This is a genomic window from Kribbella lupini (genome assembly GCF_039529595.1).
Classification (GTDB): domain Bacteria; phylum Actinomycetota; class Actinomycetes; order Propionibacteriales; family Kribbellaceae; genus Kribbella; species Kribbella lupini.
In genome coordinates this window covers 1,280,245-1,336,015 of record NZ_BAAANC010000003.1, presented here as the reverse complement: position 1 = coordinate 1,336,015, position 55,771 = coordinate 1,280,245, and the positions used below count along the sequence as shown (strand labels likewise).

The window sequence follows — 55,771 nt, the reverse complement described above, 5'->3', positions numbered from 1 at the left end:
CCCGCCGTCGGCGTAGAACCGGGACACGGCCTCCTTGGCGGCCTGCCGGGTGTAGGCGTCCATCCGGACCATCACCGGCTCGGCCGACGGCGGGAAGGCCAGCTGGGCCCGGTCGTTGCCGGAGATCACCGCGAACCAGACCCCGTCGAGGATCTGGTCGATCGCGGTCTGCGCGGCGTACGCGGCGGCCCGGACGCCGTCGGCGCCCATCGAGCCCGACGTGTCGACGATGATGATCTCGCCGACGTCACCGCCGCCGGACTGGCCCGCGGTACCGGCGCCGGCGCAGTCGACCGTGACGATCGCGTGCACGTCGGTGCCGCCGTCGGGCAGGAACTCGTTCTGGTAGACGGTGGCGGAGAACTCGGCCATCTCGTGGGGTTCCTTTCGTTCCGGCGAAATCAGGGAAGGCGCGCGAGCGCGACGGTGATGTTGTCCTGGCCGCCCTGGGCGTTCGCCCAGTCGACCAGTGCGGACGAGGTGGCCAGCGGCTCGCCACCGTGGGCCGCAGCGGTCTGACGGACCAGGTCGGCCAGCGGTGCCGCTTCGGAGCAGTAGTTCCACAGCCCGTCCGAGCAGACCAGCAGCCAGCCCGGGCCGTTCACCCGGAGCGTGGTCGTCCGCGGTGTGTGGTCAGGGGCGTCCTTGCCCAGCCAGCGGGTGATCGCGTGCGCCTGCGGACCGGTCTCGGCCTGCTGCCGCGGTACGCCGGTGGCGATCAGCTCGGCGGCCCAGGAGTCGTCCACGGTGAGCCCGACGGCCTCGGCGTCGTCCGGGAACCAGTACGCCCGGCTGTCGCCGACCACACCGGCCACCAGCAGGCCCGCCTCGAGCACCGTCGCGACGAAGGTGCAGGACGCCGGGTTCGGGCTGTCCGGGCTGGTGTTCTCCAGTACGGCGTCGCTCGCGGCGTCAGCGGCCGCGTTGAGCCGGGCAATGACCGCTGCCTCGCGGGACGACTCGGTGCCCATGCCCTGCGCGTGACCGGCGACCAGTACGTCGCGGGCGGCGCGAGCAGCGGCGAGGCTGGCCACGTCCGAGTCGAGCGACGAGCTCACCCCGTCGCAGACGACCAGCAGCGCCCGGCTGCCCGGCTCCGGGTCGGCAGCGATCGCCACGGCGTCCTCGTTGCGGCTGTGCCGGATGCCCCGGTCGCAGACCGCGGCGACCCACGGCGCGGGCTGCTCGCTGAAGTGGTCACGCGGCTTGCTGGCCTTCGTACCGCAGGTCTCGCAGTAGCCGTCGGCACCGACCGTGCCACCGCAGGAGCGGCACGGACCGGGCGTGAACGCCTCGGCCGGAGCGCCGGTGTGCAGCTCGATCGTCGGTTCGGTGTCGGTGTCCAGCGCCGGCGTGCTCGGTGTGGCGCCGGGCTGCAGCTCGGCGCCGCAGCTCTCGCAGTACAGGTCGGCGTCGGACACCGGTTCGCCGCAGCTCGGGCAATCCGTCCGGGTCGTACTCGTCATCGCAGCGTCCATCCTCGAACCTCGTTGGCCAGGTCGACCAGGGCGATCCGTTCCTCCCGGCTGGTGGCGTGGCCGGCCAGCTCACGGTAGGCCGACTCCAGGCCGGCGCGCAGGTCCGACTCGGTCGCGGCGCGCTGCGAGATCACCACCTGCGGGTCCGGGCCGTTGGCCAGGACGACGTCCAGCGCCGTCCGGAACACGCTCGCCGACAGGTTCGCCCGGTCCACCGGGTCGATCGTCAGGCTGTCGATGCTGGTCATGGCCTCGGCCAGTGCGCCCAGCCCACGTCCCGATCCTGCCAGCAGTCCGGCTCGCATCCGGCGGGCCCGGATGTACGCACCGCTGGTCGGCGGGACCAGGTCGAGCGCGGCGACGGCGCCGTCCAGGTTGCCACGCTCCGAGCGGATCGCTGCCAGCCCGAAGGCCGACGGGGCGATGTAGTTGGCGTCCGTACGGGCGCAGGTCAGGTAGAGACCCTCGGCGACGTCGTACTCGCCGCTGAGCCGGCAGGACTCCGCGAGCGCCAGCTTCGGCGCCAGCTCGCCCGGCACCTGGCCGTAGACCGCGTTGAACGCCGACTGCGCGGCGGCCGAGTCGTTGCGAGCCAGGGCGACCAGACCGGCCATCCAGACCGCCCGCCACTCCCACGGGTCCATCTTCAGCAGGTCGGCGACGGCGGTGTCGACCAGGTCGTACTGGCCGACGTCCAGCGCGGCCTGCGCGAACTCCAGGAGCGTCTGCGGGGTCTGCACCGGTGCGTTGGACACAGCCTCCAGCCGCAGCAGCGGGTCCTGCACGCTGACCGTCTTCAACCAGTCGGCCATCTTGTCGCTCTCGTCGGGCAGCATCGAGGGGAGCCGCTGCCACGGCAGCGCGGCCTCACCGAGCCCGCCCGCGCGGTCACCCGGGCTGCCGAAGAGCAGGGACGACGCCGAGTGCTGCGCGGCGGCGTCCGGCCGCTTGGCGGCGACCACCTCCCGCAGTACGCCGAGTAGCTGCACGCGCAGTTCGTCGGCCGAGACGAAGCGGTCGGCCGGGTCCTTCGCGCACGCCTTGAGCAGCAGGCGGTAGAAGGAGTCGTACTCCTGGAACAGCGGCACGTCGGCGACCGGCGGCAGCGACGACAGGTACGTCGACTGGTAGCCGCGGAACTCCATCGCCAGCACGGTCAGCGTGCGGCCGAGCGTGTAGATGTCGGAGGCGATCGACGTGCCGACCTCCGGGACCTCGGGCGCCTGGTAGCCGACCGTGCCGTAGATCGCGGAGTCCATGTCGTCGATCCGCCGGACGCCGCCGAGGTCGATCAGCTTGACCGCGTCGCCGACCTGGATGATGTTGTCCGGCTTGAAGTCGCAGTAGACCAGCTCGAGGTCGTGCAGGTAGGAGAACGCGGGCAGGATCTCCAGGATGTAGGCGATCGCCTGGTCCAGCGGCAGCGCGTCGTACCGGCCGTTGTTGGCCTGCATGCGCTGCTTGAGCAGGCTTTTCAGCGACGTGCCGCCGACGTACTCCATCACGATGTAGCCGGCGCCGTCGTGGGTGACGAAGTTGTAGATCTCGACGATCAGCGGGTGCTCGACGCGGGCCAGGAACTGCTGCTCGGCGATCGCCGCGGCGACCGCGTCGGGGTCCTCGGAGTTCAGCAGGCCCTTGAGCACGACCCAGCGCTTGGACACGTTCAGGTCCTGGGCCATGTAGATCCAGCCGAAACCGCCGTGCGCGAGACAGCCCGCGACCTGGTACTGGCCGCCGACCAGGTCGCCGGCCTTCAGCTTCGGCGAGAACGAGAACGGGCTGCGGCACTTCGGGCAGAAGCCCTCGGTGCGTCCCGGCTGGTCACCGCGTGACCGCCCGACCGCGTTGCCGCAGTTGGGGCAGTTGCGGCGGTCCTCCGGGACCATCGGGTTCTTCAGGATCGCCTTGCTCGCGTCGATCGGCGGGATCGACGGCACGCTGGTCAGACCGGCGCCCAGCCGGGCCCCGCGCAACCGGGTCGACGAGGTCCCGAGCCGCCGAGTCAGCTTCGACCCAGCAGCCTGAGCCCGAGCCGAGCCCAGGGGAGTGGAAGCCAACCGGTTGGAAGCCCGAGACACTGTCGAGGGCGAGCTGATCGGCTCGGCCGCAGCGCTCGTACTGTTACCGGCGGCACCGCCAGGTGTGCCGCAGACATCGCAGTACCCGTCGACGACCGTGCCGGAGCAGCCGGGCTGCTGGCAGGCGCCGGCGGCAGCAGGTGCGCCCAGTCCGGCGGTGCCTCCACTGGCCGCTGCCACTGCTGCAGGTGAACCGCAGACGTCGCAGTACCCGTCGACGATGGTGCCGGTGCATCCCGGCTGGGTGCAGGTCATGTTGTCCCTCCGACACTGTTGTCCAAGTAGGTCTGGTACGCCGCGGTCAGCGCGGCCAGCCGGACCAGATCCACTGGCTCCGCCTTCAGTACGTCCCGTCCTCGCCGGTACAGCTCGGCCAGGTCCTCAGTAGCTCCCGGTGTGCGAGCGACACTGCCCGCCTTCACCTGGTACGCGTCCAGCCGCGCGGCCAGCTCCTCCCGCCGCGCCAGCGCGGCGCCGTACGCCGACTGCGCCTGACCCAGCGCACGCCGTACGGCGTCCAGCCGGGTCAGGTACTTCTCCAGCTCAGCAGGTGTGTTCGGCACCGGCCCAAGAGCAGCCACATTCGGTACGCCGAGCCGCGGCGCAGGCGCGACGGCCGCAACGCACTGGTCGGCCAGCGCACGGACAGCCGTCCCCTGCGCCTCCAACTCGGTCCGCAACGTCCGCGCGCGAGCAACGTCCGCGGCCCGCTCCCGCCGAGTCGCCGACCCGACGATCAGGTCCCGCTCGACCAGCGCCGCGTCGATCTCCAATGGCCCGATCAGCCCGCCGACGTCAGCACCCCGCTTGGACCGCTCGGCCAGGTCGGTCACCCGTCGATCCAGGTCGTGGTGCTTCGCGATCGCGTCGTTCCGGCTGACCGCGGGCTCGCGTGTGACCAGGTCGCTGATCCGCTCGACCTGTGCCCGCAGCTGCCGCAGCCGCGCCGCCAGGTCCGCGTCACCGGGCTCCAGCGCGAGCTTGGCCCGCAGCGTCGCCGCCAGCGCGTCCGACAAAGTGCATGCCTCAGGCAATGAAACGGCCAGTGACCCACCGGCACCGCCGGCGCCGGAGGTGGTGTCGAGCCCACCCCAGATCAGCGTCGAGATCCGCTCGGTCTCGGTCGCGCCGACCCGCCCGGAGTCCCAGGTCAGCAGGATCAGCTCGTACCGGTCCGAGACCGCCTTCCAGACGGCCATGCTGAGCACGACGTCGGCGCTCAACGCGTCGGCGTCGGCGGCGTGCAGGGCGGCCTGGTCGAGCTCGTCCAGTTCGGCGCGCCGCCGGTCCCGCCAGGTCCCGAGCGCGTCGAGGAACGCCAGCAGCTCCGGTGCCGGGATGCTGCTGCCGATCCGGCCCGGTGGCGACGGCGCGACGGCGGTCGGCGTACGGACTGTCATCAGCCCCTGCCGTACAGGGCCACCGGCGGCGCCGGTGCCGGGCCGAGCGTCGGGGCGAGCCACTTGTCGTACGACGCCTTCCAGCGCCCGTCGGCCTTCATCTGCGCGAGCACGCCGTTGACGAACTTGACGAAGTCGATGTTGCCCCTCGGGATGCCCAGCCCGTACGGCTCGTCGCTGATCCGCTCGTTCGGGATGATCCGCGCGTACGGATCCTGCGCGGCCTCGCCGGCCAGCACGGTGTCGTCACCGGTGATCCCGTCGGCCTTGCCTTGCTGGAACAGCACCAGGCACCCGGTGTCGGTGTCGGCGGTGATCGCCTTGACGCCGCGGTCCTTGTACTTGTTCAGGTTGTCCAGGCTGGTCGAGCCGGCCGGCGCGCAGACCGTCTTGCCGCTCAGGTCGGCCAGGCTCTTGGCGGGCGAGTCGCGCTGCACCAGCGTCTTCTGGCCTGACCGGTAGTACTCGGCGGAGAACGCGATCTGCTGCCAGCGGGCGCAGTTGATCGTCATGTTCCGGGCGACGATGTCGATCTTGGACGCCTTGTTCTGCAGCACCGGGATCCGTTGCGGGCTGGAGATCACCACCAGCTCGACCTTGTTCGGGTCGCCGAAGATCGCCCGGGCGACCTCGCGGACCATGTCGATGTCGAAACCCTCGATCGCACCGGTGATCGGGTTGCGCGAGCCCAGGTTCAGGCTGTCCGCGGAGATCCCGGCCCGCAGCCGGCCGTTGCGGTAGATCGTGTCCATCGTCGAGCCGAGCGGCATCTGCTCCGGTGCGGGCAGAGCGTTGGTCGGTGCGTAGGAACGCAGCTCGTCCTTCAGGTTGTTCGTGCAGGTCGGCCCGGCCGGCGGCGGTGCTGTGCTGGTCGGGACGATCGGATTCGGCGGGATCTCGGTGGCTGCGTAGTCGCCCGCGCCGCACGCGGCCAGGGCGAGCAGCGCCACTGCGGTGCCCGCGGCGATCAGCTGCTTCCTCATCGGTATTCCCCCAGTCGCTGGGACAGGCCCCAGGCAGCGAGCAGTGCGACGGCGATCCCGATCGGCAGCCCGAGCCAGCCGATCGGCGGCAACGAACCACGCGCGTCGGCGAGCTGCGCCTGCGCCGCGTCGCTGGCGTCCGCGAGCTTCGCGGTCGAGAGGTTGTCGAAGGTGGTGAAGGGTGCCGTCGCCGAGGTGGCCCCGGTGCCGATCGCGAGGTCCACGGCGTTGTCCCAGTTGCCGCCGTCGTCGGACTTGCGGATCGCGACGTGCGCGGCCTTGTACTGCTGCCAGGCGCTGGGCGCGGCGCCCGCGCCCGGCCCGATCGCGGCCAGTTGCTTGTCGACCTGCTCGGCCGCTGTCTTCCAGGCCTTCTCGAAGTCCGCCCCGGAGCCCCGCGCGATCAGCGTCAGGCTCTCGTTCGACTTCGCGTCGTAGGCCCCGATGCGGGCCCGCGCCAGCGCCTGCGCGTCGGCGTACTCGTCGTTGAAGGTGTCCTTGGCGGAGCTGCTCGCACCGGCCAGGCCGGCGCCCCCGACCACCATCGTCAGCAGCACCAGTACGGCGCCGACGGCCAGCGGTACGTTCAGGTACCGGTGGGTGCGCCTGGCCAGCCACACCATCGTCAGCACCAGGACGGCCAGGCTGATGAGCCCGCCGACGATCAGCCAGACGTTGCCACGACCGACGCCGTCGAACTCGGTGTCGACGCGGTCCTCGTTGGCGGCGACCAGCGCGTTGAGCAGCGGGAGCGACTCGTTCTGGATGGTCGCGTTGGCGTCCTTGAGGTACTGCGAGCCGATCGGCAGGCCCTGGCGGTTGTTGGTCCGGGCCTGCTCGATCTGGCCGTTGTAGGTGAGCAGCGTCGTGTTCAGCGCGCCGAGCACGGTCTGGTCGGCCGGCTGCGCGGTGGCGGCCTCGGCGATCAGCCTCGAGGCGGTCGCGAGCGAGTCGACGAAGTGCTGGCGCTGGGCCGGCGGCTCGAGGCCACCGACCAGGAAGGCGTTGGTGGCGTCGGCGTTGGCCGCGACCAGGTTGGTGTGGATGGCCTGGACCCGGACCAGCTGGGCGGTGTTGGCCTCGGCGCGTTTCAGGGCTCCGTCGGACTGCCGGAACCCCTGCGCGGCAGCCAGGCCGAACAGCACCGCGACCACCGCGGACAGGATGAGCAGAGCGCGCAGGCGGCCTGGAGTGCCGTAGAAGAAGACGTTCAGGACGCCGTGCGGTTTGGCCGGCTGAGGCGGCTGCTGCGGCGCGCCGCTCGGGGCAGCGGGCGTGGCCGGCGGCGACCAGGTCGCCGGGGGCGCACTGACTGTCTGGGTCACGCCTGTTCTCCTTGCTCGGGCAGCACGGCTGGTACGCCGCTCTCTGGTGCCGCGCTGTCGTCGGGTGCCGCGGCGTCGGCCGGGCTGCTCAGCTCGGCTCCGACCTCGGGGCGATCGGCAGTGGTGGGTGGGTGCAGGTCCTCGTCGGTGAGGTCCTCGGCCAGGATCTGACGCAGCTGGTCGGTCGTGGGTGCCGTCACGTCGCGCAGGCGCCAGGCGTGCCGGCCGATCGCGGCCTCCAGCGTGTTGCGGGCGAACCGGCCGTTGCCGAACGAGCGGTTGCGCGGCGTCGACGACAGGACCACCTGGAAGTGCTCCAGCGCCTCCGGGGTCAGCTCGTAGTCGGCCGCCTCGGCCAGGCCGGTGAGGATCTCGGTCAGCTCGGCATCGGTGTAGTCCTCGAAGCCGATCGTGGTCCGGAACCTGCTGGCCAGCCCGGGGTTGGCGGCGATGAACGTCTCCATCGGCTCGGGGTACCCGGCGACGATGACGACCAGGTCGTCGCGGCGGTCCTCCATCTCCTTCACCAGGGTGTCGACCGCCTCCCGCCCGTACTGGTCGGTGCCCTGGTCACCGGAGGTCAGGCTGTACGCCTCGTCGATGAACAGCACGCCGCCGGCCGCGGACGCGACCACCTCGGCGGTCTTCGTTGCCGTCTGCCCCAAGTAGCCGGCGACGAGCTCGGACCGGTCGACCTCGACCAGCTGGCCCTTCGAGAGCAGTCCCAGCGCCTTGTAGATCCCGCTGACCAGCCGCGCGACCGTGGTCTTGCCGGTGCCCGGATTGCCCACGAACACCAGGTGCCGGGTGATCGTCGGACTCCTCAGCCCGGCGTCGGTCCGCAGCTTCTCCACCCGCAGTACGGCGACCTGCCGGTGCACCTCCCGCTTGACCTTCTCCAGCCCGGTCAGCGCGTCCAGCTCGGCCAGCAGCTCTTCCACCGAGCGCTCGGGTACCGGAGCCTCCTCCGCCTCAGCCGCTTGGGGGAGGGCCTGCTGAGCGCCAGCGCTCGGCGGCGGTGTCTGGCCTGCCACCTGCAGCGGCCGGGCTCCCGCCGCCTGCAGTTGCGCCGCTGCGGCGACCGACGCGTTGCCGACAACCCGCATGGTGGGCTCGCCGAGCGAGCACGCAGCAGAAGCCACCTCGGCCAGCGCTTCGGCGTACTGGACCTTCTGCGGTGAGCCCTGGGCCACCAGCTCACTCAGTACGGCGGTAGGCGAGCCGCGCCACCTCCGGCCGCGGACGGCGGCGTCGAAGAAGTCCTGGGTGGTCGCACCCGGCGTCACCGCCGCCCAGTCCGCCGAAGCACCCGGAGCCGACTCAGCCAGCGCGGCGGCGAGTGAGAGCGCCTCTGCTCGCGCAGAGTCCTCAGTCACACCCGCACGTGCGGCGACGGTCAGCAACGCAGCCAGTGCGTCCTTCAGCGAACTACCCCCCACGCTGCTCATGCCCCTCCTCGTCCTGGCGGTGGTTGCAACGGGCCCGCACCTGGCGGGACGTCCGGTGCCGGACTCGACGGCGTCTCGCCCAGAGCGAGACCGCCACCGGTCGACCCGGTGCCGAACTTCTCCTGCAGGAACCTGCCGTGCGCGACCAGCGCGGCAGCGTCGGCCCGGTTCACCGCGTCGAAGACCTTGTCCATCGTCGCCCCCAGCAGGTCCAACTGGTCGATCAGCAGCATCAGCGACGTCTTGCCGCGGTCCACCGGCCGGCTGTCGGCCCACTGCCGCGGGAGCCGCAGGTAGCCACCGATGGCCTCCGGCAAGTAGTCCGTCGCGGTCGCCATCACCGAGTACGCCTGCATGCTGCCGCCGAGGTTGCCGAGCCGCGGGATGGTCTCCCGCACGATCCGCACCACCCGGTTGACCCGCGACGCCACCACCGCCGGTACGGCGCCGTCCGAGACCAGCTGCTCGACGCGGACCAGTGCGGCGAGCAGGTCGTCGGTGGTCGGTGCACGAGGGGTCGGGGCAGGCTCGGGCTCCGCCTTGCGGCCCGTGAGCCGCGCGAAGAAGTCACCCAGCGCCATGCAGTTCGTCCCGTCCCCCCGCTAGTACTGAAAGGCTCAGCGACCGAGGTCGAGGCTGCCCTGGATGACGCGCTGGTCCTGTTGGGCGACCCGGTCCAGGTAGCTGCGGGACTTGGTCACCTCGTTCTCCAGCGTGCCGATGGTGGCGGCCATGCTGTCCAGCGCCTCCACCTTGAAGGTGTCGATCGCGTCCATCGTGGCGTAGATGTTGGCGAACGCGGCCTGCAGCTGCGGCAGCCCGATGGTCGCCGAGGCGGCCTGCTGCTGGATCGCGACCGAGTTGTCCCGCAGCATCTGCGAGGTGCGCTCGATCATGCCGCTGGTGGTCGTGTTCAGCGCGGTGATCTGGTCCAGCACGAGCTTCTGGTTGCCCAGGGCCTGCGCCACGATGACCGCCGTACGGAGTGCCGAGACGGTCGTCGTGGAGGCCCGGTCGACGCCCTTGATCAGCTCGATGTTGTTCTTGATGACGATGTCGATGGCCAGGTAGTTCTGGATCGAGACAGCCAGCTGGACGAGCAGGTCCTGGTGCTTCTGCCGGACGTAGAACAGCACGTCCTCGCGCAGCGCCTTGGCCTTGTCCGGGTCGGTCGTCTCCAGCTCGGCGATGGTCGCCGACAGCCGCGCGTCCAGCCGCTCGGCGACGTACACGTACTGGTTCAGCCGGCCCATCGCGTCCCAGAGCTGCTGCTTCTCCAGGTTCAGCGCGGCGTTGTCCTTCCCGAGCTCGTCCTGGCCGTTGCGCAGCGAGTGCAGGATGCCCTCGAGGTGGCTCTGCGCGCTCTGGTACTTGCGGAAGTAGTCCTCGATCTTGTCGCCGAACGGGATCATCCCGAGCAGCTTCTTCGGCCCGGTGGCTTCCTTCGGGTCCAGGTTCTCGACCGTACGGCGAAGCTCCAGCAGCGTCTTGCCGACCGTCGAGCCCTCGGACAGCCCGCCGCTGGTCAGCGCCTTGACCGGCGACTGGAGCAGCCGGTTCGAGCTCTCGGCGGCGTGCCGGATGTCGGCGTCGCCCATGCTGCGCACGTCGGTCGCCTTGGCGGCGAACTCCGGCGAGCGCGGCGCGGCCGTCATCAGCGAGCTGAGGAAGGTGTCGACCTTCGAGTCCAGCCCCGGCAGCGCGGCCGGGTCGACCGCCGGCGCCATGCTCGGCGCGGCCGTCGCGGCGACCGGCTGTGTCGGCGCCGGTGCGGTGAGTATCAGTCCCGGCGCGGTCGCGGTCGGCGGCTGCAGCGGCGACACGGCCGGCTGAGCCTGCGCGGCGCCCGCTCCCGCTCCTGCTGCCGGTGTCCCCGCGGTGTTGTCGGCTTCGGTCATCGTCGTTCCCCTCCGGTGGCCTGCCACGGGCCCACACCCGCGTCCCCTGTCACACACTCCGTGACGCGCACACAATCTACGCGGTTCCCGGTCCGTTGGCGCCAGACGTAACGCACTCGTTGTCAGGTCAGGGAACGGGCGTAGCTGACGAACGTGAAGCCGTCGCGCGGGTCGCGGGCGGTCTCGGTCCAGGCGGTGGGGTCGATCGCGGGGAAGGTGACGTCGCCCTCGGGGGACTGGTCGACCTCGGTGACCTCCAGGCGGTCGGCGGACGGGAGGGCCAGACGGTAGATCTCGCCGCCGCCGGCGACGTACACGTCGTTGCCGTCAGCAAGCTCGAAGGCGTCGTCCAGGCTGTGGACGACCTCGACACCGTCGGCGGTCCAGTCGGGCTGCCGGGTGATGACGACGGTCCGGCGCCCGGGCAGCGGGCGGCCGATCGAGTCGTAGGTCTTGCGGCCCATCACCAGCGTGTGCCCGAGGGTGAGCTGCTTGAAGTGCTGCAGGTCCTCGCGGATCCGCCAGGGCAGGTCGTTGTCGCGGCCGATCACGCCGTTGCGGCCGACGGCCGCGATCAGGACGACGCTCATACCGCGATCGGCGCCTTGATCCCCGGGTGCGGGTCGTAGCCGGTGAGGACGACGTCGGCGATCTCGTAGGCGTCGATCGAGTCGCGCTCGGCCAGCTCCAGCGTCGGCAGCGGGCGCGGTTCGCGGGTGAGCTGCAGCTTGGCCTGGTCGAGGTGGTTCAGGTAGAGGTGCGCGTCGCCGAGCGTGTGCACGAAGTCGCCGACCTCGAGCCCGGTCTGCTGGGCCACCATGTGGGTCAGCAGCGCGTACGACGCGATGTTGAACGGGACGCCCAGGAAGATGTCGGCCGAGCGCTGGTACAGCTGGCAGGACAGCTTCCCCTCGGCCACGTAGAACTGGAACATCGTGTGGCACGGCGGCAGGGCCATGGTGTCCAGCTCGGACACGTTCCACGCGCTGACCAGGTGACGGCGGGAGTCCGGGTTCTGCTTGATCGCCTCGATCACCGCGCTGATCTGGTCGATGTGCCGGCCGTCCGGGGTCGGCCACGAGCGCCACTGGTAGCCGTAGACCGGGCCGAGCTCGCCGTTCTCGTCGGCCCACTCGTCCCAGATCGAGATGCCGTTCTCCTGCAGCCACTTCACGTTGGTCGAGCCGCTGAGGAACCAGATCAGCTCGCCGACCACCGACTTCAGGTGCAGCTTCTTGGTGGTCACCGCGGGGAACCCGGCGCTCAGGTCGTACCGGGCCTGGTGCCCGAACACGCTCAGCGTGCCGGTGCCGGTGCGGTCGCCCTTCTCGACACCGTGGGTGAGAACGTGGTCGAGGAGCTCCAAGTACTGCCGCATGGTGCCGACCTTACAACCGTCGCCGCGGGCCGGATCGGAGGCGCTCGGGGGCTGGGCCGGGCGTCAGTGGGTCGCTGAGCGCCTGGCAGACTCGCGCGGGTGAGTGCTGTGGAGTACGTGCTGACGCTGGTGCTGCACGTGGAGAAGAACGACCGGCCGGCGCAGACCGACGCGCTGGAGACGGCGGCGCGCGCCGTACTGGCGATCCTGGCCGACGAGCGTTCCGCCGGCGAGGGGGAGTGGGCCGAGGCGATGCACGCCTGGCAGGACGCCCGCATCCGCAAGGTCGTACGACGGGCCAGAGGCATCGAGTGGCGCCGGGCATCGGCCCTGCCGGGGATCACGGTCACCTCCGCCCTGCCCGCTCCCGCCGAAGACGGTCCGCCTCCGGCGGAGGTGCGCGTCTTCCCGCCCGTACCACTGGACGAAGTACCGAAGGATCTGGCGAAGCTGCAGGTCACCGGCACCGACCTGGAGGACGAGGATCTGCCCGAGGCGGCGCCAGGTCTCCCGGTCCTGTGGGTCAATCCGACCCTCGAGATGTCCACCGGCAAGACCATGGCCCAGGTCGGCCACGCCGCCCACCTCACCTGGTGGGCCCTCCCGGACACCGCTCGCAAGGCTTGGATCGCCGACGACTTCCAGCTGGCGGTCCGGACAGCGTCGCCGAGCCAGTGGAAGCAGTTGCTGAAGAGCGGCCTTCCCGTCGTACAGGACGCGGGCTTCACCGAGGTCGAACCGGGCAGTCGGACCGTTGTCGCCGACCACCCTGCCCTGCACTAGCGCCTGACGCGGTAGTGCAGGTGGGTGACCCGATCGCCCTGGACGACCTGCGGATCCTCGAGCAGCACCTGCCCGCCGGTGTAGTCGCCGAAGAACGGCACGCCGGTTCCGAAGACGACCGGGACCATGCTGTACGCGATCTCGTCGACCAGCCCCGCGGCCAGCGCCTGCCCGGTCAGGTTGCCGCCCGTCACCGAGATGTCGCGGTCCCCGGCGAGCTCGCGGGCCTTCGCGATCGCGTCCTCGATCCCGGCGACGAACGTGAACGGCGCGTCCGGGAACGGCCAGTCCGTCGGCGGCGTGTGGGTGACGACGACCACGTGCTCACCGACCGCCGGTACGCCGTTCCAGCCGTTGGTGATGTCGAACAGCCGCCGCCCGATCACGCAGACGCCGACCTTCGGCCAGGTCGCGTCGAGGTAGTCGGCGCTGGCCTGGCTGACCCTGAACGGCCGGCCCGGGTCGGCGCCGTACACCTCCACCGGGCCGTTGCCGTACCAGTCGAACAGCGGTCCGACCTCGTCGTTGGTGTCGGCGACGAACCCGTCCAGCGAGACCACGGCGGAGGCGACGACGTTGCCCATCAGGAGCTCTTCCGTACGGCGTACGTGAGGTGCTGCGCCTGTGGCGTCGACACCGCCGACGTCAGCTCCAGGTCCACCCGCGGACCGGCGCTCGCGGGGTAGAGCCGCGTCCCGTCGCCCAGGACGACGGGCGCGACGTGCAGCAGCAGTACGTCGGCCAGCCCGGCGGCGAGCACCGCGTGGCAGATCTCGCCGCCGCCCATCACCACGACGTCCTTGTCCCCGGCGGCCTTGCGGGCCAGATCGATTGCCTCGGTCAGGTCGGTGACGAAGCTGAACCGGTCACCGAGCCGGGTCGTAGCGGGCGGCTCGTGGGTGACGACGAAGATCGGCGGCCGGCGCTCGCTGTCGCGGGTGGCGCCGTACCCCATCTCCTCGTTCCAGCCGTCGGGAGCGTCGATCACGTCGAACAACCGCCGGCCCTGGACCACCGCGCCGGTGCGTTCGAAGCTCCGGTCGAGTGCTGCCCGGTCCTCGTCGGTGCCCTCGAAGACCCAGCGGTGCAGGGCTTCGCCGTTGTCTCCGAGGCCGTTGCCCGGGCCGGCGTTCGGCCCGGTGACGTAACCGTCCAGGGAGACGGAGATGTCGACGACGACCTGGCTCATCGGCCGGTCTCCTTGGCCAGCAGCGCGGTCAGCTTCTCCATCGCGTCGTTGAGACCGCGTTCCATCCCGCTCGCCACCATGCCGTCGCGGGCCTCGACCGACGGGAACACCGACCAGGTCCGCAGCCGCACGCCGTTCTCGGTCGCGGTGTAGGTCGCCTTCTCCAGGCTGACCTCGCCCGGGAACCCTTCGTACTCGAAGGTCTGGATCACCATCGCGCCGGGCTCGATGGCGTGGAAGACGCCGCGGAAGGCGTACTCGTTGCCGTCGGCGTCACGGTGGACGTAGCGGTAGCGGCCGCCCGGGCGGACGTCGTACTCGACGACCTCCATCTCCAGGTCGTTCGGGCCGAGCCACTGGCTGACCAGGTCCGGGTCGGTGGAGACCTTGAACAGTTGCTCCGGGGTGGCGTCGAAGTCGCGGAGCACCTCGATGAACGGGGTGTTCGCGGGGGCGTTGATGATCGTGTCGCTCACTGGTCCTGCTCCTTCACGGTTTCGAGGACGGCGTCGATCGCGCGGAACCGGCGCTCGGTGGTCAGGCGGTACTGGTCGATCCAGCTGGTCAGCTGCTCGAGGGCGTTCGGGGCGAGGTGGCACGGCCGGCGCTGGCCGTCGCGGGTCCGGGTGATCAGCCCGGCGGCCTCCAGCACGGAGATGTGCCGGGAGATCGCCTGGAGCGTGATCGGGAACGGCTCGGCGAGCTCGTTCACCGTCGCCGGACCGCGCGACAGCCGGGCGATCAGCGCCCGCCGGACCGGGTCGGCCAGGGCCAGGAAGGCCCGGTCGAGTGCTGCTTCGTCGAACGTCATCTTTATCAACCAATGCCTTGATCAACTGATGTGTTGAATATAGGGCGAGGTCTTCGACGACGTCAAGAGCCGGATCGCGCTACACCGTGGCGAAGGCGGCCATCATCGCCATGTCCTCGTGCTCGAGGTTGTGGCAGTGGATCAGGTACTTGCCCTTGTGGGTGGTGAAGCGGACCAGGACGTCGACCACCTCGGCCGGGCGGACGTCGACGGTGTCCTTCCAGCCGGCGTCGTACGGGCCGGGCGGGCCGCCGCCGCGCCGCAGGACCTGGAACGGCGCGAGGTGGACGTGGACGGGGTGGTGCACGTCGGTGACGAACGACCAGAGCTCGTACTGGTCGAGCTTCACCGTCGCCTGCATCACCTCGGGGTCGAAGGGTTTGCCGTTGATCGTCCAGCCCCGGTGCTCGCCGGCCTGGCCGCGACGGAAGCGCCACTTCCGGCGTACGAGACCTGCGGGTTCGGGCAGTGCGGCGTACGACGAGAGCTTGGCCGGAACGTTGCTGTCGTCAACCGCCTTGCGGGCAACGACGAAGCGCATCACCTGGGTGGCCCGGCCCGTGCCGAGCTTGTTCGTCAGCGTGACCTGCGTGCCGACGGTGTACTGCGAGAAGTCCACCACCACGTCGAACCGCTCGGCCGGTGCGACCACCAGCGTCTCGTGCTCGACCGGTGCGCCGAGCAGGCCGCCGTCGCTGCCGATCTGGACGAACCGGGCTGGCCCGTCGAGCGCCAGCTCGTACCGGCGCGCGTTGGCCGCGTTGAGGATGCGGAAGCGGTAGCGGGCGGCGTCGACCTCCAGCACCGGCCAGGGCGCGCCGTTGACCAGCTGGACGTCGCCGATCACGCCCTCCATGTATCGGGACTCCACGCCCGGCCCGTCCTTCAGTGCCGGGTAGCGGAACGACCCGTCCTCGTTGAACGACCGGTCCGCCAGTACCAGCGGGACCTCCCGATCGCCTGCAGGCAAGGGAAGTGCGTCCTCCTCGGCGTCGCGGATCAGGTGCAGGCCGAACAGTCCGCGGTAGACCTGCGGAGCGGTGTAGTCCATCCGGTGGTCGTGGTACCAGAGCGTGGCGGCCCGCTGGGTGTTCGGGAACGTGTAGCTCCGGCTGCCGGTCTTCACGTCGCCGCCTGTCATCCCGTGGTGCCCGGCGTGGTCGTGGTGCTGGCCGTCGGGCATCAGCAGGTCCAGCGGCCAGCCGTCACTGCTGGCCGGGGTGTGGCCGCCGTGCAGGTGTACGACGGTCGGTACGTCGAGCTGGTTGACCTGCTCGACCACGCTGGTCCGCCCGCTCCGTACGTCGAAGGTCGGGCCGGGCAGCAGTCCGTCGTACCCGAGTACCTCGGTCTTGAGGCCCGGCAGGATCTCCAGCGACGCCTTGCGCTGTACGACGCGGTAGTAGTCGGTCTTGGCGTCGCTGCGGACCGGTCGCTTGACCGGCGGGATCGGCAGCGGGACCTGAAACGGCTCCGGCAGCGGTACGGCGCTGGTGAGCAGCTCGGCGGTCTGGCCGGGCGACGGGTCCAGGCCGCAGCCGGCCAGCGTCGCGGCGCCGGCCACGCCGAGAAACCCGCGGCGGGACAACTTCATCGGGCAACCTCCTGGTGGCGGAAGGACCAGATCGTCATGGCGACGACGGTGACGACGATCGCCGTACCGAGTGGCACGTGGACGGCGAAGTTCTGCAGGTAGCCGAACGTCAGCTGGACGAAGTCGGCGAAGAACAGCACGAGCGTGACGACGGCGGGCCAGAGCCGGCCGCCACCGGGTCGCCAGTAGAGGACCGCGGCGACGAACTGCAGCATCGCGACCATCCACAGCGTCGAGCCGATCGGCCCGTGGATGTCCATCGCGTCGGCCTCGCCGGACAGGAAGTAGCCGGCCAGGATCGGCTGGGCGATCACCAGGCCGGCGTGCAGGAGCAGGACGATGCGCAGCAGCCAGAGGGTCACGCGCGGCCTGCGGTGCTTGGTCTTTTGCGGTGTGTGCGTCACGCGGGCACCGCCGTACGGAGGGTTCGAACAGCCAGCGCCACACTGCCTGCGACGACTGCCAGGCCGAGCGGAATGTGCAGCGCCAGCTCGCGGCCGAAGCCGGAGTGGATCATCAGGGCTTCGCCGGCGAGGACGGCGGCGGTGAGCACGAACGGCGCGCTCAGGCGGCTGGTGAACCAGGTGAGGACCAGCTGGACCAGGCACAGCGCGGCGGCGGTCAGGCCGACGGGTCCGTGGATCCGGGCGGCGGCGCCGTCGCCGTTCAGGTAGACGCCGGCGAGCACCGGCTGGGCGCAGACCGCGACGGCGTGCAGCACTGCCACGGCACGAAGGAGCTTCATGCCGTCAGAGTAGTAGCCTGTCTACATGTAGCGCGACCAGTTAAGTCCCTGAGTTCACCCTGGGGTCAGCGCCCGGCGGACGGTCGCGGCCAAGGCATGGCGCCGGCGATCGTGCACGTCGTCGGGGTCGTCCGGGGTCGCGGTGTGGGTGAGGCTCGCGGCGGCCCAGGTCGCGGAGAGTGCGATCAGCAGGGAGTGCACGTCGATCGGGTTCAGGTCGGCGACCACGTGCCCGCCGCGCTGGGCGGCCTCGATGCCGGCGAGCTTCTCGCGGTCGTGGCCCTCCCAGTCGGCGAACAGGTCGCCGGCGGGGGTCCGTTCCAGGCGGGCCCAGGTGGCGAGCCGGGTCAGCTCGGGATTGCTGACGTAGGCGTCGTACAGGCGGACGGCGTAGCCGGGGAGGTCCTCCGGGGTCAGGGGGATGAGGTCGAGGTTCGAGGCGACGTGCTCGGCGAGCACGGTGTCGAACAGGGCCTCCTTGTTGCCGTAGTACGCGTAGAGCTGGGCCTTGTTCGCCTTGGCGTTGGCCGCGATCCGATCGACGCGCGCGCCGGCGATGCCGTGCGCCGCGAACTCGGCGGTCGCGGCGTCCAGAATCCGCCGCCTGGTGGCCTGTCCGTCTCCCATGGTCGCCAGTCTAGCCAAAACAAACCAGTTCGTTTGTTTTTGCCCGGCCGAGCTGTCTACGGTGGTGAAACGAACTGGTTAGTTTCTACTGAGGAGCGGTCACATGCAGCAGCGCACACTCGGCCGGCAGGGACTGAGCGTCTCCGCGCTCGGCCTCGGCACGATGGGCATGACGATGGCGTACGGCGCGGCGGATCCCGACGGAGGTGTGGCCACCATCCGGCGCGCTTTCGAGCTCGGGATCACCTTCTTCGACACCGCCGAGCTGTACGGCGGGGGCACCGGCAGCAACGAGCAGTTGCTCGGCGAGGCGGTGGAGGGGTTCCGGGACGAGGTCGTGCTGGCGACCAAGTTCGGGTTCGACCTGACGAAGGACCCGCGGCTGGGCGAGGCGCTGAACAGCCGGCCGGAGAACATCCGCAAGGTCGCGGAGAACAGCCTGCGGTACCTGCGGACCGATCGGCTGGACGTGTTCTACCAGCACCGCGTCGACCCGGAGGTGCCGATCGAGGAGGTCGCCGGGACGGTCGGCGAGCTGATCCAGGCCGGCAAGGTCCGGTACTTCGGGCTGAGCGAAGCCGGTCCGGAGACGATCCGGCGGGCGCACGCCGTCCAGCCGGTGTCGGTGCTGCAGACGGAGTACTCGGTGTTCGAGCGGATGGTGGAGGACACGGTGCTGCCCGTCGTACGGGAGCTGGGGATCGGGTTCGTGCCGTACTCGCCGCTGGGGCGCGGGTTCCTGACCGGGGACGTGCGGCCGGGCAGTGAGTACCCGGACGACGACATGCGCAGCTTCGACGACCGGTGGCAGGGCAAGAACTACGAGGCGAACCTGGCCGCCGTGCGTGAGCTGGAGGCGCTGGCCGGGAGCAAGGGGATCACGGTGACTCAGCTGGCGCTGGCGTGGTTGCTGGCGCAGGGCGATGACATCGTGCCGATCCCGGGGACCCGAAAGGTGCACCGGGTGGAGGAGAACGCGGCGGCGGCTGGTGTGGAGCTGACGGCGGCCGATCTCGAGCGGATCCGGGAGATCCTCCCGCACGGCTCGTACGGCAGCCGCTACCTGGCCGAGCACATGCCGGAGTGGACCCGCTGACGCTGACTAGGTGAGCTGGCCGAGGCGGGAGACCGAGATGCCGGCGCGTTCGCAGACCCAGTGCGGGTCGGGGCCGAGCTCGGGCTCGATCCGGAGCTCGTGGTCGTTGAGGTCGTCGCAGGCGGTGCAGCGTGGCCAGCGGACGCCGGAGTCGGTGAGTAGATCCTGCACGTCCTGCGCGACCAGACCGGCGATGTGCTCGGCGCCGTCCGGCCACTGGTCGAGCCACCACTGCCGCTCGGCGACCGCGTCCTCGAGCGCGGACACCATCGCGGCGTCGTCGAATCCCCGTGCGGCCAGGTCGTGAAGCACCAGCGCACGAGCGGTCAGCAAGATCCCCGGCTCACTCATCGCCCTTCAGAGTGCCAGACGCCACCGACAAACCCCAGAAGAAGAGCAGTTGGTGGTTGAGAAGACCGGCGGGCGGTTCGTCCGCCGGTCTTCTTCTCAGTTCGCGCAGTGCGGGTCGAGGCGGTTGGCGAGGCGGAGCTCGTGGGCGGCGGCGGTGCGGAGTACGGCGACCGTGCGGGCGCGCAGGTCGAGGCCGCGGCGCGGGCGGCGGGGCTCGTGCGGCTGCTGGGGAGCGTCGGGAAGAGCGGACTGGGACAGCGACCGCGCGTTCTCCACGGCGGTGTTTCCGGCGATGAACATGGTGTGCTCCCTTCGAGAAAGAGCGTGGTGGAGTGTCCGGCGGCCGATCGGCCGTCGGTGGATCAGTGGTGAGGTTCAGTTGCGCGGAGCGGGCCCGCTGCTGGCGCGCACGACCAGTTCGGTCGGCAGCAGGATCTGACGCTCTTCGACCGACGGGTCGAGCAGTACGCGCCCGACCGCCCGGCCCTTGTCCTTGATCGGCTGGCGGATCGTCGTCAGCCCGGCCGTCTCGGCCTGCGGGATGTCGTCGAAGCCGGCCACGGTCAGGTCTCGTCCGGGCACCAGCCCGCGGGCCTTCATCGCTTCGATCGCACCGAGTGCCTGTACGTCGCTCAGCCCGACGATCGCGGTCGGCCGGTCCTGCGAGTCGAGCACCCACTCGGCCCCGATCAGTCCGGAGCTGAACGCGTTGTGCCCGCCGGAGACGAGCCGGATCCGGGCGTCCGGCATCTCCTTCTGCAGGCCGCGGATCCGCAGCTCGCAGTCGGTGTACCCGACCTCGTCCAGCGTCATCTCGACCGCCCGGCTGCCGGCCGCCTCGGCGTTGTCGACCAGTACGACGATGTCGCGGTGCCCGAGCCGGGCCAGGTGCTTGCCCAGCTTGGCCGCGGCCTCGACCTCGTCGATCGCGACCCACGACAGGTCCGGGTGGTCACCCCGATCCGTCGACACCATCGCGACGCCGCGCGTCCGCAGGATGTCCAGCGCCGGGTGCCCACCGGCGACGCAGAAGATCGCCGCCGCGTCGATCGCCGCCTGCTGTACGGCGTTCGTCCCGCCCTGGATGTCCGAAGAACTCAGCGGCATCAGCAGCAGACTGGTCGCGAACTCCTCGGCGACCTCGGCGAGCCCAGCCAGGAAGCCCACGGCGTACGGGTCCGAGAACGCGTAGGCGAGCTTGTCGGTGAACAGCACCCCGACCGCCCCCGCCTTCCCGCTCCGCAGCGCCCGCGCCGAAGCGTCCGGCCCGGCGTACCCCAGCTCCTGCGCCGTGCTGAGGATCCGCTCCCGCAACGCGGCCGACAGCTGGTCCGGCTTGTTGTAGGCGTTGGAAACCGTCGACGGCGACACCCCGACAGCCTGCGCGACGGTCTTGAGCGTGACTCCCGGCGACATCTCCCACACCTCTCTGCATCGTTCTACTAGATCGTTCTAGAAAAACGATACAGAAGCCCCCGGAGGACTGCAACGACAAATTTCTGCCAGCCGTCCGCGATGATGGACCCCATGGGGTCGTTGCTCGAGGTGATCGCGTTGCATCCGGCGGATGCGGAGGCGGCTCAGGAGGGTGGGGCGGACCGGCTGGAGTTGTGCGCTTCGATGGAGGCCGACGGGTTGAGTCCGTCGGTGTCGACGGTGAGCGCGATTCGGCGGGTGACCGATCTGCCGTTGCGGGTGATGTTGCGGCTGACCGACTCGTTCGCGGTGAACGGGGCGGAGCTGAACCGGCTGACCGCGATGGCGCAGTCCTACCTGGGGGCCGGGGCGGACGGGTTCGTGCTGGGGTTCCTGACGGCGGACAACGAGGTGGACGCCGAGTCGACGGCCGCGCTGGTCGGGACGTTCGCCGGTACGCCGTGGACGTTCCACCGGGCGATCGACAACGTGCTGGAGCAGCGGCCTGCCTGGCGGGCGCTGCGGACGTTGCCGGGGCTCGACACGGTGCTGACGGCCGGGTCCGCGCTCGGCGTACGGCATGGGCTGGATGACCTGACCGCGTTGGCCAAGGCCGATCCGTCGGTCGCCACGGTGATGATGGCGGGCGGCTCGTTGCAGCCCGAGCACGTGCCGTGGCTGTACCAGGCCGGTGTGCGCAAGTTCCACGTCGGGTCGTCGGTGCGTCAGGACGGCTCGTGGACCAAGGCGTACGTGAACTCGCGCTTCGTGAAGGCGTGGCGCAACCTGCTCGACGCCCAGGACGCCAAGGAGACGACCGCGTGATCCTGATCGACCCACCGGTCTGGCCGGGCTGGGACCGGGTCTGGTCGCACCTGGTCAGCGACGAGTCGTACGACGAGCTGCACGCGTTCGCCCGCAAGGTCGGCATCCCCGCCCGCGGGTTCGACCGCGACCACTACGACGTACCGTCCGACCGGTACGACGACATGGTGGCCGCCGGCGCGACCCCGGTCGCGAGCCGCGTGCTGGTGCGCCGCCTGATCGAGTCGGGCCTCCGGCACAGAAAAGGTGCCCCGGGCAACTAGCCCGGGGCACCTCCCCTTCAATCGAGCAGCTCGGTCACCGTGCCGGCGGCGACGGTGTGGCCGCCTTCGCGGACGGCGAAGCCGAGGCCGACGTTCAGCGCGACCGGCTTGGCCAGCTCGACACCCAGCTCGATCGTGTCACCGGGCATCACCAGGGCGATCTCGCCCAGGTCGATGCCACCGTCCACGTCGGTGGTCCGGATGTAGAACTGCGGCCGGTACTCCGCGCCGAACGGGCTGTGCCGGCCGCCCTCGGCGGTCGACAGCGCGTGCAGCGTCGCCCGGAACTTCCGGTGCGGCGTCACACTGCCCGGCCACGCGACGACCTGCCCGCGACGGACCTCGTCGCGCTTCACGCCACGCAGCAGGATCGCCGCGTTGTCGCCCGCCTCCGCGGACTCCAGCGACTTGCCGAACGTCTCCATGCCGATCGCCGTACTGACGACCGTCGGACCGAGCCCGACCACCTCGACGGCCTCGCCGACCTTCAGCGCGCCGCGCTCGACGGCGCCGGTGACGACGGTGCCACGACCGCTGATGGTGAGCACGTTCTCGATCGGCATCAGGAACGGCTCGCCCAGCTCACGGTCCGGCGTCGGCACGTAGCTGTCGACGGCGTCCAGCAGCTCGCCCACCGAAGCGGTCCACTGCGGGTCGCCTTCCAGCGCACGCAGCCCGGAGACGCGGACCACCGGCACCTCGTCGCCCGGGAAGCCGTACTCCGACAGCAGCTCCCGCACCTCCAGCTCGACCAGGTCGAGCAGCTCGGGGTCGTCGACGGCGTCCGCCTTGTTCAGCGCGACCACCAGGTACGGAACCCCGACGCGTTGCGCGAGCAGCACGTGCTCACGGGTCTGCGGCATGGCGCCGTCCTGCGCCGACACGACCAGGATCGCGGCGTCCACCTGGGCGGCACCGGTGATCATGTTCTTCACGTAGTCGGCGTGGCCCGGCATGTCCACGTGCGCGTAGTGCCGGGTGGCGGTCTCGTACTCGACGTGCGAGATGTTGATGGTGATCCCGCGCTGGACCTCCTCCGGCGCCCGGTCGATCCCGTCGAAGGCGACGAACGAGTTCAGGCTCGGGTCGCGCTCGGCGAGCACCTTGGTGATCGCGGCGGTCAGCGTGGTCTTGCCATGGTCGACGTGACCCATGGTTCCGATGTTCAGGTGCGGCTTGGTCCGCACGAACTGGCTCTTGGCCATGATGTGTGTTTCCCCTTGCTGGTCAGAAGATTCGACGAGAGCCAGGACCCCCGGCCACGACGTCACCGCACAGCAGGAACTGCTGCGAGGGAGGGGGCCGGTTGCCGTGCCACCCTCCTCCGCGGGTCCTGCTTCAGCAGGAGGAGGGTCGGCTTCGCGCGCCGGTGAACAGATCTGAATCCGCTGACGCACAAGTCCACGCGGCAGCGCCCGTCAGGCCCAGGGCCGACAGGTACGCAGCAGAATCCGCGCGGAACATGGTCATCACGATAGGTATCAACCATGCCGGGGGCAAAGGAATTCCCTAGCCCAGGTAGGCCTTGCGGACGGCCGGATCGAGCTTCTCGACGGCGTACCGCAACGCGGGCCGGGCGAGCGCCGAGGCGTGCTGGTCGAGGAAGCCGCGCAGGGCGTCCTCGTCCTGCAGACCCGCGTACTTCAAGGCGATCCCGACCGGTTTGGCGACCACCGGATCGGTGTCGCCGGCAAGAATCAGGGCCGGTCGTGCCGCCGCAGGTACAGCTCGTACGCCGCCGCGCGCTCGTCGGCCGGCAGCTTGGCGTTGCGGGCCTTGAAGTCGAGCACGCAGAACGCGGCCATCCGCGGCTCGTACGGCGTGAAGTCGAGCAGCCGGTCAACCTCGGCCAGCGGCAGGGCGGTGAAGCCCTTTGCGACCTCGAACAGCGTGCCCATCCGGACCCCGAGCACGCCGCCGTCGCCGTGATAATGACGTTGCGGGTACGCCGCCGGGTCCGCGTGCGACCGGAGGGCCTCCACGACGGCAGCGGCGGTGAACTCCATCAGTTCATGGCGAAGAGGCGGACGCCGTCGCTGAAGATCGGGCGACCGCCCGCGACGGCGACGGCGGGCTTGTCGCAGGTGACCTTGTCGCGTTCGGAGGTCTTGGCCGCGTCCGGGCTGGCGATGATCGGCCGGGGCTGGACGCCCGTCGTACCGACCATGACCGGGGAGCAGACGCCGTTCTGCTGCGGCATCAGTGTGACGACGCGGCCGTCCGGCAGCAGGCCGAAGCCGTCGCGGGGGAACGACGGGTGCTGCAGCTTCGGCGGGATCTCCAGCAGGTGGTGCCACTGCGGCGTACCGTCCGCAGGGCTCGCTGCTGACACATCGTACGTCTGCGGCTCACCGGGCTCGGTGCTGTTCCTGCAGGTCACCAGGACGATTGTCGTGTGGGTAGCGGCGAGCTGCGCGTCGCAGGACGCCGTACCGAGCCGTGGCCTCGGCGTACCGGGCACTGGCGTGGTCCACAGCATCCGGCCCTCGCCGACGTCGACCGACCACTGGTGCAGCGTGCCGCCGGCGTCGCTGGTCCAGACCAGGCCGGAGACCTCGCGGGTGTCCGGTACGGCGACCAGGTCGCCGATCCAGGTGGAGGGATCCAGCTCCGCGCTCAGCTCGAACTGGATGCCCAGGTCGACGTCCCACTTCAGCTCGCCGTTGGTCAGGTCGAGGCCGCGGACCTCCGCGCCGTTGCCGCCGCAGGCGTCGACCACGACGGCCTGGTCGGCCAGCAGCACGCCTTGCGTCACCGCGCACTGCAGCCGGGTCCGCCAGTGGGTCGGGTTGCTCACGCCGTGCGCCACGACGTACTTGCCCTCGGCGACGAGCAGCTGGTTCCTGTCGACGGCCAGCGCGGTGCCGTCGGTGTGGACCTCGGTGAGGACGTCGCCGGTGTCGGCGTCCAGTACGGCGTACGTCGGCAGGTCGATCCCGCTCGGTGCGCGATTGCTGCCGTGGGGGAGGTGGGCGGCGATCGTCCGGCCGTCGCTGGAGACCAGGAGCCCGCGGGAGCCGTTCGAGGCGGCGTCGACGACGTCGGCCCGGGAGTAGCGCCAGCGGATCTGCCCAGTGGTCGCGTCGGACATCACCACGCCGTCAGGACGCAGCTCGGCGACCCCACCGACGGTCCCGGCGATCGCACCGGTGGCCGGGACCTCCCGGCTCCAGGCGAGCTCACCGTCCAGCTGCACCGGCAGCACGCCGGCCGGCATGGTCGCGGTGGTGCTCACCGTGTTCGCCGTCTCCAGCCGGGCCTGCACGAACGGCTCACCGGCGGACACCATGATCCAGGCGAGCACACCGGCGCAGACGACGGTCACGCCGAGGCCCAGTGCTCGCGGCGGAGCCACGGCGTACGGCGGAGCCAGGCGCAGGCGCCGGGCCAGGGCCAGCAGGGCTCCGGCGATCAGCAGGGCGACCGAGCCGAGCATGAGGTACGGCCAGCGCTCGCTCATGGCGGCGCCGGGTGAGGTGGCCGGCCAGCGCCACCAGCAGACCCCGATGGCGATCACGCCGACCGCGCAGAAGGCGATCGCCGGGATGGTGATCAGCTTCGGCTGGGCGCGCCGGAACCAGGCGCAGGTCAGTCCGGCCGCGACCGCCGTACCGGCGATCGGGGCCCAGACCGGGAAGCCGGTGGACTCGTCCGGGGCGGCCGGCCAGCGGGCGGCGGCGCCGAGACCACGGCCGAGCAGGACCGAGGCGGCGATCACCACCCCGAGCGCGGCGCCCAGGTAGATCATCGGGATCAGGCCGGAGATCGGCCGGGCCGCCTTCGGGGCCCAGCGGGTCAGCTCGCGGTCGAGGTTCGCGTGGGCGGCCTTCTCCCAGTGCTCGCGGCCGTGGCTGGTCGCGTAGAGCGGGGTCTCGGCCAGGTTCTGCAGGAAGGTCATCCGCCCGCGGGCGAAGTCCCGGTCGGGGATGTGCTCGTACTCGGCCCGGATGCCGACCGCGTACTCGTCGTACCGCTCGGCGTCCAGGCTGAGGATCCGCAGGTCGGCGTCGCAGAGCACCGCGCCGTTGGCGTCGTCGGGCTCGCAGTCGTGCCGGGCGGTCAGCCGGATCAGCCGGCCGATCTCGGCGACCTTGTCCGCGTCCACGCCGTACGCCGCCAGCTCGAGCTCGGCCAGCTGCGCCGAGACCTCTTCGTTCTCGCCGGGCTCGGCCTGCGGGTCGTAGATCGCGTCGTGGAACCAGGCGGCCAGCCGGACCGTGTCGGCGTCGTCGGCCACCGCGGCCAGCTCGTCGATGGTGGTGAGCATCTCGGACAGGTGCCGCTGGTCGTGATAGTGACGATGCGACTCTGCGTAACGAGCCAGCAGGTCCTCGCCCAGCGGCTGCGCGTGCGGCAGCAGGCGATTCCACTGGTCGCGCAGGTCCATGGTTATGGAGTCTGACACTCCGGAGTACCCCGGACCGACCGATCCGGGGTCCACGGTTAGGGTCGTGGCCAAAGCGATATCGGCTCGTCACCAGACCGCTGCCCGATCCGGGCGGGTCTCGGAAAGGGAGAACAGCATGCGGTTCGGCCTGGTCGGTACCGGTCCGTGGGCCCGGCGGACGCACGGACCCGGTCTGCGGGCCACCGACGGGGTCGAGCTGGTGGGCGTCTGGGGACGCGACTCAGGCCGGGCGAACGCGTTGGCTGCAGAGCTCGAGACCACTGGATACGACGACTACGCTGAGTTACTCGAGGTCGTCGATGCGGTCGCCTTCGCCGTTCCGCCGCGGGTCCAGGCCACGATGGCGCTGGAGGCGGCGGCGGTCGGCAAGCACCTGCTGCTGGACAAGCCGGTCGCGGACTCGCTGGACGACGCCCGGGCGCTGGCCGACGAGGTGGCCGACGAAGGCATCGCGTCGGTGGTCTTCTTCACTGGCCGGTTCCAGCCCGAGCTGCGGTCGTTCTTCGCCGAGGTGCGCGAGCGCGGCGGCTGGAAGGGCGGCTGGGCCCGGATGCTGGCGTCGCTGGACGCGCCCGGCAACCCGTACAGCGAGTCCAAGTGGCGTCGCGAGCAGCGCGGAGCCCTCTGGGACGTCGGACCGCACGCCCTGTCCAACCTGAGCGCCATGCTCGGCCCGATCGAGTCGCTGCAGGCTGCCGGAGGCGAGGGCGACCTGGTCCACCTGGTGCTGACCCACGAGTCCGGCGCGACCAGTACGGCGAGCCTGTCGCTGTCCGCGCCGCCGGCCGGCAGCAACTTCGAGACCGGCATCTGGGGCGAGACCGGTACGGCGCTGCTGCCGCCGACGGAGACCTCCTCGGTGGACGCGTTCGCGATCGCCGCGTCGGAGCTGGTCGCTGCGGCGGAGTCCGGTGAGTCGCACCAGATCGATGTGGCCTTCGGCACCCGGGTGGTCGAGCTGCTCGCGTCCGCGGAGTCCCAGCTGCGTTAGCGCATCTGCGGAGTTCCGGCTGCGTCAGCCGTCCAGCGGCGGTCCGGCTGCGTCAGCGCAGGGCGATGATGCTGCTGTTGCCCGAGGTCAGCAGCAGGTTGCCCACGGCCCGAATGTCCCGGCTGCAGGAGATGCCCTCGGGCAGACGCGTCCGGCGCAAGCCGGTGCGCGTGATGCTGTTGGCGTAGCAGCCGTCGAAGCCGCGCGCCAGGGAGACCACCCGGGCGTCCTCGGTGACGGCCACCCGCGCCCGCGGGTTGACGGGTGCCGTGGTCTGCCAGGTGGTCCGGCCGCTGGCGGCATCGATCGCGGTGACGACGGTCTTGTTGTTCTGCCGTGTGTCAGGGCCCGGGCAGTCCACGACGACCAGCTGCTTGCCGGCGGGGCTGAGGAACGTCCGGCAGGACCAGTCGCGCGGTACCGGCCAGCGCCACTTGATCTCACCGGTCCGCGGCTCCACAGCGACCAGTGCGCCCGGCGCGTTCGCCTCCTCGCCCTGCTCGGCCACGATCACCAGTCCGGCGACCACGACCGACCGGCGGAACAGGTTGCTCGGCGACTTGCTCCACAGCTCCTTGCCGGTCTTCAGGTCCAGCCCGACGATGTCGTCCGGCTTGTCGTCGCAGCTGTGCCCGAGGAACGCGACCACGGTGTCGGCCGTGGCCGCCGCCTCGACCGACGTACAGCGGCCGGGCTCGTACGACCAGCGCTCGTTTCCGTCCGGGTCCACGCCGCGGAGCGTGTCCGAGCCTCGGCCGACTTCCTGCCGGGTGAGCAGGGGGTCGGCCTGGAGGATGGCGTGGTCCCTGGTCCGACCCGGCCAGGCCGCCTGGCGACGACCGGTCTCGGCGTCGAGCAGCAGGTAGCCGATGTCGGTGAACTCGGCCAGCACGTAGCGCCCGTCGCCGGTCGCCGCGATGTTCGGCTTCTCGTCCGAGTCCGACCGGCTGTACCGCCAGCGCAGCTCACCCGTCGCGGCGTCCAGCATCTCCACCGACCCGGTCTGCCGCGGCACAGCGATCCCGTACGGCGTACTGACGGCCTCCTCGGCTCCTGCGCCGGTTAGTGCCCGGCTGACCCACGCGACGTGGCCGTCGAGCACTGAGCGCGGTGCAGTGCCTGCTGGGGGCGCTGAGCCTTCGACGCGCTCGTTGGAGTCGAGCACGTAGTTCCTGGAGAGCGGCTGCACGATCAGCAGCAGGGTGAGAGCTATCACCCCGGGCACAGCCAGCCAGGCCAGCTGCTGGCCGACGTTCCGGGTCGGGGTGTAGCGGGCGGCTCTGGTCCGCAGGAGGGACGCGACCATCGACGCGGCGCCGGCCACGAGCAGCAGGATCAGTGCGGAGATCAGCAGGGGGACGCGGAGGCCAACACCCACGGCGGGGTTGGTGGTCGGGACCTGTGCCCACGCGACGAGCAGTCCGGTCGTGGCGACGGCAATCACTGTGCCGGAGATGAGCTTGGCGCGCTGGGTATTGCTGCGCGCGCTGCGGAAGAGGAGCGGGGCGGAGAAGAAGGAGAACACCGCCAGCCCGATCGGAGGCCAGCCGGACTCGACGTCCACCACCGGGACCTGCCAGGGAGCGCCGGCCGCGGCGATGGCCACCACGACGGCTGCGATCGCGCCGAAAGTGGCAGCGGCTGCCAGCGCGGCCTGCTGCCAGCCACGCCAGGGCGCGGGGAGTTCGCTGTCGAGGCCGACCAGCTCGGTCTCCAGGTTGACCCGGGCGATCGCGCCCATGCGCTGCCGAGCCAGCTGGGTCCGGTACAGGTGGCCGTCGAGCAGGGCGCGTACTTCGTCGTACCGGCGGGCCATGGCGATCGTGCGCTCGCCTGCGTCCCGGCGTACCTCGGCGGCGTGGGCGGCGTACCAGCTCGGGTCGGTGGCCAGGACGGAGTTCACGGCGTCGAGCAGGACATCGCCGTTCGCGTCGCGGCGGGGTGGTGCGTACGAGTCGGTCGGGGGAGTGGCCAGCTCACCGGTCAGGCGGACCAGCCGGGCCACCTCGGCGATCCGGATCGGAGCCACGCCGTACTGCGGGAGCAGCTGCTCGGCCAACCGGGCTGATGCTTCGGCGTCCTCACCGGGATCGCCGCCGGGCTCGTGCACCGCCCGGTGGAACCAGGCCGCCAGCCGGACGGAGGTGGGATCGGTGCTCAGCTGCAGCAGGGAGTCCAAAGACGACAGCACCACGTCGAGGTAGTGGTCGCGGTAGGCGCGGCGATTGCGTCCGACGTACCTGGCGATCAGCTCGTCGGCCAACGCCTCGGAGCCGGGGATCGGCTCGTTCCATCGCTCGCGCAGGACCACCACCGCCACAGTCTGCCAGTCGTCTGTCACAGCCGCGCACAGGTCCAGCGGCAGCTGTGCACAGGTCAGGCCACAGGTCCGGCCCCTGGCCCGGCGGCGGGGAGATGGAATGCGAGACCTGTGCCATCTACGATGCGGATGAGAGAACCAAACCCCAGCAGTCTGAGAGGTGACCCCTGTGGCACGTGCGATCGGCCGTGAGGCCGGGCCGGGAACGCAAAGTGTCGAGCGGGCGCTGTCGCTGTTGTCCGAGTTCACCGAGGCGCACCCGCAGCGACGGGTGTCGGAGCTGGTCGAGGCGACCGGGCTGGGTCAGTCCACGGTGTCCCGGCTGGTCGGTGCCCTGGTGGCGCTGGGCTTCCTGGCCTACGACCAGCGCAGTGGGCTGTACGGGATCGGCCCGAAAGTGATCACCCTGGCCGGCATCGGGCTGAACGAGATGCCCGTGCACCAGCAGTCCCGTCAGGTCGCGCAGAACCTGGCCGCGGATCTCGGTCTGGGCGCCAACGTCGCCGAACGGCGTGGTGCCGAGCTGTTCTACCTGTGCCACTTCGAAGGACGCGCTGCCGGACGGTCCTCCACGCTGGTCGGCCGGACCGGTCCGCTGCACTCGACCGCGATGGGCAAGGCGCTGATCAGTGAGCTGCCGAGGCCTGAGTGGGAGGAACTGCTCGGCGGCACTCTGGCGCGCTACACCCCGCACACCGTGACCGAGCCGGACGAGTTGGAGAAGATCCTGCGCCAGGTGCGCGAACGCGGGTACGCGCTGGAGTTGGAGGAGCTCGCCTTCGGCCGTGCGTGCCTGGCCGCGCCGATCCGGGACCGGACCGGCGCCATCGTGGCGGCGCTGTCGGTCTCCGGCCCGCTGTCGGCGATGGACCTGCCGACCCGCGAGGAGTCGCTGGCGATGCAGGTCATCGAGCAGGCGGACCAGATCTCGTCGGGTCTGGGCTATCACGCGTCAGCCGCCGTGAGCTGACCAGTACGGCGGCCAAGGCCGCCGTCGCCGGCCCGAACACCAGAGCAGCTGGTACGACGTACCACGCACCGACCGCTGCCACGACCAGCGCGGCGAAGACGGCCAGCGGCAGAGCCGGCCGGCGCCACGTCAGGTGGACCGTGAGCAGCCAGGACTCCGTCGTCCGCCGGGAACCCGCGTTGAGCAGGACCGGCGGAAGGAGCCAGAGTGTGACCAGGTACCCGACCAGGATGACTGAGAGCGGCACCGCCCAGACGGTCTGCCGCACGGCGACCAGGTAGAAGGCCAGCACCCACACAGTGGCCAGTGGGAGTCCGAGTGCCAGTTGTCCTCGGCCCAGCCACGAGCGCCAGCCGGACCAGAAGACTGTCCAGGGACGGGGCTCGACGTCTTCTCTGTAGCTGGTGAGGACGCGGTGAGCGGCAATGGTCGCAGGAGCGACTCCGGTCAGCACGAGACCCGCGGCGACACCCAGACACCACAGCACCGTGACCAGAGCCAGCCGGAGCGGCCAGTCGAGCCACCGGTACAGCGGGGCAGCGCGGCCGGTCAGCTCCACCTCGGGCATCAGTCCTCCCGCAGCCGGGCCTGAAGGTCCGCTCGTCCGACCACCGCAGGCGAGAGCACGGACAACCCGCCGTCGACGGGCAGGACGACCCCGGTGATGCCTGACGCCTTCGGCCCGGCCAGGAAGGCCACGGCGTCGGCGACCTCCCGGGCCTCGATGGTCCGGCCGATCGGATACCCCGCCGCAGCGTCGGGCAGTGCGGCACCACCGACCATGCCCGGCGCCACCGCGTTCACCCGGACGCCGCGGCCGCCGTACTCGACGGCGAGCTGCCGGACGAGTGCGTCGACGCCGCCCTTCGCTGCTGTGTACGCCGCGGCCCAGGGTGCACCGACCAGCGTGTTCACCGACGAGACGGCGACGATCGCGCCCGCCGTACTGTCCACCAGGTAGGGCAGTGCGGCGCGGACCGGGAAGAAGACGGTGTCCAGTGTGTTGACCAGTGCACCGGTCCACTGCTCGTCGCTGGTCCGGTGCGCCGGTACCAAAGGCATCTGCCCGGCCGCGGTGACCAGCACGTCCAGACCGCCGAACTCCTCCGCCACCTGGTCGACCACGGCGGCCGCTACCGCCGGACGGGAGCAGTCAGCCGCAATGTGCAGCTCGAGTTCCTTGACGGGTTGGTCCTCCAGCGAGGCTCCCGCGACCCGGCAACCGTCCGCCACCAGCGCCGCCACGATCGCCGCACCGATCGGTGTGGTGGCGCCGATCACCAGGGCGCGGCGGGTCATCGGACGCTCGCCGCGCGGACGGCGTCCTCGTCGACCTCGATCCCCAGCCCCGGCCCGGCCGGTACGGCGAACCCGCGCGGGCCGGCCCCGATCGGTGTCACCAGGACGTCGTTCACCGGGCCGAACAGCGTCGGGTGGAACTCGTACGCGAGCAGGTTGCCGACCACCGCCGACGCGTGGATGCTCGCGGCCATCACCACCCCGAGCCCTGACGAGTGATGCGGTGCCAGCGGCGTGAACCACGTGTCGGCAACGGCCGCCAGATCGACCAGCTCGGTGATCCCGGTCCGGCCCACGTCGGGCTGCAGGATGGAGGCGGCCTTGCCCTCCAGCCACGGCCGGAACTCCTGCCGGTGCCGCATGCTCTCGCCGATCGCGACCGGGGTGTCGATCCGCCGAGCGATCTCCGCATGTCCGGCCACGTCCTCGAACCCGACCGGCGCCTCCAGGAACCAGCCGCCGAGCTCGTCGAGCCCACGGCCGAGCCGGACCGACTGCGCCACGTCGTACACGCCGTGGAGGTCGACGGCGATCTGCAGGTCGTCATGGACAGCGCGCAGAGCCTCGACGGTCGCCAGGTCCTCGCGGACCCCGTGGCCCAGTCCGATCTTCACCTGCCGCACACCTTGCGCCACCCAGTCCTGCGCGTGCGCGACCCGCTCGCTGTCCGTCGCTCCTTGCAGCCCCGACACGTACGTCGGTACGACGTCCCGCTGCGCACCACCGAGCAGCTGATGCACCGGTACGCCGGCGATCCGCCCGGCCAGGTCCCACAGAGCCACGTCGATCGCGGCGACCGCATCGCCCTGATGCCCGCCCAGGTGCCCTCGCTCCCGCATCAGCGCGCGCAGCGAGGTCACCAGCGGCCTGACCCGGGTCGGGTCGGCACCGAGCAGCGCGGGCGTCAGCAGGAGCTCAATGATCTTGGCCGGGACCTCCGGGGCTACCGGGGCCAGCGCTTCGCCCCAGCCGACCGAACCGTCGTCGGCGGTCAGCTTCACCAGCAGGGCCTCGCGGGACGACGCGTAGACACTTGGCCACGGCGGCTTGGTGCTGTAGTGCCGCGGGGGAGCGTCCGGCCCGGCCAGTACGAGCGGGAAGACCTCTACATCGGTGATCTTCTGCATCAGCGGATCCCAGTCAGCGGAGCGGTCGAGGTGGTCACGGCAGGCAGGTCCAGCCGGTCGAGTATCGCAGTGAGACCGGCCCGGGTCCGGTCGTCCAGGTCACGGGCCGGAACGCGCACAGCGGTGTGGTCGATCAGCCCGCGACGGACCAGCACCTCCTTGTGGACGGCCCAGGCGATCCCGGACTGCAGGCCGAACACCAGCAACGGCAGCAGCGGCTCGAACAGCGCCCGCGCTTCGTCGTACCGGCCGGTCAGCCAGGCCGTGAAGACCGGTGCCAGCAGATCGGGGATCTCACAGGCAGGCATCGAGCCGACAGCACCGGCCGCCAACTCGTCGAGCAGGAACTGCGCGTTCTGCCCACCCAGTACGACGAAGCCCGGCTCGTCGATCCGGTCCACCACTGCCGCCACCTTCGGAGCGGTCGGAGGCGCTTCGACCTTCACCGACGTCACTCCGGCCAGCCGGCCGAGCTCGGCGATCAGCTGCGGGGACATGGCCACACCGGTCGCGCCCGGAGCGTCCTGCACCATCAGCTCGACGCCGACCGCGGCCACAGTCGCGTAGAACTCGGGCAGCTGCGCCGGACTCGGCACGACCATGAACGGCGGCAGCACCATGACGGCGTTCGCTCCGCCGACCGCAGCGGCCTCGGCCTGCTCGACGGCGGTCACCGTCGAGGTCGCCGCGACCCCGACGACCAGCGGGACCGCTCCGCCGACCACAGCGGCGACCTCCCGGGTGATGGTCCGGCGTTCCTCGGCGGTCAGGGCGAAGGCCTCGCTGGCCATCCCGAGCACGGCGACGCCGTCGACTCCGGAGGCGAGCTGGAACTCGGTCAGCCGGCGCAGGCTCGGCAGATCGAGGCTGCCGTCGGGCAGGAAGGGCGTGGCCAGGATCGGCACCAGGCCTCGGACGGTGGGCGGCACGACGGGCTCCTCACTGTTCAGCATTCGGCATCCGGCAGGCGCTTGACGAGATCCATCATGTGCGTAAGGCTGCCACATAGTGGATGACAACGTCCATCATTCAGGAGTGAAACCTCAGGAGTGCACAGTGGTCACCGAAGCCGGGACGAACCAGAGCGTCGAGCGCGCCGTGGCCGTCCTGCGGGCGTTCGGCGGCAGCAGTGCCGGCACTCTGCGGGTCACGGAGGTCGCGCACCTCACCGGCCTGCGCCAGTCCACCGCCTCGCGACTGCTCAGCACCCTGGAGCAGGCCGCGTTCGTCGAACGCGACGCCGACGGCCAGTACCGGCTCGGCGCCGACCTGATCACCTTGGCCGGCGTGGCGGTGAACGGTCATCCCGTGCACCACGCCGCCCGGCAGCCGGCCCAGTCGCTCGCCGCGGCGACCGGACTGGGCGCCAACGTCGCCGTACGACGGGGGCGTGAGGCCTTCTACCTGTGCAACTTCGAGGGGCGGCTCGCGCCGAGGGCGTTCGCACTCACCGGCCGGCGCAACCCGCTGCACGCCACCGCGCTCGGCAAGTGCCTGCTGCTCGACGTCGACGGACGCCGGGAGCTGCTCGGGGAGCTGGAGCGCTACACGCCCCGCACCATCACCGACCACGCCGTACTCGACACCGTGCTCGGCCAGGTCGCCTGGCAGGGCTACTCGACCGAGACCGAGGAGCTGTCGCTCAGCCGGTCCTGCCTGGCAGCACCCCTGCGTGACCGCTCCGGCCGAGTGGTCGCCGCACTGTCGCTGTCCGGCCCGTCCAGCGTCGTCGACCTCGCCACCCGGGAGCAGGAGCTGTCCCGGCTCGTGGTGGAGACCGCCGACGCCATCAACTCGCAGCTGGGGCACCACGGCCCAGCCGATCACCAGATCTCCGCGCCGATCCGGCGCCTCGACCAACGGAGCCGATCATGAAGATCCGCCCAGCTCTCACCGTGCTGACTTGCGCGGTGGCGCTCGCCCTGTCGGGCTGCAACCTCGTCGGCGGCAGTCCGGACCCGGAGGGCAGCGCCGGCCAGGTCACCGTCACCGTTGCGCTGGTTCCGGACCCGCCGGGCGCCAGTGAGTTCTACCGGCAGCAGTTCGACGCGTTCGAGAAGGCCAACCCCGGGATCGCCGTCAAGGTGCTGGAGAACCCGTCCGACCAGCAGCTGAACGCGGTCGAGCTGATGTTCCAGCAGGGCAACGCGCCGGACCTGTTCCGGGCCCAGGACGACGGCATGGACCGGATGGCCGCCCGCGGGTGGGTAGCGCCGCTCGACGAGTTCGTCACGCCTGACTTCCTGGCCCGCTTCCCGAAGGGCAGCATGGACCCGGCCACGTCCGGGCTGCACCGCGACGGCAAGCTGATGAGTCTGCCGCTGGTCTGGGGTCCGTGGTCGACGCTGCGGGTGTTCCTCTACAACGAGGACCTGCTGAAGAAGTCCGGCTTCACCGCTCCGCCGAAGACCTGGTCCGAGCTCGAGCGGATGGCCACCAAGATCACCGCGGACGGCCAGGGCAAGAGCTTCGGCTACGCACCGACCGCGGCCAAGGCGGTCGCCGTCGAGATGCTCGCCGACACCGCCGTCCCGTACTCCGTACCGGCCAGCGGCATCGACCTGCGCACCGGTAAGCCCGCCACGGCGAGCCCGGGCCTGGTCGAGGCCGTCGAGCTGCACCGGCGGATGCAGGCCGCGAAGGTGATGATGCCGGGCTGGGAGAGCTGGGACGGCAGCCGCGCGTTCAAGGAGTTCGCGGCCGGCCGGCTGGCGATGTACCCGACGCCGCCGTGGCATGTCGCCGAGGTTCGCAAGCTCGCACCCGAGATCAAGATGGGCATCACCGGTCTTCCGGTGCCGGACGCCGGCCGTGGCGCGTACCTGCCGCTGAGCAAGTCGTTCAGCCCGCTGTGGTCGATGTCGGCGCAGTCCAAGCACAAGGCGGAGAGCTGGAAGGTCCTGGACTTCCTCTCGTCGGACGCCTTCCACAGCGCGTACTACCAGAAGTTCGGGACGCTGACCGCGCTCGAGGGTGCCTGGAAGGCCGACGCGGAGAAGAACCCGGACCAGGCCGCGATCCTGAAGGTCGCCCAGGAGACCATGCGCCGCGCGCCGAACCCGGGGTTGGCCAGTGCCGGCGGCAAGGCGATCACCGACGCCCTGGCGGCCAAGCCCGACCTGAAGTCCACCGACGCGGCGTTCAGCTCGATCATCAAGAACCAGCCGTTCGCGCCGGCGGCCGCCAAGCTGGATCAGCAGCTGCAGACCTTCCTGGACCAGACCACGGCCGACCTGAAGGCCAAGGGCAAGACCGGCTCGGCCAAGGACCTGACCTTCGCGGGCTGGGACCCGCTGAAGGACTTCACCCCGGGAGGCTGACCGATGACCACGACGGTCGAGCGCCGGGCGGTGCGGGCACCGGACCATCCGCGCCCGGTACGACGGCCGGGCCGGTTCCGCCGGCATCTGTGGAGCTACGTGTTCCTGATCCCGCTGGTGCTGCTGTTCGGTGGGTTCACGATCTGGCCGATGATCGCCAGCTGGTGGTACTCGTTCTTCGACTGGGACGGCGTCGGTTCGCCGACCGAGTGGGTCGGGCTGGCGAACTTCCGTGAGGTGCTGCAGTCGGAAGCCTTCTGGCGGGCGTTCTGGCACTCCTTCGCGTTCTCGCTGGCCGCGATCTTCGTCGAGATGCCACTCGCCCTGGTGCTGGCGATCCTGCTGAACAGCAGCTGGCTGCGGTTCCGCAACCTGTACCGGCTGGTGCTGTTCCTGCCGGTGGTCGCGACCACCGCGGTGATCGGCATCGTGATCGCGATCCTGCTCGACCCGGCCGGCGGTCTGGTGAACCGGATCCTGCTCGACACCGGCCTGGTCGACCAACCGGTGAACTTCCTCGGCAGTACGTCGACCGCGCTGCCGACGCTGCTGTCGATCGATGTGTGGAAGGGATTCGGGATCACGCTGATCTACTGGCTGGCCGCGTTGCAGACCGTCCCGAAGGACCTGCAGGAGGCGGCCGCGATCGACGGCGCCGGCTTCTGGCGGTCGCTGCGGTTCGTCACGCTGCCGGTGGTCACGCCGATCGCGATCGTGATCCTGCTGCTCGTCTTCCAGCGCAGCCTGAACACGTTCGACCTGGTCCGCGCGGTGACCGAGGGCGGACCGGACTACGCGACGGACGTCGTACCGACCTACATCTACCGGTACGCGTTCGATCCGTCGCTGCAGGCTCCGCGGTACGGGTTCGCGTCGGCGGCCGGTGTGGTGTTCGGCCTGCTGACCCTGGTCATTACGTTGCTCCAGGCACCTTTCCTGGGGCGCCGGCCGAGCGGGGGCAAGGCATGAACAGGCTGGTCCGGCGCAACGTCTGGCACCTGCTGCTGATCCCGTTGTGCCTGATCTGGGTCTACCCGTTCGTCTGGATGATCTCCGCGGCCTTCAAGACGCCGCGCGAGATGCTGATCGGCGGGCTGTCGCTGCTGCCCGACGACGCGACGCTGGACAACTTCACGCGGGCCTGGACGACGGCGAAGTTCAGCACGTACACGGCGAACACGATCACATTCTCGATCGCCGTCGTCGTCCTGGTCCTGCTGGTCGCCTCGGCCGCGGGGTACGCGTTGTCGCGGCCCGGGCTGCCGGGGCGCAAGGTGCTGGTCGGCATCCTGATCGCGACGATGTTCATCCCGCACGGCTACACGATCATCCCGACCTTCGTGGTGGTGAACGGGCTCGGCCTGGGCAACGGGCTGCTGGGGGCGGCGCTCGCACAGGCCGGTCCGGCACTCGTCGTACCGGTGCTGCTGTTCATGGGCTTCTTCAGTGGCATCCCCAAGGAGCTGGAGGAGGCGGCGCGGATGGACGGCGCCGGCTACCTGCGGACGTACTGGCGGGTGATGCTGCCGCTGGCCAAACCGGTGCTCGGCACGGTCGCGCTGATGAACTTCATCGGGGCCTGGAACGCGTTCTTCATCCCGCTGGTCTTCACGCTCGGCAATCCGGACCTGCGCACGCTCGGCGTCGGCATGTACGGGTTCTACGGGCAGGACACCACGGACTGGACCGGACTGGCGGCCGCGGCCTGCATCAGTGTGATCCCGATCGTGGTGGTGTTCCTGTTCCTGCAGAAGACGTTCGTCGAGGGGATCGCGGGTGCGGTCAAGAGCTGACCAGATCTCCACAACCTCTTACGTACAAGGCGAATCGCCCCGGCTGGACCTGCGGACCGGTGAGCTGGTCTGGGTGGACATCCAGGCGGGACGGGTGCACTGCGGTCGGCTGGACGGAGGGGTGCTGACCGCTACCCGTGCCTACGACATCGGTGGCCCGGTCGGCGTCGCTGTGCCGTGTGCTGAGCCAGGAACGGGCTGGGCGCTCGCGGTGAAGGACGGGTTCGCCCGGCTGGCGGAGGACGGCACGGTGACGCGGCTGGTGACCGGGCTGACCAGCGGGCAGGACCAGATGAACGACGGCGCCTGCCATCCGGACGGGAGCTTCTGGGCCGGCTCACAGGCCATTCCGCGAGCACCTCGTGCCGGGCTGTTCCGGCTGGACCCTGACGGGTCCGTACGACGGGTGCTGGCCGGGCTGACGGTGGCCAACGGTATCGACTTCACACCGGACGGCCGGACGATGTTCTTCGTCGACACGCTGCCGCACCGGCGGCTCGAAGCGATCGACGTGTCGTCGGGGGCACGGCGCACCGTCGTACAGGTGGACGGTGGCAATCCGGACGGGCTGGCGCTGGACGACGAGGGCTGTGTGTGGGTGGCGGTGTGGGATGCGAGCCAGGTCCGCCGGTACGCGCCGACCGGCGAGCTCCTGGCAACGGTGGAGCTGCCCGTACCGCGGCCCACAGCGGTCTGCTTCCAGGGCAGCACTCTGGTGATCACCACGGCTTCGCTGGGCCTGACCGATCCGCCTGCGGGCAGTGGCCACCTGTTCGCGGTCGACGTGGGGGTGACCGGTCCACCGGCTCGCGGCTGGTGTGATGGGGTGAAGGGATGAAGATCGAGCAGCTCGACCTGGTGTCCCTGCCCGCCGCGGACGACTGGCCGCTCCTGACCGCGGTGGTCCGCACCGACGACGGCCTGACCGGTATCGGCGAGGTCGGCATGCGCGGCCGCGAGCGTGCCGCTGCCGGGCTGGTCGAGGACCTCCGGCAGCTGCTGGTCGGGGTCGACGCGACCCGGATCGAGCACATCTGGCAGCTCGGGTTCCGTTCGGTGTTCTTCCCGTCCGACCGGCATCACGCGTCCGTGCTGGCCGGTATCGACATCGCGCTGTGGGACCTGCGGGGCCAGTCGCTCGGCGTACCGGTGCACGCGTTGCTGGGCGGCCGGTCGCGGGACTACGTACCGGCGTACGCGCATGTCCGCGGCGGCAGCATGGACGACGTGCTCAACCACGCGAGCGAGCTGGCCGAGCAGGGCTGGCGGCACCTGCGGCTGACCGCGTGGGACCCGAACGAGCCCGAGTACGACGCCCGGCGCGCGGTCCGGTGGACCGTCGAGCTGATGCAGGAGCTGCGGGCCGGCCTGGGCGACGACATCGAGCTGCTGGTCGACGCGCACACCCGGCTGGACCTGGCCGAGGCCGTGCAGCTGTGCCGGGAGCTGGAGCCGGTCCGGCCGTTCTTCGTCGAGGACCCGCTGCGCAGCGAGCACCTGTCGGCGTACCGGTCACTGCGCGGACGGACCGGCGTACCGATCGCGGCGGGGGAGCAGCTGTGCACGAAGTGGGAGTTCCGTGAGCTGGTCGAGGAGGAGCTGATCGACCACGCGCGGATCGACCTCGGGCACACCGGGATCACCGAGGGCCGCAAGATCGCGGCGCTCTGCGAGACGCACCACGTCCAGCTGGCGCTGCACAACTCGATCGGAGCGCTCTGTACGGCGGCCTCGACGCATTTCAACACGGCGCTCCCGAACGTCAGCGTGCAGGAGCAGGCCCAACGGGCGACGGCTCCGCTCGGCGCCTTCACCTCGACGATCGTGGCCGAGCCGGGACGCCTGACGGCCTCGGACGCGCCGGGGCTCGGGATCACCGCCGACCTGTCCCGCGCGACCGCTCCGGAGACCACGACGATCCCGCAGCTGCACCGGCGGGACGGCTCGGTCACCAACTGGTGATGCATATTGCGGATCGATGATCCGTACTATGGACTTCAATCCCAACGCGTTCTAGGGTCGAGCCACCGCCCGAACCGTTGGGAGATCCCGATGAGCCTTCGTCGTCCTGCCCGTCTACTGGCCGCTCTGGCCCTGGTGTCCGGCTGTCTGGTGACTGCCGTGACCGCTGGGCCGGCCGCCGCCGACCCGCCACCGGGGCCCGACCACGTGCCCGCCGGCTACCAGTTGAGCTGGTCCGACGAGTTCGCCGGGTCGGCCCTGAACGACGCCGACTGGTACCGCCGCGACGGCGCCAAGGCGATCTGTGCGAACAAGCCGGCGAACGTCAGCGTCGGTTCCGGCACGATGCACATCGCTCTGCGCAAGGAGAGCCTGGCCGGCAAGGACTACACCTGCGGCGGCATCATCTCGAAGAAGACCTTCGGCTACGGGTACTACGAGACCCGCGCTCAGCTGTGGGGTGAGAAGGGCTGGCACTCGGCCTTCTGGCAGATGGGGCTGTCCGACTACGTGCCGGACACCCCGGCGTACAAAGGGCCGAACAACCGGTTCAACGAGATCGACGGGTTCGAGATCGACTCGCACGCGCCGGGCAGCATCCAGCACCACACGCACTGGACCGTGCCGCAGCACATCGGGAACCCGGGTGGCGTGTACGCCGGGCCGGACTCCGCCGACGGCTACCACACCTACGGCTACGAATGGTTGCCATCGGCAATCAAGTTCTACGTCGACGGTCTGCTGGTCCGCACGCTGGCCTACCCCGGTCCGCACGCGCTGCAGAACGTCTGGCTCACCACGCTCGGCTTCACCGAGCCGGTGGCCGAGGCGAACCTGCCGGGCGAGACGACCTGGGACTACTTCCGCTACTACAAGCCGATCAGCGTGCCGGACGACGTCGCGACGGGCACTGTGCTGGTGGACAACGGCGACGCGGGCTACGCCGAGACCGGTACCTGGTCGGCGGCCAACGACGCCTATGGCTACCAGGACAAGCTGACCCGGCGCGCCGCGCCGACCGGAGCGACAGCCAGCTGGACCCCGACGCTGCCGAGCGCTCAGACCTACCAGGTGTACGCCTGGAACCCGGACTTCATTCGCACCGGCAGTACGGCGGCCCGGTACGCCGTCACGCACAACGGCGGCACCAGCAACGTCGTGGTGAACCAGCAGACCGCCGGGCAGCAGTGGATCGACCTGGGCTCCTACGCGATGACGCCGGGCCTGGGGCAGAAGGTCCAGCTCGTCAACAACGCCGGAGCTGTCGGCACCCTGCGCGCTGACGCGGTGAAGTTCGTCCCGACGGTCCAGATCGACAACGGCGGCGCCGGCTACACCGAGACCGGGACCTGGGCGAGCACGACCACGGTGAAGGGCTGGAGCGGTAGTGACACTCGCTACTCGTCCACCTCGAGCAGCACGGCTCGCTGGACACCGCAGCTGCCCGCGGCCGGACGGTACGACGTGTACGCGTGGGTGCCGGGCAATTCGCTCAACGCCGCCGAGGCTCGCTACACGGTCAACAGCAGCAGCGGGTTGAGCACACCGGTGGATCCGCCCGAGTCGGTCGGTGTCGACCGGTGGGTGCGGCTGGGCAACTACCAGTTCGCCGCGGGTGCTGCGGGTTGGGTGGAGCTCGGCAAGGACGTCGGAGACGAGGGTTACCTGCGGGCGGATGCGGTGAAGTTCGTTCCCGTGCCTGCTCCGGACGCGGTGGCTCCGGCGACTCCGGCCAACGTGACGGAGTCTGTCCAGACCACGCCGGCCACGGGTGACGCCGTACTGAACCTGCAGTGGACTCCGGTGAGCGGCACGGACGTGGTCGGCCACAACGTCTACCTGGACGGGCGGCTGCAGACCGCCAACCCGGTACGGCGTGGGTCGTACGAGCTGCACGAGCTCGTGGCCGGGCAGACCTATCAGCTGTCGGTCAGTGCGGTTGACCGGTCGGGCAACGAGTCGCCTGCCTCCGCGCCGGTCGCTGTCGACGTACCTGCTGATCAGCAGGCGCCCAGTACACCCGCCGGACTGGTGGGGGAGGCTGCCAACGGTCAGGCCGTTCTCTACTGGACCCAGAACCCCGAGGTCGACCTGCTCGGCTACAACATCTACGCGGACGGGCAGCTGGTGAACACCGACGAACCGGTCGGCAACATCGGCAACCCCGGTCTGGTGGCCCAGGGCATCCCGGTGCCGGATCTGGCCAACAACGTCGCGCACAGCCTGCAGGTACGGGCCGTCGACCTGTCGGGCAACGAGTCGGCGCCGGCCACGGTGTCGGTGACGCCGCTGCCGATGGCGATCGTGGGTGTCGACGACACCACTGCCTACGCCGAGACAGGGGTCTGGGCGCCGTCCAGCGTCCCGGGCTGGCTCACCTCGCCAACCAGGGCCTCGAACGGTGTCGGCCGGACTGCGGACTGGCGGCCGGACCTGCCCAGTGCCGGCCAGTACGACGTGTACGCGTGGGTGCCGAACCACAGCAACAGCACCGCGGCCGCCCACTACGTCGTCACCCACGCCACTGGGACGGCTTCCAAGGACATCGATCAGCGCAGCGGTGGCATGCAGTGGATGCTGCTCGGCCGCTTCCCGTTCGCCGCCGGCACGGCCGGGCACGTCACGGTGTCCAACCCGTCAGGCAGCGGCTACCTGCGGACCAGCTTCACCAAGTTCGTTCCTGTGACGCCCTGACGCTCTGGCGGACTACTGCTTCGCGGCCAGGACGCCGTCGAGCAGGCCGGGGTAGAGCGCGTCGAGGTCGTCGCGCCGCAGCTTGCTGATCCGTCGGGTGCCTTCGGTGCGGGTGGTGAGGACGCCGGACTCGCGCAGCGTGCGCAGGTGGTGAGCGCGGGTCGACGCGGTCACCGGCAGCTCCAGCTCTCCGCAGGCGATGCCTTCGGGGGCGCCGGCCAGCGCGCGGACGATGGTCAGCCGGACCGGCTCGCCCAGCGCCTGCAGCACGGCGTCCACGCGGATCTCGCCGCGGTCCGGCTGCGGCAGTTGCTTCGAGGTGCTCACGCGTCCATAGTACGACGCCTGTCGAACTTCGATGAATATCGTAGTACGATCAACATCGAATCATTCGACTTGGAGGGGTTTGCTGATGTCCGCACGCATCTACCTGCTGGCCGGCGGGGCCTTCGCCGTCGGGACCAGCGCGTACGTCGTGTCCGGGGTGCTGCCGTCGGTCAGTTCCGAGCTGCACGTCTCGCTGACCGCCGCGGGTCAGCTCGCGACCGCCTTCGCGCTCTCGTACGCCGTCGGTGCGCCGCTGCTGTCCACGCTGACCGGCCGGTGGGAGCGGCGGACGCTGCTGATCGCCGCGCTGCTCCTGGCCGCGCTGGGGAATGTCATCGCGGCTGTGGCGACGACGTACCCGCTGCTGATCGTCGGGCGGGTGGTGGCGGCGTTCGGTGCCGCGGCGTACACGCCGGCGGCCACGCTGTTCGCGACTGGGTTCCTGCCGCCGAGTGAACGCGGTAGGGCGGTCGCGGTGGTGTTCGGTGGGCTGACATTCGCGCTGGTGCTCGGCGTACCGGCGGGGAGTCTGCTCGGCGAGCCGCTGGGGTATCGCGGGGTGTTCGCGCTGATCGCGGTGGTTGCCGCGTTGTTCGCTGTGGCCGTACGGCTGGCGTTGCCGCGGGTGGATGCGCCGCCTGCGGTCAGCCTCCGCGAGCGGTTCGCTGGTGTGGCGGACCGGCGGGTGCAGACCGTGCTGGTGATGACGGTACTCGGTGTGCTGGGGACGATGAGCGTCTACATCTACGTGGTGCCGCTGCTCGACAAGACCGCCCACCTGCATGGCGGAGTGGTCGGGGTGCTGCTGCTGGTCTACGGGCTGGGCGCCGTACTGGGGAACTGGCTCGGTGGGCGGGCGACTGACCGGTTCGGGAGCCTGCGGACTCTGACGGTGACGATGGTCGGGTTCGTGGTGGTGATCGGGTCGCTGTCGCTGACCGCGGTGAACGTCGGCGGGGCTGCGGTCGCGCTCTTCGTGTGGAGCGTGTTCACCTGGGCGTTCAACCCGCCGATCCAGAACCTGCTGCTGGAGATGGCGTCCGGTGGCGGACTGCTGCTGGCGCTGAACGCGTCGGCGATCTACCTGGGCGCCGGCCTCTCGGCGATCATCGGCGGAGTGGTGATCAACCTGGTCGGCGTGGAGTTCCTGCCGCCGATCGCCGCCGTACTGGGGTTGATCGTGCTTGGGCTGGTGCTGCAGTTGCGGCGGAACCCGCAACTGCAGGAAGTGGAGCACCTGGAGTCCGACGAGATCGTGGGGGCTTTGGCGGACTGATCCCTTGACACCCGCTTGGCTCTGACGCAACCATTCATCGAACCCACCCTTCGATGAATGGTTGTTTCATGTCGGATCCTTCCGCGGTCGGCGCCGGTCCGGACATCGCCGACCGGGTGCGGGCGACACTGCCCCGGCTGACCGGTGCGCTGCGGCTCGTCGCGGAGTTCGTCCTGGCCGAGCCGGCTGTCGCCGCTGAGCTGTCGACCGCCGCGCTGGCCGAGCGGGCTGGGGTGTCGCAGGCGAGCGTGACGCGGTTCGCGCAGGCTGTGGGGTTGTCCAGCCATCAGCAGTTGCGGATCGCGTTGGCCGCTCAGCTGGGGCGGGCGGAGGTGCCTGGGTGGAGTACGGACCTCGGGCCGCTGATCAACGACGACGACACGGTCGGACGGGTCGCCACGGTGGTCGCCAACGCCGACATCCGGGCGATCACGCAGACGGTCGACCAGCTGGACCTGGAGGCGCTCGACCGTTCCGCTCACGTGCTCGCGGGAGCACGACGGATCGACGTGTACGGCGTGGGTGGCAGCTCCACGATCGCCGCGGAGCTGGAGATGCGGCTGTTTCGTATCGGCGTACAGGTGCGGGCCTGGCCGGAAGTGCATGGTGCCGCCACCTCGGCTGCTTTGCTGACGGCTGCAGATGCCGTGGTTGCCATCTCCCACTCCGGTGCGACCACCGAGGTGATGGAGCCGGTAGAGCTGGCGAGAGACCGAGGCGCCAAGGTCATCGCCATCACCAGCGACCCCCGCTCCCCGCTGGCCGCGGTCGCCGACGAGGTCCTGGCCACTGCGGTGCTGGAGACCTCCTTCCGCAGCGGAGGTTTGGCTGCCCGCCACTCGCAGCTGGTCGTCACCGACTGCCTCTACATCCGGGTGGCCCAGCTGACCTCCGCCCGAGCCGCCCGCTCCATAGAACTCACCGAAACCATCAGCCCCCGCCACACCACCCGCCGCCGCTGAGGAGCCCCACCGATGAAGCTGCACCGCCCGCAGCACGCCACCCGAGCCCGCCGACTAGCAGTAGCCGTCTTGGCGCTCACCATCGCGTTCGCAGTCCCGTCCTCCGCCAAGGCGGAGGACGGGACTGCGAACGCGGAGAGGGGGAGGGAGGCCGTCGCCCCCGGAGCTCCTGGCTTCGCCGGAGCCACCCTCGCCTCCGGCTCGGCTGCTGCCCAGGCCCGCGAACTCCTGCCGGCCGCGGCGGGAAGGTCCAGCGACGTCACCCGGCGGTCGCGCGGCGACCAGCCCAAGGCGGTGCCGCAGGTGTTGCCGGCCTTGGCCGGCTGGCAAGCGGCCGACGGGCAGTTCGAGCTCGGCCGACACAGTCGGGTGGTGGCCAACTCTGCTCGGGGTGAGGCTGCGACGTTCGTCGAGGATGCCCGCGAGGTTGTGGGCCGTCGGCTGAACGTGGTGCAGGGCAAGGCGAAGGCCGGCGACATCGTGCTGGCTGTTGATGCCAAGCGCAGTGAGCTCGGCGCCGAGGGGTACGAGCTCTCGGTCGGGAAGACAATCGCGATCACCGCGAAGACCGACGCCGGCGTCTTCTACGGGACGCGGACGGTGCTGCAACTGTTGAAGCACGGGCAGGTGCCGGCGGGGCGCGTGGTCGACGTACCGGCGTACGCCGAACGTGGTGTCGGCGTGTGTGCGTGCCTGATCAACGTGTCGACCGCGTGGTTCGAGCGCTTGGTGAAGGACGCGGCGTACCTGAAGCTCAACCAGTTGTGGGTCGAGCTGAAGGTGAAGAGCGACGTCCACCCGGAGTCCGTCGAGTGGGGGTACTACACCAAGCCCCAGATCGCCGCTCTGCAACGGCTCGCGGACAAGTACCACGTGACGATCGTGCCGGAGGTCAACTCGCCCGGGCACATCGAGCCGTGGATCCGCAACCGGCCCGACCTGCAGCTGACCGACAACACCGGCGCCAAGCAGGTCAGCCGGCTCGACATCACCAAGCCCGAGGCGTTCGACTTCCTCACCGCGATCATCGACGAGAACCTGCGGACCTTCCGGACGCCGTACTGGCACATGGGCGCCGACGAGTACATGCTCGGCTCGGACTACGCGAAGTACCCGCAGCTGCTCGAGTACGCGCGAGCCAAGTTCGGGCCGGACGCCGTGCCGCAGGACGCGTTCGTCGACTTCATCAACCGGGTCAACGCGCACGTGAAGGCCCAGGGCAAGACCCTGCGGATCTGGAACGACGGCATCACCGACGCCGCGACCGTCCCGCTCGACCGCGACATCGTCGTCGAGCACTGGCTCAGCGGCGGGGTGAAGCCGAGCAAGCTGATCGCCGAGGGGCGCCAGGTGATGAACTCCGCCTACGCGCTCTACAACGTCCGCGGCGGCTTCAAGACCAACGCGCAGCAGCTCTACGACTCGAACTGGACCCCGCTGCGCTTCGAGGGCGAAACGCTTGCCGGCAGCAACGGTGTGACCGGCGCCAAGATCTCGCTCTGGCCGGACAACGGGTCCGGCAACACCGAGAACGAGATCGAGGCCGAGGTTCGGATGCCGCTGCGCCTGGTCGCGCAGGCGACCTGGAGCACGGTCAAGCCCGACCCGACGTACGCCGCCTTCACTGCCCGCGCCGACGCCGTCGGCCGCGCTCCGGGCTTCGACAACGTCGACCGTACGCCGGTTGCTGCCGGCACCTACTCACTGTCGACAGGCCGCGACTATCTCGGTGTTGCAGCTACGGAAGGCGCCCAGCTGAAGCTGGAGAGCGCCGAATCAGCCTGGGACGTCACGCCCACCACCGACGGCTACTACACGCTGACCAGCCTCGCGACCGGCCGCTGCGCCGAGTCCCGGGTCGGCGTCCGCTACCTCAACACCCCGCTGCAGCCGGGCACGCCGATCACCGCACAGACCTGCGACAGCACCAACCGCCTGCAGCGCTGGCAGCTCGCCAGGTCCGGCAGTCAAGTCACACTGGTCAACGCGATCACCCGCATGGTCGCCGTGGTCGATCGCTCGGGCGGTCTGATCCAGCAGATCCCGGACGGTCACCAGGCGACTCCGCTGACGCTCAAGCCCGTACTGCGTGCCGTTGCCTCGGTGGATCGCCAGACGGTCGTGTCGGGCTCCACCGCACAGCTGAAGGTCACCGTCACCGCCAAGGACCGCGCCACCGACGTCACCGTCCGCCCGACCGTCCCGGCCGGCTGGAGCGTCACCCCGGCCAGCCGGACCACGCAGGAGCTCGCTGCGGGCAGCAGTTTCACGGCGACGTTCACCGCGACCCCACCGGCTGACGCACCAGCCGGTACGGCGGCGCTCGGCGCGACCACGTCGTACCAGCAGGGCGGTGTGACGCATCGGCTGAGCACGACAGCCGGCGTACGGCTGAGCTGTGTGCCGGCGGCGACCAGTCCGGTCGCGGTGAAGTACGTCGACAGCGAGGAGACCGCCGGTGAGGACGGCCGCGCCGTCAACGCGATCGACGGGAACCCGGCGACGTTCTGGCACACGGAGTGGTCGGCGCGGCAGCCGCAGCCGCCGCACGAGATCCAGCTGGACCTGGGCAGCGCCAAGTCGGTCTGTGCGGTCACCTACCTGACCCGGCAGAACGCGACCAACGGCCGGATCGCCGACTACGAGATCTACCTGAGCACCGACGGCGTCAGCTGGGGTCAGCCGGCCTCGAAGGGGACGTTCGGCAACAGCCCGGACGCCAAGTGGGTGCCGGTCGCGGCGACGACCGCTCGGTACGTGCGGCTGGTCCAGCTCAGCGAGGCGAGCGGCAACCCGTTCGGGACCGCCGCCGAGATCACTGTCGACGCGAAGTAGGTGACTGGCGTGCGCATCCTGCTGGCCTTGAGCCTGCTGATCGGAGTGGTGAGTACCGTGCCCGCTGTGGCAGCTGATCCTGATGTCCTCGACGTGTCGTTCGGTGGCTCGTTCTCCAGCGGCAACACCTACACGGCGGCGACCGGCGAGGTGATGGGCGGCACGCTCACCCGTCGTACCGGCGCGGAGTCGCAGGACCCGGCACGCGGGCTGGTGCTCGCGGGCGGAGCTGACGGCGTCCGCTTCCAGCCCAGTACGCCGATCAGCGGTGGCGCGGTGCAGCGGTCGTTCCTGGTCGAGACCGCGTTCACACCTGCCGCTACACAAGGCAGTCTGGCGACGGTGACTGCTGTCGGTGGCGCGATCTTCGGCCGCTACAGCGGCAGCAACCTCCAGTACGGCTTCAGCTCTGAGGTCAACGGCGAGTGGCAGGACGTCGTCCAGTCCGTCCCGGTACCGAGCGCCGGCGAGCAGCACGTGCTGGCGCTGGCCTACGAGGTCGACGGCGGTGGTGCGACGCTGCACGCGTTCCTGGACGGCCAGCAACTGCCGGCCGCGGTCAGCACGTCCGGTACGGCGACCTGGCATCCCGATGCGGGTGCGGAGATCGGCGTGGGCAACGAGGTGCACCCGTCGGCGCTGCAGCGCGGGCTGGTGGGGTCGGTCCGGCAGGTGCGGCTGGCGACGTTCAGCGGCGCGTTCAACCCGGGTGATCTGCGGCTGGCGAAGCCGGTGGGGTCGACGGCGAAGGTGAGCGTCGGGTTCGAGGGGACGATCGAGCAGGGGCAGTACGTGCCGGGGCTTGGTGAGAAGGCCTCGGGGCTGATGGTCGCCGGCGGGAAGATCACCGCGCCCGCACGGCTGAAGCTGGATGGTGGTGGAGTCAGCTGGCGTGGGGAGCTCGGTGGTGGCGGAGTACTGGCGGAGACCGTGGTGTCGCCTGACCTGCTCGATCGGGGCACGTCGCTGATCGAGCTGGGTGGTGTACGGCTGGTTGCCTCAGGCAAGCAGTCGGTCACGCTGCAGGTAGGGGGCAAGAGCGCCGAGGTGAGCCTGCCGACCGCGGCGGTGAAGGAAGGTGTCAAGTACCACTACTTGGGGCTGGCGATCGAGGAGGGCAAGGTCAGGGTGCTGACCGCGCCCGGAGTCACCGCGTTGAGCCTAGGCGTCGAGGTCGGGCCGGTGGACGAGGTGCGGTGGTTGACCGGTGCGCGCGGTACGGCGTACGGGGTGGGTGTCAGCAGCTACTTCGGTGAGCCGTCGGCCGCCCTGAAGGCGCTGCCGTGTGTGGTCGGCAAGCTGAAGCCCGCGCAGACCATGCCGGTGGCGGAGGGAGAGTGCGTGACCTCCCTGGTGGCAAAGGCGTCGGCGATCCGGCCGGAGCCGCGGCAGGTGGAGTGGCAGCGGATGGAGCAGACGGCGTTCCTGCACTTCGGGGTGAACACCTTCACCGGGCTGGAGTGGGGACACGGCGACGAGGACCCCGACCTGTTCCAGCCGACCGGGCTCGACACCGACCAGTGGGCGCGCACCCTGCGGGACTCGGGCTTCAAGCTCGCCATCCTCACCGTGAAGCACCACGACGGCTTCCTCCTCTACCCGTCGCGCTACAGCGACCACAGCGTCGCGTCCAGCTCGTGGCAGGGCGGTCAGGGCGACGTGGTCGAGGCGTTCGTGAAGTCGATGCGCAAGTACGGGCTCAAGGTCGGCCTGTACCTGTCCCCGGCCGACGAGAACCAGTACCTCGACGGTGTCTACGCCAACGGCAGCGCGCACACCCCGCGCACCATCCCGACCCTGGTCCCCGGCGACGACCGGGCCGGGCGGGACTTGCCGCAGTACACGCTGACCGCGTCGGACTACGGCGCCTACATGCTGAACCAGCTGTACGAGCTGCTGACCGAGTACGGGCCGGTCGACGAGGTCTGGTTCGACGGCGCGCAGGGCCGGATCCCACCGGACAAGGTCGAGACCTACGACTTCCCCAGCTGGTACGAGCTGATCCGCAAGCTCGCTCCACAGGCGACGATCGCCGTCAGCGGGCCGGACGTGCGGTGGGTCGGCAACGAGTCCGGTCTGGCCCGGCCGGACGAGTTCAGCGTCGTACCGACGATCACCAAGCGGAACGGCTCACCCGACTACGCACTCGGGTACGCCGCTGCCGACCAGGGCAGCCGGAAGGCTCTGCTGGCCGGGCGGGACGCTGGTGCGACCCAGCTGGCCTGGTGGCCGGCCGAGTCGGACGTGTCGATCCGGGAGGGCTGGTTCCACCACCCGGAGCAGTCGCCGCGCTCGGTGGAGCAGCTGACCGACATCTACTACAAGTCGGTCGGCCGGAACTCCGTGCTGCTGCTCAACATCCCACCGGACCGTCGGGGACGGCTGGACGACCAGGACGTCACCAGGCTGGCGGAGTGGCGAGCCAAGCTCGCTGCTGACATGCCACGCGATCTGGCGCAGGGCGCACGGGTCATTGACGAGGGCAACGGCACGGTGTCGGTCGAGCTGCCGCAGAAGGCGACGGTGAAGCGAGTGTCGCTCGGCGAGGACATCCGCTTCGGTCAGCAGGTCGAGGTGGGCGTGATCGAGGTCCGGGAGCAGGGCGGCTGGAAGCAGGTCGCCGCGTTCGGTGCCGTCGGCTACAAACGGATCCTCGCGCTGGACAGCCCGGTGACCACGGATCAGGTCCGAGTGAGGATCACTCAGGCCCGTGGGAAGGTGCGGCTGACGGGGCTGTCGATCTACTAGGACCTCATTTGAGGCATGCTGGCCCGCATGCGTTTTCTGGCCGGCCTGTTGCTGCTCACCACGCCTCTGACCGGTCCCAGCACTGTTGTTCAGGGCTGGGACAGCAGTCCGGTGTACGTCGACCCGACGCAGCGAGCCCTGGTCCCCGACGAGGAGGCCCAGCGGCTCGCTGAGCGGGTGGAGGCGCAGGACCAGTCCATCCGGATCGCCGTGGTCCCTGCGGCTTCGCTCGCGACCACCGGTACGCGTGAGCAGGCTGCACGGGCCTATGTCGACCAGGTGGTGGACCTGCAACGGGAGGACGGCGTCTACCTGGTCGTGTTCGGCGGAGCGATCGTCTGGGGCAGCGCGGTCGGCGTCGACACCCCGATCGCGGAGATCCTCACCGACGAGCTGGGCAAGCACAGCAGGTCCGACCCGGTCGGCACGCTGAACGGTGTGCTCGACCAGCTGGACGTGCCGAAGGCCGACGACGGCGGCTTCCCGATCTGGTTGCTCGTCCTGGTCGTCGTCGCGGTCGCCGGTGGTCTGGGCTTGTGGTGGTGGAAGCGCCGGCCGGGCAAGGACGAAGGACCCGCGCTCTACCGGCCGTCGTACGACGTGCTGCCGGACGAGGCGGACACCCTGGAAGAGCGGCAGGCGCTGGCGCGGGAGGACGTGACGCGGTTCGGCGAGGAACTGGATGCCGCCGACGTGCGTCTGGACGGCGTGGACACCTCAGCGGACGTGCAGGCGGCGATGGATGCGTACGCCGACGCCGGCCGCGTGGTCGACGCCGAGCCCACCGACGAGCAGCTGCGTTCGGTGCGGGACACGGTCGAGTACGGGCGCTGGCGGCTCGCCTGCGCCCAGGCGCTGGTCGCCGGTACGCCGAAGCCCGCCCGCCGCGCGCTCTGCTTCTTCGACTCGTCGCACGGGACCTCCGTGACGGACTGGATGTACACGCCGCCGGGCGGCAAGGCCCGCGAGGTCCCGGTCTGTGCCGCCTGCCAAGCCCGCCTCTCGGGAGGAACCCGATGAACCCGCCCCGCGTTCGCCTGCCGCTGCTCCTGGCCGCGGTGGTCCTGACCACTCTTCCCGTGGCCGCCGCGCAGGCGGCCACCCCGACGCCGACGCCCGGCAAACCCAGCGCGACGAAGCCGACACCGGGCAAGCCCAGCTCGACCAGGACCAGGCCGACCTTCCGCTACACCCCGCCCGACACGGCGGGGGACCGGCGGCGGGCGCTGGAGAAGGCCGGCACCTACATGGACCAGGTCGCCGCGGCCCTCGGCTCGCCCGGTTTGTGGGTCGATCCGGCGGTGAAGAAGCTGACCGCCTCGGAGAAGTCCGAGCTCGACGCCGCGGCCAAGGCGTCCGCCGCGCCGATGCGGATCGCCGTGATCCCGGCCAGCGCGCTGAACGTCGCCCCGACCTCCAGCTTCTCCACCACGGTCCGGCTGGCCTGGGAGGGTGAGGAGATCGCCGACCAGCTCTACGACCGGGTCGGGGTCGAGGGCGTGTACGCCGTACTGGTCGATGCTTCGTCGGAGCGGAAGGGCCGCGGGTTCCACGCGGTGCAGCGGGCGGACAAGGGGCCGACGTACCACGTGGGCGATGCCGTCGATCAGGCGGTGGACTGCTGTGCGCCGGACTACGAGGAGATGCTCGAGCGGTTCATCCAGCGCGGGCAGGAGATCGACAAGCCGTTCTACATCGACGCCGCGCCGTGGGCGGGTGGTGCTGCCGGGCTGGGCGGGCTGTGGTGGGGCGTGACGACACTGGGTGCTCGGCGGGCTCGCCGCAAGGAGGAGCAGCAGCACCTGGAGGTCGCGAAGCCGTTGCTGAACGAGGAGATCATCGCGCTCTCGCAGCACGTGTCCGGGCTGCCGACAACGTCGGACCCGCAGCAGGCGAAGCTGTCGAAGGATGTGCTCGACACGGTGGAGAAGGCGCGGCACCGGCTGGACGAGGCGAAGGGTGACGCGGACACCGAGGCTGTGGCGACACTGCTCGGCTCCGCTCGCTACGGGCTGCTGTGCCTGGACGCCGTACGGGCCGGCAAGCCGATGCCGGAGCCGACGGCGCCCTGCTTCTTCGACCCGCGGCACGGGCCCAGCACTGGTTCGGCGAACTGGACGCCTGAGGGTGGTCGGGAGCGGGGTGTGGACGTCTGCGACGCGTGTGCTGCCCGGCTGGCCGCCAACGAACAGCCGGACATCCGGATGGTGACCGTGCGGGACAGGGCCCGGCCGTACTGGACGCTGGGGGAGGAGCTGGCGTCGTACATGGACGGCTACTGGTCGCGGGGCGACGGGTCGCGCTGGTGGTTCCCCGACGAGGACGCCCGCCGCGCCGGCACCGAGATGCGCGCCCGCTGGGCCTCCCGCCGAGCCGGCGCCCGCTTCGGCCGAGCCGCCTCGGACATCGGCACGTCGATCGGCAGCTGGTCGTCCTCGTCCAACTCCGACTCCGGCGACTCCGACGGAGGCGGCTGGAGCTCCGGCTCGTCCCGCCGCCGCTCCTTCTCCTCCCGCACCCGCTCCAGCGGAGGCGGCTCCAGCCGCCGCTCGTCCAGGCGGTCGGGTGGTTCCAGAGGCTTTTAGTTCTTCAGCACAGCAGGCAGGTCTTCCGTATGGAGGACTGCCAGCGAGGTCACCGCACGGGTGAGGCAGACGTACAGGCGGCGTAGGCCGGTCCTCTCGTCGGCCTCGCCGGCGACGATGCCGGCGGGTTCTACCAGGACCACGTGGTCGAACTCGAGACCCTTGGCCAGGCTCGCCGGTACGACGTCCAGGTGGGTCTCCACGTCGTCCTCGTCGCCGAGTACTGCGAACGTGATGCCCTTGTCCTGCAGGGCTTTGCGGGTGTCCGCGACCAGCGCGTCGGGGACGATCAGGCCGATCGAGCCGGGGCGTTCGGAGACCTCGGCGACCGTGGAGACCGCAGCGGCGAGGCTGTCGGCGACTCGCGTGATGGTCAGCTCACCGCGGGCCCGTCGTACGGCGGTGGGCGGGGTCAGGTGCGGCGCGATCAGGGGCAGCAGGCGGGCGGCGTACTCGATGACCTGGCCGGGGACACGGAAGCCGGCGGTCAGCTCCTCGGTGTGGGCGCCGGACTTGCCCAGGTGCTTCAGCGCCTCGTCCCACGACGGCGTGGCCCACGGTGTGGTGCCCTGGGCAATGTCTCCGAGCACAGTCATCGAGCCGGTCGAGCAGCGCCGCCCTACTGCCCGCAGCTGCATGGCGGACAGGTCCTGCGCCTCGTCCAGTACGACGTGACCGAGGCTGGGCGTCCGGTCGACCAGGTCGGCGATCTCGTCGATCAGCGTGGCATCAGCAACTGACCACTTGGCGGCTCCGGCCGAGCGCGGCGCCTTCTCCCACAGCAGCAGCCGCTGCTCGTCCCCGGTGAGGATCCCGTCGGCGTGCTCGGCCAGCAGGTCCGCATCGGTGAACAGCCGGAACAGCAGCTTCACCGGATCGACCGCGGGCCACAGCGCCTCGGCGTACTGCTTCACCGGACGGCTCCGCGCGACAGCGTCCTGCACCCGGTCGTCCGGCGAGTCCCCGGCGGCCTCCATGCGCAGCAGTACGGCGTGCGCGAGCCGCTGCGGCAGCATGCCGCGGCCGGCGCCGTACCGGATGCCTCTGGTGCGCAGCTCGGTGACCAGCTCCTCCGCCTCGTACGCCGGGACCCGCCAGCGGTGCGAGCCGCGCGGGACGACCAGCGACTCCTTCGGCAGCTGGATCCCCGACCAGACCGCCCGGTGCAGCACCTCGGCCATCCGGGCGTCACCCTTGAGCACGTCGACCGGCGCGGGACCCGGCCCGGCGATCTTCACCCGGGCGACCATCTCCTCGACGGTGGTCTGCTTCGCCTCGATCTCGCCGAGCGCCGGGAGCACGTCGCCGATGTAGCGCAGGAAGCTCGCGTTCGGGCCGACGACCAGGACGCCCGCCCGGCTCAGCTGGTCGCGGTACGCGTAAAGCAGGTACGCCGCGCGGTGCAGCCCGACCGCGGTCTTCCCCGTACCGGGCGCGCCCTGGACGCAGATGGTCTGCTCGACACCGGCCCGGACGATCACGTCCTGCTCGGGCTGAATGGTCGCCACGATGTCGCGCATCGGGCCGGACCGCGGACGCTCGATCTCGGCGTCCAGGATGTCGCTGTGCTCCTCGACGGCGCCGGCCGACGTGAGGTCCTCGTCCTCGTACGCCGTCATCTCGCCGTGCGTGAACCCGAACCGGCGCCGGGTGCCGACGCCCATCGGCTCGGTCTTGCTGGCCCGGTAGAACGGCACCGAGATCTCGGCCCGCCAGTCGACCACCAGCGGCTCGCCGGCCTCGTCGTTCACGTGCCGGCGGCCGATGTGGAAGGTCTCCGGCCGGGGCTCCAGGTAGTCCAGCCGGCCGAAGAACAGCGGCACGTCCGGGTCGTCCTCGAGCTCCTTCATCCGGCGCCAGATCGCCTGCTTGAGGAACTCGGTGTTCACCGGGTCCGCGCTGGCGATCTCCAGCGAACCGGTCTTGGCGCGCATCACCGCCAGCGCGGCGCGGGAGGTGGCGAGGTAGGAACGCTCGTCGTCGAGGGTGGGATCGTCCGGGGGCATGACAGAACCTCCGCAAAGCGGGTCGACGGTCGGGGAAGCTCCGCTACGTTACTTGACCGCCGCCAGCGGCGACACCGAATTACTCGCGGCGCGCAGGCCCGGTCGCAGCAGCAGCGGCAGGCTGACCGCCAGCAGCACCAGGACGACGATGCCGTCCATCCAGTAGTGGTTCGCCGTCACCACCACCACGCCGAAGGTGATGATCGGGTGCAGCAGCCACAGCCAGCGCCACTTCGTCCGGGTGATCAGGATCATCGACAGCGCGATCAGCGCGGCCCAGCCGACGTGCAGGCTCGGCATCGCGGCGAACTGGTTGGCCACGCCGTCGGAGTGGTCCGGTCCGTAGACCGACTGACCGAACAGCAACCCGGTGTCGACGAAACCGGGCATCATCCGCGGCGGGGCGAGCGGGTACACGATGTGGCCGACCAGGGCGAGAGCGGTGACCGAAACCATC

53 protein-coding genes (2 of these 53 running past the window's edge) are annotated in these 55,771 nt (G+C 70.4%); 19 read left to right on the top strand and 34 right to left on the bottom strand.

Going from position 1 to position 55,771, the window contains the following annotated elements:
* From ABD235_RS32615 to ABD235_RS32565, 11 genes are all read right to left on the bottom strand, one after another.
* A protein-coding gene (locus ABD235_RS32615; protein ID WP_344181196.1) for a vWA domain-containing protein crosses the window boundary here: on the bottom strand, positions 1-372 show its beginning. Its footprint begins 906 nt before the window's first position; 372 of the gene's 1,278 nt are visible here — the first part of the coding sequence; it begins with the start codon at positions 370-372; its stop codon lies beyond the left edge, outside the window.
* 29 nt (positions 373-401) lie between these two features.
* Positions 402-1,478, bottom strand: a complete 1,077-nt coding sequence (locus ABD235_RS32610) for a protein phosphatase 2C domain-containing protein (protein ID WP_344181194.1) — start codon at positions 1,476-1,478, stop codon at positions 402-404.
* Entirely contained in the window at positions 1,463-3,814 is a 2,352-nt protein-coding gene (locus tag ABD235_RS32605) for a serine/threonine-protein kinase (protein ID WP_344181192.1), read from the bottom strand. Before ABD235_RS32605 ends, ABD235_RS32610 begins: the two co-directional genes overlap by 16 nt.
* The gene (locus ABD235_RS32600; RefSeq protein ID WP_344181190.1) at positions 3,811-4,959 is read right to left on the bottom strand and encodes a hypothetical protein; all 1,149 of its coding nucleotides are present in this window, start codon (positions 4,957-4,959) and stop codon (positions 3,811-3,813) included. The genes ABD235_RS32605 and ABD235_RS32600 overlap by 4 nt, the downstream gene beginning before the upstream one ends.
* On the bottom strand, positions 4,959-5,942 hold the full coding sequence (locus tag ABD235_RS32595) for a glutamate ABC transporter substrate-binding protein (RefSeq protein ID WP_344181189.1): 984 nt from the start codon (positions 5,940-5,942) through the stop codon (positions 4,959-4,961). Before ABD235_RS32595 ends, ABD235_RS32600 begins: the two co-directional genes overlap by 1 nt.
* The gene (locus ABD235_RS32590; protein ID WP_344181188.1) at positions 5,939-7,267 is read right to left on the bottom strand and encodes a hypothetical protein; all 1,329 of its coding nucleotides are present in this window, start codon (positions 7,265-7,267) and stop codon (positions 5,939-5,941) included. Before ABD235_RS32590 ends, ABD235_RS32595 begins: the two co-directional genes overlap by 4 nt.
* Positions 7,264-8,715, bottom strand: a complete 1,452-nt coding sequence (locus ABD235_RS32585; RefSeq protein ID WP_344181186.1) for an AAA family ATPase — start codon at positions 8,713-8,715, stop codon at positions 7,264-7,266. Before ABD235_RS32585 ends, ABD235_RS32590 begins: the two co-directional genes overlap by 4 nt.
* The gene (locus tag ABD235_RS32580) at positions 8,712-9,296 is read right to left on the bottom strand and encodes a hypothetical protein (RefSeq protein WP_344181184.1); all 585 of its coding nucleotides are present in this window, start codon (positions 9,294-9,296) and stop codon (positions 8,712-8,714) included. Before ABD235_RS32580 ends, ABD235_RS32585 begins: the two co-directional genes overlap by 4 nt.
* A 36-nt stretch (positions 9,297-9,332) precedes the next feature.
* Positions 9,333-10,613: a toxic anion resistance protein gene (locus ABD235_RS32575; RefSeq protein ID WP_344181182.1), complete on the bottom strand. Its 1,281-nt coding sequence runs from the start codon at positions 10,611-10,613 to the stop codon at positions 9,333-9,335.
* Positions 10,614-10,735: 122 nt separating this feature from the next.
* Positions 10,736-11,203 (bottom strand): dihydrofolate reductase, encoded by a 468-nt coding sequence (locus ABD235_RS32570; RefSeq protein WP_344181180.1) that lies wholly within the window; start codon positions 11,201-11,203, stop codon positions 10,736-10,738.
* Positions 11,200-11,991: a thymidylate synthase gene (locus tag ABD235_RS32565; RefSeq protein ID WP_344181178.1), complete on the bottom strand. Its 792-nt coding sequence runs from the start codon at positions 11,989-11,991 to the stop codon at positions 11,200-11,202. Before ABD235_RS32565 ends, ABD235_RS32570 begins: the two co-directional genes overlap by 4 nt.
* A 99-nt stretch (positions 11,992-12,090) precedes the next feature.
* On the opposite strand from ABD235_RS32565, the gene ABD235_RS32560 reads away from it, so the two are divergent.
* Positions 12,091-12,774 carry a peptidyl-tRNA hydrolase gene (locus tag ABD235_RS32560; protein ID WP_344181176.1) on the top strand — a complete coding sequence of 228 codons (684 nt, stop codon included), beginning with the start codon at positions 12,091-12,093 and terminating at the stop codon, positions 12,772-12,774.
* On the opposite strand, the gene ABD235_RS32555 is transcribed toward ABD235_RS32560, so the two are convergent.
* The 8 genes from ABD235_RS32555 to ABD235_RS32520 all read right to left on the bottom strand — a co-directional run bounded on the left by ABD235_RS32555 (position 12,771) and on the right by ABD235_RS32520 (position 17,740).
* Positions 12,771-13,358: a dihydrofolate reductase family protein gene (locus ABD235_RS32555; protein ID WP_344181175.1), complete on the bottom strand. Its 588-nt coding sequence runs from the start codon at positions 13,356-13,358 to the stop codon at positions 12,771-12,773. The genes ABD235_RS32560 and ABD235_RS32555 overlap by 4 nt on opposite strands.
* The gene (locus ABD235_RS32550; protein ID WP_344181173.1) at positions 13,358-13,963 is read right to left on the bottom strand and encodes a dihydrofolate reductase family protein; all 606 of its coding nucleotides are present in this window, start codon (positions 13,961-13,963) and stop codon (positions 13,358-13,360) included. Before ABD235_RS32550 ends, ABD235_RS32555 begins: the two co-directional genes overlap by 1 nt.
* Complete coding sequence (locus ABD235_RS32545; RefSeq protein ID WP_344181171.1) at positions 13,960-14,439, bottom strand: SRPBCC family protein; 480 nt, start codon at positions 14,437-14,439, stop codon at positions 13,960-13,962. Before ABD235_RS32545 ends, ABD235_RS32550 begins: the two co-directional genes overlap by 4 nt.
* Positions 14,436-14,774: an ArsR/SmtB family transcription factor gene (locus ABD235_RS32540; protein ID WP_344181169.1), complete on the bottom strand. Its 339-nt coding sequence runs from the start codon at positions 14,772-14,774 to the stop codon at positions 14,436-14,438. Before ABD235_RS32540 ends, ABD235_RS32545 begins: the two co-directional genes overlap by 4 nt.
* Before the next feature lie 79 nt (positions 14,775-14,853).
* Positions 14,854-16,368 (bottom strand): multicopper oxidase family protein, encoded by a 1,515-nt coding sequence (locus ABD235_RS32535; RefSeq protein WP_344181167.1) that lies wholly within the window; start codon positions 16,366-16,368, stop codon positions 14,854-14,856.
* The gene (locus tag ABD235_RS32530) at positions 16,365-16,772 is read right to left on the bottom strand and encodes a hypothetical protein (RefSeq protein WP_344181165.1); all 408 of its coding nucleotides are present in this window, start codon (positions 16,770-16,772) and stop codon (positions 16,365-16,367) included. The genes ABD235_RS32535 and ABD235_RS32530 overlap by 4 nt, the downstream gene beginning before the upstream one ends.
* Positions 16,769-17,113 carry a hypothetical protein gene (locus ABD235_RS32525; RefSeq protein WP_344181163.1) on the bottom strand — a complete coding sequence of 115 codons (345 nt, stop codon included), beginning with the start codon at positions 17,111-17,113 and terminating at the stop codon, positions 16,769-16,771. The genes ABD235_RS32530 and ABD235_RS32525 overlap by 4 nt, the downstream gene beginning before the upstream one ends.
* A gap of 54 nt (positions 17,114-17,167) precedes the next feature.
* The gene (locus tag ABD235_RS32520) at positions 17,168-17,740 is read right to left on the bottom strand and encodes a TetR/AcrR family transcriptional regulator (protein ID WP_344181162.1); all 573 of its coding nucleotides are present in this window, start codon (positions 17,738-17,740) and stop codon (positions 17,168-17,170) included.
* Positions 17,741-17,843: 103 nt separating this feature from the next.
* On the opposite strand from ABD235_RS32520, the gene ABD235_RS32515 reads away from it, so the two are divergent.
* Entirely contained in the window at positions 17,844-18,836 is a 993-nt protein-coding gene (locus tag ABD235_RS32515; protein WP_344181160.1) for an aldo/keto reductase, read from the top strand.
* 6 nt (positions 18,837-18,842) lie between these two features.
* On the opposite strand, the gene ABD235_RS32510 is transcribed toward ABD235_RS32515, so the two are convergent.
* The 3 genes from ABD235_RS32510 to ABD235_RS32500 form a co-directional block, all read right to left on the bottom strand.
* Entirely contained in the window at positions 18,843-19,187 is a 345-nt protein-coding gene (locus ABD235_RS32510) for a hypothetical protein (RefSeq protein WP_344181159.1), read from the bottom strand.
* A gap of 96 nt (positions 19,188-19,283) precedes the next feature.
* Positions 19,284-19,487: a hypothetical protein gene (locus tag ABD235_RS32505; RefSeq protein WP_344181157.1), complete on the bottom strand. Its 204-nt coding sequence runs from the start codon at positions 19,485-19,487 to the stop codon at positions 19,284-19,286.
* Positions 19,488-19,562: 75 nt separating this feature from the next.
* On the bottom strand, positions 19,563-20,603 hold the full coding sequence (locus ABD235_RS32500; RefSeq protein ID WP_344181155.1) for a LacI family DNA-binding transcriptional regulator: 1,041 nt from the start codon (positions 20,601-20,603) through the stop codon (positions 19,563-19,565).
* Between the two features lie 111 nt (positions 20,604-20,714).
* Between ABD235_RS32500 and ABD235_RS32495 the strand changes: the two genes are divergently transcribed.
* The gene (locus ABD235_RS32495) at positions 20,715-21,428 is read left to right on the top strand and encodes a copper homeostasis protein CutC (RefSeq protein WP_344181153.1); all 714 of its coding nucleotides are present in this window, start codon (positions 20,715-20,717) and stop codon (positions 21,426-21,428) included.
* Positions 21,425-21,691, top strand: coding sequence for a DUF4031 domain-containing protein (locus ABD235_RS32490; protein WP_344181152.1), 267 nt, complete (start codon positions 21,425-21,427; stop codon positions 21,689-21,691). Before ABD235_RS32495 ends, ABD235_RS32490 begins: the two co-directional genes overlap by 4 nt.
* Positions 21,692-21,708: 17 nt before the next feature.
* Here the strand turns inward: ABD235_RS32490 and tuf are convergent, their stop codons facing one another.
* The 4 genes from tuf to ABD235_RS32470 form a co-directional block, all read right to left on the bottom strand.
* The gene (gene tuf, locus ABD235_RS32485) at positions 21,709-22,896 is read right to left on the bottom strand and encodes an elongation factor Tu (RefSeq protein WP_344181151.1); all 1,188 of its coding nucleotides are present in this window, start codon (positions 22,894-22,896) and stop codon (positions 21,709-21,711) included.
* Between the two features lie 304 nt (positions 22,897-23,200).
* Positions 23,201-23,389, bottom strand: a complete 189-nt coding sequence (locus tag ABD235_RS32480; protein ID WP_344181358.1) for a DNA alkylation repair protein — start codon at positions 23,387-23,389, stop codon at positions 23,201-23,203.
* A complete protein-coding gene (locus tag ABD235_RS32475) occupies positions 23,389-23,697 on the bottom strand; it encodes a DNA alkylation repair protein (protein WP_344181149.1) in 309 nt (102 codons plus the stop codon). The genes ABD235_RS32480 and ABD235_RS32475 overlap by 1 nt, the downstream gene beginning before the upstream one ends.
* A complete protein-coding gene (locus ABD235_RS32470) occupies positions 23,697-26,078 on the bottom strand; it encodes a hypothetical protein (protein WP_344181147.1) in 2,382 nt (793 codons plus the stop codon). Before ABD235_RS32470 ends, ABD235_RS32475 begins: the two co-directional genes overlap by 1 nt.
* A gap of 136 nt (positions 26,079-26,214) precedes the next feature.
* On the opposite strand from ABD235_RS32470, the gene ABD235_RS32465 reads away from it, so the two are divergent.
* On the top strand, positions 26,215-27,090 hold the full coding sequence (locus ABD235_RS32465) for a Gfo/Idh/MocA family protein (RefSeq protein WP_344181146.1): 876 nt from the start codon (positions 26,215-26,217) through the stop codon (positions 27,088-27,090).
* 52 nt (positions 27,091-27,142) lie between these two features.
* Here ABD235_RS32465 and ABD235_RS32460 read toward each other — a convergent pair whose 3' ends face one another.
* On the bottom strand, positions 27,143-29,404 hold the full coding sequence (locus tag ABD235_RS32460; RefSeq protein ID WP_344181144.1) for an outer membrane protein assembly factor BamB family protein: 2,262 nt from the start codon (positions 29,402-29,404) through the stop codon (positions 27,143-27,145).
* A 175-nt stretch (positions 29,405-29,579) separates the two neighbouring features.
* On the opposite strand from ABD235_RS32460, the gene ABD235_RS32455 reads away from it, so the two are divergent.
* On the top strand, positions 29,580-30,380 hold the full coding sequence (locus ABD235_RS32455; protein ID WP_344181142.1) for an IclR family transcriptional regulator: 801 nt from the start codon (positions 29,580-29,582) through the stop codon (positions 30,378-30,380).
* On the opposite strand, the gene ABD235_RS32450 is transcribed toward ABD235_RS32455, so the two are convergent.
* From ABD235_RS32450 to ABD235_RS32435, 4 genes are read right to left on the bottom strand one after another with little or no spacing between them, the layout of a single operon-like run.
* The gene (locus ABD235_RS32450; protein WP_344181141.1) at positions 30,316-30,948 is read right to left on the bottom strand and encodes a DUF624 domain-containing protein; all 633 of its coding nucleotides are present in this window, start codon (positions 30,946-30,948) and stop codon (positions 30,316-30,318) included. The genes ABD235_RS32455 and ABD235_RS32450 overlap by 65 nt on opposite strands.
* Positions 30,948-31,679 (bottom strand): SDR family NAD(P)-dependent oxidoreductase, encoded by a 732-nt coding sequence (locus tag ABD235_RS32445; RefSeq protein WP_344181140.1) that lies wholly within the window; start codon positions 31,677-31,679, stop codon positions 30,948-30,950. Before ABD235_RS32445 ends, ABD235_RS32450 begins: the two co-directional genes overlap by 1 nt.
* The gene (locus ABD235_RS32440) at positions 31,676-32,806 is read right to left on the bottom strand and encodes a mandelate racemase/muconate lactonizing enzyme family protein (protein WP_344181138.1); all 1,131 of its coding nucleotides are present in this window, start codon (positions 32,804-32,806) and stop codon (positions 31,676-31,678) included. Before ABD235_RS32440 ends, ABD235_RS32445 begins: the two co-directional genes overlap by 4 nt.
* Positions 32,806-33,735, bottom strand: coding sequence for a dihydrodipicolinate synthase family protein (locus ABD235_RS32435; protein ID WP_344181136.1), 930 nt, complete (start codon positions 33,733-33,735; stop codon positions 32,806-32,808). The genes ABD235_RS32440 and ABD235_RS32435 overlap by 1 nt, the downstream gene beginning before the upstream one ends.
* A gap of 127 nt (positions 33,736-33,862) precedes the next feature.
* Here ABD235_RS32435 and ABD235_RS32430 point away from each other — a divergent pair, with 127 nt between their 5' ends.
* The 7 genes from ABD235_RS32430 to ABD235_RS32400 all read left to right on the top strand — a co-directional run bounded on the left by ABD235_RS32430 (position 33,863) and on the right by ABD235_RS32400 (position 42,575).
* Entirely contained in the window at positions 33,863-34,681 is an 819-nt protein-coding gene (locus ABD235_RS32430) for an IclR family transcriptional regulator (protein WP_344181134.1), read from the top strand.
* Entirely contained in the window at positions 34,678-36,126 is a 1,449-nt protein-coding gene (locus ABD235_RS32425; RefSeq protein WP_344181132.1) for an ABC transporter substrate-binding protein, read from the top strand. The genes ABD235_RS32430 and ABD235_RS32425 overlap by 4 nt, the downstream gene beginning before the upstream one ends.
* A gap of 3 nt (positions 36,127-36,129) precedes the next feature.
* The gene (locus ABD235_RS32420) at positions 36,130-37,095 is read left to right on the top strand and encodes a carbohydrate ABC transporter permease (RefSeq protein WP_344181131.1); all 966 of its coding nucleotides are present in this window, start codon (positions 36,130-36,132) and stop codon (positions 37,093-37,095) included.
* A complete protein-coding gene (locus ABD235_RS32415) occupies positions 37,092-37,919 on the top strand; it encodes a carbohydrate ABC transporter permease (protein ID WP_344181129.1) in 828 nt (275 codons plus the stop codon). The genes ABD235_RS32420 and ABD235_RS32415 overlap by 4 nt, the downstream gene beginning before the upstream one ends.
* The gene (locus tag ABD235_RS32410; protein ID WP_344181127.1) at positions 37,903-38,757 is read left to right on the top strand and encodes an SMP-30/gluconolactonase/LRE family protein; all 855 of its coding nucleotides are present in this window, start codon (positions 37,903-37,905) and stop codon (positions 38,755-38,757) included. Before ABD235_RS32415 ends, ABD235_RS32410 begins: the two co-directional genes overlap by 17 nt.
* Complete coding sequence (locus tag ABD235_RS32405; protein WP_344181125.1) at positions 38,754-39,881, top strand: mandelate racemase/muconate lactonizing enzyme family protein; 1,128 nt, start codon at positions 38,754-38,756, stop codon at positions 39,879-39,881. Before ABD235_RS32410 ends, ABD235_RS32405 begins: the two co-directional genes overlap by 4 nt.
* Positions 39,882-39,971: 90 nt before the next feature.
* Entirely contained in the window at positions 39,972-42,575 is a 2,604-nt protein-coding gene (locus tag ABD235_RS32400) for a golvesin C-terminal-like domain-containing protein (protein WP_344181123.1), read from the top strand.
* 12 nt (positions 42,576-42,587) lie between these two features.
* On the opposite strand, the gene ABD235_RS32395 is transcribed toward ABD235_RS32400, so the two are convergent.
* On the bottom strand, positions 42,588-42,902 hold the full coding sequence (locus ABD235_RS32395; protein WP_344181121.1) for an ArsR/SmtB family transcription factor: 315 nt from the start codon (positions 42,900-42,902) through the stop codon (positions 42,588-42,590).
* 85 nt (positions 42,903-42,987) lie between these two features.
* On the opposite strand from ABD235_RS32395, the gene ABD235_RS32390 reads away from it, so the two are divergent.
* The 6 genes from ABD235_RS32390 to ABD235_RS32365 all read left to right on the top strand — a co-directional run bounded on the left by ABD235_RS32390 (position 42,988) and on the right by ABD235_RS32365 (position 53,308).
* A complete protein-coding gene (locus ABD235_RS32390; protein ID WP_344181119.1) occupies positions 42,988-44,178 on the top strand; it encodes an MFS transporter in 1,191 nt (396 codons plus the stop codon).
* Positions 44,179-44,246: 68 nt separating this feature from the next.
* The gene (locus tag ABD235_RS32385) at positions 44,247-45,140 is read left to right on the top strand and encodes a MurR/RpiR family transcriptional regulator (protein ID WP_344181117.1); all 894 of its coding nucleotides are present in this window, start codon (positions 44,247-44,249) and stop codon (positions 45,138-45,140) included.
* 12 nt (positions 45,141-45,152) lie between these two features.
* A complete protein-coding gene (locus ABD235_RS32380; RefSeq protein WP_344181115.1) occupies positions 45,153-47,975 on the top strand; it encodes a family 20 glycosylhydrolase in 2,823 nt (940 codons plus the stop codon).
* 9 nt (positions 47,976-47,984) lie between these two features.
* On the top strand, positions 47,985-50,723 hold the full coding sequence (locus ABD235_RS32375) for an alpha-L-fucosidase (protein WP_344181113.1): 2,739 nt from the start codon (positions 47,985-47,987) through the stop codon (positions 50,721-50,723).
* Positions 50,724-50,750: 27 nt separating this feature from the next.
* On the top strand, positions 50,751-51,743 hold the full coding sequence (locus tag ABD235_RS32370) for a hypothetical protein (protein WP_344181111.1): 993 nt from the start codon (positions 50,751-50,753) through the stop codon (positions 51,741-51,743).
* Positions 51,740-53,308 carry a hypothetical protein gene (locus ABD235_RS32365; protein ID WP_344181109.1) on the top strand — a complete coding sequence of 523 codons (1,569 nt, stop codon included), beginning with the start codon at positions 51,740-51,742 and terminating at the stop codon, positions 53,306-53,308. The genes ABD235_RS32370 and ABD235_RS32365 overlap by 4 nt, the downstream gene beginning before the upstream one ends.
* On the opposite strand, the gene ABD235_RS32360 is transcribed toward ABD235_RS32365, so the two are convergent.
* Together ABD235_RS32360 and ABD235_RS32355 are read right to left on the bottom strand one after the other, a co-directional pair.
* On the bottom strand, positions 53,305-55,314 hold the full coding sequence (locus tag ABD235_RS32360; RefSeq protein ID WP_344181107.1) for a HelD family protein: 2,010 nt from the start codon (positions 55,312-55,314) through the stop codon (positions 53,305-53,307). The genes ABD235_RS32365 and ABD235_RS32360 overlap by 4 nt on opposite strands.
* A 48-nt stretch (positions 55,315-55,362) precedes the next feature.
* Positions 55,363-55,771, bottom strand: partial view of a phosphatase PAP2 family protein gene (locus ABD235_RS32355; protein WP_344181105.1) — the 3' portion only. It continues 293 nt past the right edge of the window; only the last 409 of its 702 coding nucleotides appear in the window; the start codon falls outside the window, past its right edge; it ends in the stop codon at positions 55,363-55,365.

What these genes read in the sequence shown, in the direction of transcription:
- ABD235_RS32610 (WP_344181194.1), bottom strand. Translation starts at nt 1,478, where the DNA reads ATGGACGCTGCGATGACGAGTACGACCCGGACGGATTGCCCGAGCTGC.
- ABD235_RS32605 (WP_344181192.1), bottom strand. Translation starts at nt 3,814, where the DNA reads ATGACCTGCACCCAGCCGGGATGCACCGGCACCATCGTCGACGGGTAC.
- ABD235_RS32600 (WP_344181190.1), bottom strand. Translation starts at nt 4,959, where the DNA reads ATGACAGTCCGTACGCCGACCGCCGTCGCGCCGTCGCCACCGGGCCGG.
- ABD235_RS32595 (WP_344181189.1), bottom strand. Translation starts at nt 5,942, where the DNA reads ATGAGGAAGCAGCTGATCGCCGCGGGCACCGCAGTGGCGCTGCTCGCC.
- ABD235_RS32585 (WP_344181186.1), bottom strand. Translation starts at nt 8,715, where the DNA reads ATGAGCAGCGTGGGGGGTAGTTCGCTGAAGGACGCACTGGCTGCGTTG.
- ABD235_RS32580 (WP_344181184.1), bottom strand. Translation starts at nt 9,296, where the DNA reads ATGGCGCTGGGTGACTTCTTCGCGCGGCTCACGGGCCGCAAGGCGGAG.
- ABD235_RS32575 (WP_344181182.1), bottom strand. Translation starts at nt 10,613, where the DNA reads ATGACCGAAGCCGACAACACCGCGGGGACACCGGCAGCAGGAGCGGGA.
- ABD235_RS32570 (WP_344181180.1), bottom strand. Translation starts at nt 11,203, where the DNA reads ATGAGCGTCGTCCTGATCGCGGCCGTCGGCCGCAACGGCGTGATCGGC.
- ABD235_RS32565 (WP_344181178.1), bottom strand. Translation starts at nt 11,991, where the DNA reads ATGCGGCAGTACTTGGAGCTCCTCGACCACGTTCTCACCCACGGTGTC.
- ABD235_RS32555 (WP_344181175.1), bottom strand. Translation starts at nt 13,358, where the DNA reads ATGGGCAACGTCGTCGCCTCCGCCGTGGTCTCGCTGGACGGGTTCGTC.
- ABD235_RS32550 (WP_344181173.1), bottom strand. Translation starts at nt 13,963, where the DNA reads ATGAGCCAGGTCGTCGTCGACATCTCCGTCTCCCTGGACGGTTACGTC.
- ABD235_RS32540 (WP_344181169.1), bottom strand. Translation starts at nt 14,774, where the DNA reads ATGACGTTCGACGAAGCAGCACTCGACCGGGCCTTCCTGGCCCTGGCC.
- ABD235_RS32535 (WP_344181167.1), bottom strand. Translation starts at nt 16,368, where the DNA reads ATGAAGTTGTCCCGCCGCGGGTTTCTCGGCGTGGCCGGCGCCGCGACG.
- ABD235_RS32525 (WP_344181163.1), bottom strand. Translation starts at nt 17,113, where the DNA reads ATGAAGCTCCTTCGTGCCGTGGCAGTGCTGCACGCCGTCGCGGTCTGC.
- ABD235_RS32520 (WP_344181162.1), bottom strand. Translation starts at nt 17,740, where the DNA reads ATGGGAGACGGACAGGCCACCAGGCGGCGGATTCTGGACGCCGCGACC.
- ABD235_RS32515 (WP_344181160.1), top strand. Translation starts at nt 17,844, where the DNA reads ATGCAGCAGCGCACACTCGGCCGGCAGGGACTGAGCGTCTCCGCGCTC.
- ABD235_RS32510 (WP_344181159.1), bottom strand. Translation starts at nt 19,187, where the DNA reads ATGAGTGAGCCGGGGATCTTGCTGACCGCTCGTGCGCTGGTGCTTCAC.
- ABD235_RS32505 (WP_344181157.1), bottom strand. Translation starts at nt 19,487, where the DNA reads ATGTTCATCGCCGGAAACACCGCCGTGGAGAACGCGCGGTCGCTGTCC.
- ABD235_RS32500 (WP_344181155.1), bottom strand. Translation starts at nt 20,603, where the DNA reads ATGTCGCCGGGAGTCACGCTCAAGACCGTCGCGCAGGCTGTCGGGGTG.
- ABD235_RS32495 (WP_344181153.1), top strand. Translation starts at nt 20,715, where the DNA reads ATGGGGTCGTTGCTCGAGGTGATCGCGTTGCATCCGGCGGATGCGGAG.
- tuf (WP_344181151.1), bottom strand. Translation starts at nt 22,896, where the DNA reads ATGGCCAAGAGCCAGTTCGTGCGGACCAAGCCGCACCTGAACATCGGA.
- ABD235_RS32475 (WP_344181149.1), bottom strand. Translation starts at nt 23,697, where the DNA reads ATGGAGTTCACCGCCGCTGCCGTCGTGGAGGCCCTCCGGTCGCACGCG.
- ABD235_RS32470 (WP_344181147.1), bottom strand. Translation starts at nt 26,078, where the DNA reads ATGGACCTGCGCGACCAGTGGAATCGCCTGCTGCCGCACGCGCAGCCG.
- ABD235_RS32465 (WP_344181146.1), top strand. Translation starts at nt 26,215, where the DNA reads ATGCGGTTCGGCCTGGTCGGTACCGGTCCGTGGGCCCGGCGGACGCAC.
- ABD235_RS32450 (WP_344181141.1), bottom strand. Translation starts at nt 30,948, where the DNA reads ATGCCCGAGGTGGAGCTGACCGGCCGCGCTGCCCCGCTGTACCGGTGG.
- ABD235_RS32445 (WP_344181140.1), bottom strand. Translation starts at nt 31,679, where the DNA reads ATGACCCGCCGCGCCCTGGTGATCGGCGCCACCACACCGATCGGTGCG.
- ABD235_RS32440 (WP_344181138.1), bottom strand. Translation starts at nt 32,806, where the DNA reads ATGCAGAAGATCACCGATGTAGAGGTCTTCCCGCTCGTACTGGCCGGG.
- ABD235_RS32425 (WP_344181132.1), top strand. Translation starts at nt 34,678, where the DNA reads ATGAAGATCCGCCCAGCTCTCACCGTGCTGACTTGCGCGGTGGCGCTC.
- ABD235_RS32420 (WP_344181131.1), top strand. Translation starts at nt 36,130, where the DNA reads ATGACCACGACGGTCGAGCGCCGGGCGGTGCGGGCACCGGACCATCCG.
- ABD235_RS32415 (WP_344181129.1), top strand. Translation starts at nt 37,092, where the DNA reads ATGAACAGGCTGGTCCGGCGCAACGTCTGGCACCTGCTGCTGATCCCG.
- ABD235_RS32405 (WP_344181125.1), top strand. Translation starts at nt 38,754, where the DNA reads ATGAAGATCGAGCAGCTCGACCTGGTGTCCCTGCCCGCCGCGGACGAC.
- ABD235_RS32400 (WP_344181123.1), top strand. Translation starts at nt 39,972, where the DNA reads ATGAGCCTTCGTCGTCCTGCCCGTCTACTGGCCGCTCTGGCCCTGGTG.
- ABD235_RS32390 (WP_344181119.1), top strand. Translation starts at nt 42,988, where the DNA reads ATGTCCGCACGCATCTACCTGCTGGCCGGCGGGGCCTTCGCCGTCGGG.
- ABD235_RS32385 (WP_344181117.1), top strand. Translation starts at nt 44,247, where the DNA reads ATGTCGGATCCTTCCGCGGTCGGCGCCGGTCCGGACATCGCCGACCGG.
- ABD235_RS32380 (WP_344181115.1), top strand. Translation starts at nt 45,153, where the DNA reads ATGAAGCTGCACCGCCCGCAGCACGCCACCCGAGCCCGCCGACTAGCA.
- ABD235_RS32370 (WP_344181111.1), top strand. Translation starts at nt 50,751, where the DNA reads ATGCGTTTTCTGGCCGGCCTGTTGCTGCTCACCACGCCTCTGACCGGT.
- ABD235_RS32365 (WP_344181109.1), top strand. Translation starts at nt 51,740, where the DNA reads ATGAACCCGCCCCGCGTTCGCCTGCCGCTGCTCCTGGCCGCGGTGGTC.
- ABD235_RS32360 (WP_344181107.1), bottom strand. Translation starts at nt 55,314, where the DNA reads ATGCCCCCGGACGATCCCACCCTCGACGACGAGCGTTCCTACCTCGCC.